The organism is Chitiniphilus eburneus (assembly GCF_005048205.1).
Lineage (GTDB): Bacteria > Pseudomonadota > Gammaproteobacteria > Burkholderiales > Chitinibacteraceae > Chitiniphilus > Chitiniphilus eburneus.
The window spans coordinates 1-41,663 of sequence record NZ_SUMF01000030.1 but is presented as its reverse complement, the minus strand read 5'-3'; the positions used below and the strand labels follow the sequence as shown (position 1 = coordinate 41,663).

The window sequence follows — 41,663 nt, the reverse complement described above, 5'->3', positions numbered from 1 at the left end:
CCCCCAATGTGAGCCAGCGCTCCAGCTCGCGCAGTGTCAGGGCGGCCATCTTCTCGGAGGCGTATTCCCCGCGCTGGTCAGGGTTGGAGAAGGTCGTTCCAGGCAATTCGTCGTGGATCATCTGCATCGCTGTGCCGATGATCCGTTCCACGATGCCACCATAGTGCGGCTGCCCGAGCGGGCGATAGTCCAGCAGGATGCCATGCTGTTCGCAGCCACGGCGTAGCGCCTCGCTTTTGAACTCGGCTGCGTTGTCCAAATAGAGCAGTCTGGGCTTGCCGCTCATCGGCCAATCCATATCTACGTCCAACCCTTCTAACCAAGGGCGCTTGTCGCAGCTGGCATGCGCAAGGCACAGGCCGACCGATACGGCGGATGGCGCTTCCAACGTGACTACCATACCAACCACGCAGCGGGTGAACACGTCGATGGCGAGGGTCAGGTACGGACGGCCAATTGGTTGCCGGTCGCCCTCGTCCACCACGATTAGGTCGATGACTGTGTGGTCGATCTGCACCTGCTCCAGCGGCGCGGAGACTGGCGGCGGAACACCACCAACACCTTGCAAGGTGCGGGACGCATCCTGGCCTTCCCGAAGGCGAGTGGTCTTGAGCGGGTCGAGGCCGGCGATCCGCGAGGCCACGGTATTGCGTGCGGGCACCCGCAGCTTTTGCAGCTTGCACGCCCGCGCAATTTCGCGATGGAACGCCGCTAGGCTGCGCTTCTGCTTGGTCAGGAAGCGCTTTTGCAGTAGCTCGCGGATGATGCGTTCGACCGATTCCGGCAAGCGGCCCTTACCTTTGCCGCCGCTCGACTGTCCAAGAGCCAGGTCAGTGACCAGCCCCGAGCCTTGCCGGGCACGTCGGATCAGGACGTAGACCTGCCGCCGGGACAGACCCAGTGCTTGGGCTGCCGCGTCGGCCGCTTCATGCCCGACCGTCTCCGACTGCGCTAACGGCCCAATGATCTCAGCGCGACGACGCGCACGCTCCCATGCCTGTTCTGGCAGGGTGGCTACGCCGTGCTCGGTAATCGGTACGGTATCGGTCGCCATGCTCACCTCGCTTTGGTGCACACGAGTATTGAGCATAGCCGAGTTTTGTGCAGAGGAGTCCTGATATCGGGGCATCAGGAGCCGTATGCACAACAGGCGTCACGCCTCGTTGATTGGTGCAGTCGTCTTCTGAAAATGACAACTGACCGTCCACCGAACGTCTTAAAAACCTCCGTTTAATGGACGGTCATAAAAACGTCATTTTGTTATTTCAACTATTGTTGTATTATTCAAGTATGGAAAAGAACACAGCCACCACGATCTTTGAATCGCTGTCATCCGGCCTGCGGCTGGATGTGTACCGGCTTCTCGTGCGCAAAGGCACAGAAGGCATGGTCGCGGGCGAGATCGCTTCAACCCTCGATGTACCGCCGACCAACCTGTCGTTCCACCTCAAGGCGCTGACGCAGGCCGGGATGCTCACCGTCGAGGCGGAAGGGCGCTTCCAGCGTTACCGGGCCAACATCCCGCTGATGCTGGACTTGATCGCCTACCTGACCGAAGAGTGCTGCTCAGGGCATCCCGAACAGTGTGCAGACATGCGCGCTGCCTCCAAGTGTTCCGACGCTGTGCTGCCGCCCCTTTCTTCAACTCAAGAGGCCCTTAAAAAATGAACATCCTGTTTCTGTGCACCGGCAACTCGTGCCGCTCAATCCTCGGTGAAGCCACCTTCAACCACCTTGCCCCGGCAGGGTGGAAAGCCATGAGCGCAGGCAGTCAGCCCACTGGCCAAGTCCATCCTCGCTCGCTAGCACTGCTGGCACGCGAGGGCATCTCGACAGAGGGCTACCACAGCAAGTCTTGGGACAACCTGCCCTCGACCCCGGACATCGTAATCACGGTCTGCTCCAGCGCTGCTGGAGAAACCTGCCCGGCCTATTTGGGGCCAGTTCTGCGCACCCACTGGGGTGTCGAAGACCCCGCCCACGCCACAGGCACCGATGAGGAAATCGACGCGGCCTTCGTGACTGCCTACCGCATTCTTCGCGCACGCATCGAAGCCTTCCTCGCGCTGCCGCTGGCCGACTTGCAGCAAGACAAGGCGAAGCTCAAGGCTGAGCTTGATCGCATCGGCACATTGCTAGCCTGAAACTGAGAGAGGGGCAAGCTACCGATGCAAAAGCAATATCACGAGCTGATCGCGGGCCGCATCTACTTCGGCGGAGCAAGCGACATTCAACAAATCGCCGATGTGGAACACATCGAAGTGGTGGTGGACTTGCGCGAAGAGTCCACGGGCTGCGCGGCGTCGAATCCCGTCCTGATCTGGCAGCAAATCCCGCTCGGCGACAACGCCGACCAGCCACAAGCGCCATTGTTCAAAGACGCCATTCAAGCGGTCGTGTCAGCCTACCGCGATGGCAAAAAAGTGGCTTTCCACTGCGGTGGTGGTAAGGGCCGGACAGGCACCGTGGCCGCTGGCGTCCTGTTGGAGCTTGGCTTGTGCCGCACGCTCGACGAAGCCGCAGCGGCGGCTAAGACGATTCGCCCCGTCGTCAATATCAAGCCCGACCAGCGCGAGGCGCTTGAGCAGCTATATCCCAACGCATGACTAGGAAGGAATAACGATGGCAACCATTCAGATTTTTGACCCTGCACTGTGTTGCAGCACTGGCGTCTGTGGCGTTGAAGTTGACCAAGCGCTGGTGAGCTTCGCGGCCGATGTGGACTGGGCCAAACAAAACGGCGCACAGGTTGAACGATTCAATCTGGCTCAACAGCCGCTCGCCTTCGCCGAGAACGCGACTGTCAAGGCATTCTTGGAGCGCTCTGGACAAGAGGCTCTGCCCCTGATTCTGGTTGATGGCGAAGTCGCCTTGGCTGGCCGCTACCCCAACCGCACCGAGCTGGCTCGCTGGGCAGGCATCGCAACTGCGAACGCTACACAACCGCAAGGTGGTTGCTGCTCCGGCAGCCGCTGCTGCTGAGCGGAGGAATTGTCCATGCACTTCCTCAATCAGCCTCCGCGCTACCTTTTTTTCACGGGCAAGGGTGGGGTCGGCAAGACCTCCATCGCCTGTGCTACGGCGGTACAACTCGCATCAGAGGGCAAGCGCGTCCTGCTTGTCAGCACCGACCCTGCTTCGAACGTGGGGCAAGTGTTTGGGGAAAGCATCGGCAATCACATCACGGCGATCCCCGCCGTGCCCAACCTCTGGGCGCTCGAAATTGATCCGCAGGAAGCAGCGCAAGCCTATCGAGATCGCATCGTCGGCCCAGTGCGGGGCGTCCTACCGGAGACGGTTGTCAAAGGGATCGAGGAACAGCTTTCCGGCGCTTGCACCACCGAAATCGCGGCCTTTGATGAGTTCACTGCCCTGCTGATCGACTCGACGTTGACCGCGGACTACGAACACATCATCTTCGACACTGCACCCACGGGCCACACGATCCGGCTGCTCCAACTGCCCGGTGCGTGGAGCGGCTTCCTCGAAGAAGGCAAAGGTGATGCGTCCTGCCTCGGGCCTCTGGCCGGGCTGGAAAAGCAGCGTACCCAGTACAAGGCCGCCGTTGACGCCTTGGCTGACCCTCAACGCACTCGCTTGATTCTGGTCGCCCGTGCGCAGCGCGCCACTCTTCGAGAAGTGGCACGCACGCACGAAGAGCTGGCCGCCATCGGGCTGTCTCAGCAGTACCTCGTTGTCAATGGCGTTCTTCCTGCCAGCGAAGCCGCGCACGATGAGCTGGCCGCCGCGATCCATCAACGCGAGCAAGCTGCTCTTACGGCCATGCCAGACGTGCTCAAGGCGCTGCCTCGGGATCAGATTGACCTGAAACCGTTCAACCTAGTCGGACTCGACGCCTTGCGTCACTTGCTGGTGGCCACCAACAGCAGGAGCGCCACAAGCTCCATCGAACTGCCTTCCCAGCTCGACGCACCCAGCCTGTCCTCCTTGGTTGATGACATTGCTGTAGATGGGCATGGCTTGGTCATGCTCATGGGCAAAGGCGGTGTCGGAAAGACCACCTTGGCGGCCGCCGTCGCCGTGGAGCTGGCTCACCAAGGATTGCCCGTCCATCTGACGACCTCCGATCCGGCCGCTCATCTGTCAGAGACGCTGGAAGGCTCTCTGTCCAATCTGACCGTCAGCCGCATTGACCCTCACGAGGAAACAGAGCGCTATCGCAAGCACGTACTGGATACCAAGGGTGCCCAGCTCGACGCCGAAGGGCGCGCACTACTGGAAGAGGACTTGCGCTCCCCTTGCACGGAGGAAATCGCGGTCTTTCAAGCCTTCTCTCGCATCATCCGCGAGGCTGGCAAGAAGTTCGTGGTCATGGATACCGCGCCCACCGGGCACACGCTGCTGCTGCTGGATGCCACTGGTGCATATCACCGCGAAGTGACCCGGCAGATGGGCAACACGGGCCTGCACTACACGACGCCGATGATGCAGTTGCAAGACCCGAAACAGACCAAGGTGCTCATCGTCACGTTGGCCGAAACCACCCCTGTCTTGGAAGCTGCAAACCTGCAATCCGACCTGCGCCGAGCGGGCATCGAACCGTGGGCATGGATCGTCAACAACAGCGTCGCAGCCGCTCGCCCCGACTCTTTACTGCTGCGCCAACGCGCCTTCAACGAACTGAGGGAAATCGACTCGGTAGCCACACACCATGCCAAGCGCTTTGCAGTCGTACCCCTCTTGAAGAACGAGCCGGTCGGCGTGGATCGACTGCGCGACTTGGCACACCACATCACCGAGGAAGCCTGACATGGAAAACAAAATCTACAACGTACTGTTCATCTGCACGGGAAACTCTGCCCGCAGCATCATGGCGGAAGTCATCATGAACCACCTTGGGCGAGAGCGCTTCAAGGCGTACAGCGCAGGAAGCCATCCTCGCGGTGAGGTACATCCGATGACCTTGGAAGTGCTGTCGGAACAGTGCTACGACTTGGGCGGCCTGCGCAGCAAGAGCTGGACGGAGTTCGCCGAGCCGGATGCTCCGCAGATGGACTTCATCATGACCGTGTGCGATCAGGCCGCAGGGGAAGCCTGCCCGGCGTGGCCCGGCCAACCCATCACCGCGCACTGGGGCTTTGCTGACCCCACCAAGCTCGAAGGCGACCGGGAAAAGCAGCTCCGAGCGTTCTCCAACGTGCAGTTCCAGATTGCCAACCGAATCCGGCTTTTCATGAGCCTGCCTATCGAAAAAATCGACCGCATGTCGCTGCAAACCAAGCTCCGTGAGCTGGGGCAGCAGCGTGACGCTTAAAGGGGGAAATGCTTTGTCTGCTCAATGTGAAACCACACAGAAAGGATCGGCAAGCCTGCCGATGAGCGTCTTTGAGCGCTATCTGACCGTCTGGGTATTCCTCTGCATCGTCATTGGCATTGCCCTCGGACAGTTTTTCCCGACAGCGTTCCAGTCCATCGGCCGCATGGAGATCGCGCAGGTGAACCTCCCGGTGGGCCTGCTGATCTGGGTGATGATCATCCCGATGCTGGTCAAGGTGGACTTCGGCGCACTTCACGAAGTGCGGCAACACGTCCGGGGGATTGGGGTCACGCTGTTCGTCAACTGGCTGGTCAAGCCGTTCTCGATGGCATTCCTCGGATGGTTCTTCATTCGCAACCTGTTTGCGCCCATGCTCCCCGCTGACCAGCTCGACAGCTACATCGCTGGGCTGATCCTACTTGCCGCCGCACCATGCACGGCAATGGTGTTCGTGTGGAGCAGGCTGACCAATGGCGATCCACTGTTCACGTTGTCGCAAGTCGCTCTGAACGACAGCATCATGGTGATAGCCTTTGCGCCTCTGGTTGGCTTCCTGCTGGGCATCTCGGCCATCACAGTGCCTTGGGACACGTTGATCACATCCGTCGTGCTGTACATCGTGATTCCCGTCATCTTGGCCCAGCTCTTGCGCAAGCAGCTTTTGGCCAAAGGCCCGGATGCCTTCGAGGCCACGATGGCGAAAATCGGCCCGTGGTCGATCACGGCCCTGTTGGCGACCCTCGTCTTGCTTTTCGCCTTTCAAGGCGAGGCCATCCTGAAACAGCCGTTGGTCATCGCACTGCTGGCTGTGCCAATTTTGATTCAGGTGTTCTTCAACTCTGCCTTGGCCTACTGGCTAAACCGCTTGGTTGGCGAGAAACACAACGTCGCTTGCCCTTCGGCCTTGATTGGCGCATCCAACTTCTTCGAGCTGGCGGTCGCGGCAGCGATCAGCCTGTTCGGGTTCCACTCAGGTGCGGCTCTGGCGACCGTGGTCGGCGTGCTGATTGAGGTGCCGGTGATGCTGTTGGTGGTTCGAGTGGTAAATGCCTCTCGCGGTTGGTATGAGAAGCAGCCTGCATAAAGCTCTCGACAGCGGATGTCGTCATCCGATGTTCATAAAACCACCGTTTATTAGACACACCTTGTAGGTATGTATATACCTACCTACAAACCATCACCCGGCGATCTCGTTCAAGCAGCGCGTCTCGGCGCGCTGCCGCACCCCGTGCAGGAAGGCGTGCAGCGCGCGGCGCTGCTCGGCCTCTTCGAGCTTGCGGTACTGGGCTTGCAGGGCCGCGATCTGCTCGGCGATCTCCCGCATCTTGGGCGTCATCTCGACCCGCATCATGCGGTGGTCAGGTCTGCACGCGGTGTAGTCAGTCTTGGGCATAGGCGTCTCCGTCAATGAGTTGAATGTTGGTGGCGGCCATCACGATGGCTCGCACCTCGATGGCGTAAACGATCAGCTCCGCGCCATCGTCGGCTTCCAGTCGAAGCATGTCCGCGCCGCTGGCGACGAACTCGGCGCGCAGCGCGCGGCCGATGTCGCGCAAAGCCGCTTGGTCGATCTCTCCGGTCAGGCTGGCCAACTGCCCCGTGCCCGGCTGCGCGGCCGGGATGTGCAGAGCCTCAAGCCCAGAACCGGGCAGCAGGTCAGGAAAGCAGACCGGGCCACGGCGGGCACGATGCGCTACCGCCTGCAAGGCTTCGAGCGTGGCGGCAATGCTGCGCGTGCTTGCTGTAGGGCGGACGCGCGCAGTCACCCAGCGGGCAGCGGCTGCAAGCTCGTCGGCCGAAAAGCCTTGTGGCAGTGCAGGTGTGAGCGTTTCAGCGCGCGGCATCAAGCACCTATCCTTGGCCCTTCAAGGGCTGGATCACGACCTTCAAGCCGCAGGAAGTCCTCCCGGTAGCGCTCGATCTTGGCCAACATCCGCGAGCCGTCAGGCCCAAAGGCATACCGCGCCGTCCGCTGCGCGTAGTCATGCCAGTTTCGGCCCTCGTCAGCGGTGCGAATGGATGGCGCGCAGGCCTCAAGCACCGTCGCAATCTCGTCCTGACCGTGCCCAGTGGCCCGCAGCCGCACGGCAATCATGGAATCGACGCGCGACAGGTCGATCCCGTCGCCTTTGTGACGCGCAGCGATGTCGCGGTAGTGCGCCTCGTAGGCATGGGCAGACGGCGCAGTGCGCGCAGCAGCAGGCGCGGCAGGCCTCCGCTCTCGTGCCACCCGGACTTCCTCGTCGAGCTGTCGAGCGACGACACAGCTTAGTGCGTATGCCCTGTCGCATGTGCAGGCCACGGCGTGCCGCAGCTCCACCACCGGGAAGGTGCCATCCGGCCGCTGGTACTTCGGCGCAGGCGCACCCGGTTCCCACTTGCGATTCTCGAATCCCGGCGCGCGGTGTGGATGGATGCAGGCTTGCAGCTTCGGGTCGCCGTACTTCTTATTCAAGGCGACGATGAGGCGATTGCCCACATCCTGATCGTCCATGCGGCCCAGCTTGGGCACGTTCAAGATGGCCTGCAACTTGCCCGGACTGGATTCCATCACCACCGCAGGCCGGTAGCCATCAGCGAGCATCTGGCGCAGGCTGGCATCGCTCAGGTCATCGACCAGCACATGGTGCATCCGCTCGCTGCGCGGCGTGTAGTACAGGTTCTCGCCGCGTGCATGGAAGCGCAACAGCTCCCGCATCCGGCGCTCCACCGCTGCTGCTTCCACGCCGTGCTTGCCACCCAGCACAAAGGCCTTGCGATGGTCAGCCGTCATCTTGATCGAGGTGAGTGTGTACCTGTCAGCACCGACGGCCGCGTGGTACTGCTCAAAGAGCTTCATCTGGGGCGTGCGCATTGCTTCCTCCCGTGCTGCCTTGCGTGCTTCCTTAGCCGTTTCCACCTGCGCTTGAAGCTCGGGGTTCGCGATGCGGATGCCGTGCTCCGCAGCGAGACGAACACAGGTGGCCTTGTATTCCTCCGAGCCGAACACTGTGACCTTCCCCCACTTGGCAGCGCCAAGCTGCAACGCGGCCAAGGTCGCAGCCTCGTCGTGGGCCTCCTGAACGTCGATGCGACGGCCGTGGTCAGTGAATGAGACGGCCTCAGACACACCCCCCGCCGCCCCTTGGCGGCGGTACTCGACCGTGCTGCCAACAATCTCGCCCGCGAAGGCGCGAAGATCGCGAGGCAAGGCCTCGTTATCGCCATCACCTTCAAGGCGCAGCGGCTCGTGACGGTGGTAGCGGAAATCGCCAGCGTCATCGGGGCTGAACCACTTGGACAGCCACTCGTTGTATTCGGGCCATGCTTCACGGGCATCCCGCAGCGCCTTGGCTTCGCGTTGATGGCGCTCCCGGATTTCCAGCTCGACCCGCTTGGCCTCGGCCGCTGCCACGCTGCGCATGGCATTCAACAGCTCGCCCTTGCCCTTCCAGTTCTGGGCAGCGATAGCCGCGCTGCGCTCTGCTTTCTGGGCGCGGAACTGGGCCAGTTCGCGCTCGTAGCGCTCCTTCTCTTCGCGCAGCTTCTGCGCGAGTTGCGCGCGATGGTGCTTCGCAGCACTGATGTAGTCATCCCAGCCGGGCAAGTCCGGCCGCAGCGGCTCGGGCTTGCGCTCCACAGGCACAACAGCAGGGTCAGCAGGCTCAAACACGCCAAGCCGCTTGGTGAGCTTCGGCAAGCTGCACCAGTGGCCCGCCGTGCTCGCCTTGACGGGTTGATCGCCAACGTAGATGTGCGCTCCCACGCCACCGGCCCGCTCGTAGCGCATACCACGCTCGGCAAGGCCTTGGTGCAGTTCGGCCCAGCTCGATGCAGACCGGATGAGTTCACCGGCCTCTTCGATGGCGATGCGTGCTGCGCTCTTTTGGCCCGTTCGGTTTTCCATGTCCCCGGCACGAGTCGGGACAGTGGGGACGCCATCCAACTTACCAACGCGGGCAACGGTGCCATCGTCCATCACCGTGTAGCGTGCCCGTCGCTCCGGCCGCCACCCTTGGCGGTGCTCAATGATGGCTACCGTGCGTTGGGCCGCCTCTTTCCACCAGCCCTTCGCTGGCTTCACGACGAGATAGGTTTCCGGGTTGACCTTGTTGATGGCGATGTGCAAATGGATGTTGTCCGTGTCGCGGTGTAGCGCCGCAATGACTTGGTGCTTCTCAAGCCCAAGCTGCTCAAGGAACACGTCCAGCAGTTCCTCCACCTGCTCAGGTGTCGGCTGCTCGTCCTCGGGCCAGCTAGCCACCCAGTGCTGAATCGGGTACTTGGACTTCTTGCATTCCATCGAGAGGGCGACCATCTCGGCCTGCTGGCCCTTGAAGGTGCGCGTATTGAAGCCGCGACTCGTCAGGTAAAGCACCTTCTCTGGCTGCTCGCCATCCCCGCCGTGAATCACGCCGTCTTGGTCAATGTGATACCCGAGCCGGGTCAGGCGGGCCGTGCCATCAGGCACGGCGATGTACTCGGTCAAGTCAGCGATGTTGGTCGCCTTGGACTTGCGACCGGCCTTATCCAGATCGAGAGGGATCAACTTGAGGATCACTGGTCAGCCCCCTTGTTGGCGAGCTGGTCGATGAACGCATAGACCTGTCGCAACGCACGCGCCGTCTCGACGCTATAGGTGCCACCGGATTCGATGTGGACGTGCTTGAGCAGACCGCCGATGCGGTTCAGGTGCCGGATCATCTTTTCGTCGGCGTGCGCCACGATCTTCCGACCAAAGTACCTGCGCCTGACCAGCTCGCTCACCGACAGACCTGCGTCGTCAGCATCTGCCCGCAGCTTCACCTTCTCGGCGGCTGTCACCCGCACACCGATGCGCTCGGTGAGCGGTTCTCCTTCCTTGACCTCAAACGGCATCGCTGGCTCCTTCAATTGGCCCCGGTGGGCGGCGGGGTGTGTCTGTTTGTCTACATCGTTGTCACCGGCCCCCGGCAGGGCAGGAGGAAATGAGCCACGGATCGAGACGCGCAAGCGTCGAGGACACGGCGTCCCTTGGCGGGCACATGGCGCGGAGCGCTATGTGTTCGACAAGGGCCATCCTGTTACGCGCTTTGGACACGGTAAGTACCTCGATGGGGGCAGCTTCCCTTTCCGGTTGGAAGCAAAAAAGCTACTCGCGGCGATGCATATAGTATGGGTTTTTGTGTATGCGTTTGCAAGTCCTAAACGCTTCCCATAATTTCAATTATGAGAAGAAGTCAAAGCAGGACAAGGCTTTACAACTTGCGAAGCATGAAAAAGGACGCCAGAATAAAAGCGTATTTTTCAGACCAAGGAGCAGGCATGGCCATAACGATTGAAAAGGTGGAAGCCATCGCCGCAAAGCTGCGGGCGATGCCACCTGTCGAGAACAAGAAGCGGGAGATCAGCAAGCAGGAGAGCATCAAGCTGCTAACCGGCGAGATCACCGCAATGCGCGAGCGTGGCTACACGCTGGAACAGATCGCCGCCCTGCTGACCGAGGACGAATTGCAGATTGGCGCACCCACGCTCAAGTCCTACCTGCAACGTGCCTCGTCCACCAGCAAGCACGGAAGCAAACAGCGCTCAACGAAGCGCAAGGCCGCATCTGCTGCCACCAGCCCGAGCAGCACACCGGCAGCACCGGCTGCGACCAGCCCGGCGCAAAGTCAGCCGCCCGCGCTGACCATCGGGGAGCGTGCCGCCGCCGCTCTACCGCAATCGACGGGAAACACCACCAGCGCAGTCGCCGCGATCACCCGGCCTGATCGCGAACGCATTTGAGGAGACAGAACATGAACAAAATTTATCTGTGCGCAGGGAACAAGGGCGGCACCGGCAAAAGCATGCTGGCGACCGCTCTGATCGACGCCTTCTTGCAGCGTGGGGTAGAGCCGCTTTTGATCGAAACGGACGACGCCAATCCCGATGTTTTCAAGGCGCACGGGGAGCGCATCCAGTGCGCAGCTCTGAGCCTCGACGAAGCAGATGGGTGGATTGAACTGGTCAACTCACTCGACAAGACACGCGGTGTCCCTGTCATCGTGAATACGGCAGCTCGGAACAGCACTGGGGTGGCACGGTATGGCCAGACCCTAAAAAGCACCTTGGGTGAACTGGGCAGAACGATGGTCACGCTGTGGGTCATCAACCGACAAAGAGACAGCCTCGAACTGCTCGCGGACTACCTTGATGCCATGCCTGCGGGAGCAGACCATCAAGTGCATGTGGTGCGTAACGGCTACTTCGGCAGCGCTGAGAAGTTCCAGCTCTACAACGGCAGTCAGCTCAAGAAGCGCATCGAAGAAGCTGGCGGCCTCACGCTGGACTTTCCCGACCTCGCCGACCGAGTGGCGGATCAGATGGCAACGCAGCGCCTGACCATTCAGGGAGCACTCAAGGAGATGCCTTTGGGGCACCGCGCAGAACTCATCCGATGGCGTGACGAAGCATTCAAGGTGCTTGGGCAGGTGATGACATGACGTTGGCGGTTGCTGCCGCGTTTGAGGCGGCCTTTCGCCGGAAGCCGACAGCCGAAGAGGTTGAACGGCTTGAGCGAGTCATGGACGTTCTCGACGTGCGCGAGAACGACGCGATCATGACGCTGATGGTCGTGCTTGAGTTCTACCTCGGGCTGTACGGCAGCGTGCCGGGACGCATCGAGGCAGCGGCCAAGGCAGCAGTCGGTGAGACAAAAGAGACGACCGAGAAGATCGCCGCGACAGCAGCGCAACTGGCACACGGCGACCTTGTGGAGCAGCTCGGCAAGGCAGTCAACCAAGTGGCCTCCGACGCCGCGAAGAAGCAGCAGTGGAAGGCCTTGGGAGCAGGAATTGCAGCCGCCGCGATCAGCCTACTGGTAACTGGCTGGATGTGCTTCGACGCTGGCAAAGAAGCCGGGTACGGCGCAGCCATCAAGGTAGCGCGCAATGAGACAGCCGCTGCCGCTTGGGCGAACACACCAGAGGGGCAATTGGCATACAGGCTCGCACTCGCAGGGAGCTTGCAGCAAGTGGCAAGGTGCAGCGCACCCGGTTGGAAGATTCGGAACGGTGCGTGCCTGCCCCAAGTGGATGCAGAGGGGACTCTGCACGGATGGGTGATGCCTTGATTCGGCGAATGGTAAGGGAGCACTGCGGGAGCAGCCTCCCTCGCCAGCCAACAAGCTACTTGCCGAGTCGTGCCCAGTCGCAGACCGTCACGGGCACTTGCAGGTAGCCATGCTGATGCAACCACAGCAACCCCAAGATCGCCGCGACCTGCACCGGGAAAAACCACGGCTGGCGAGCAATGGAACTCAAGCGCGCACCAAGCGCCTTGATCGGCCGCAGCACCGTGCCGGCCAACGCTGTCACACGCTCGCGCACGGCTCGAATCGCGGCCTTCACGTCGGGCACCTGCGCACCCGAAAAAACAGACTCAATCTGCATTTCCTACTCCTTCCAAAAAATACGATTTATTAGGCGCAATCGAAACGCCTAAACAATGTGTCAAACACTGTGCTAACAGTGTGTGAATAACTGTGTGTCGCGCAAAGAGCATAGCTTTTTTGGCGCCGCTGCGTATAGTTGCACTTGTATGCAGTATCGCCTAAAATTCTTTCAAGCGCAAAAGAACTGATCGGAGTCGGACACATGGCCCAGATGCCTTTCTCACCTTCGCAGGACGACGTGACAGTCGGCATCCTTGGCCACATCTTTGGCCCGATCATTGATGTGCTGGTGAAGGGGCAAGACCCCAATACCGTTGCCGCAGCAAGCAACCTGCTTGCAACGCTGTTCACCGTTTTCAACTCCGGCATCCTCGTCGTCGGATCGATCATCGTTTCCTACGTGGCCACGATGGGCGCGGTCAATACGGCGAACGACGGCGAAGCGATGGGAAAGGCGTGGAGCACTGTCTGGACACCCGTGCGGATCGTCGCTGGTGGAGCCGTTCTTCTGCCATCGACCAGCGGGTTCAGCTTCATCCAGATGCTTGTGCTGATGATCTCGTTGTGGGGCATCGGTTTCGCCAACTCGATCTACAGCCTCGGCATGGGCATGGGGTTGCTCAAGCCGGACGGCATCGTCGCCACCTCGTATCAGACAGGCACCTACTTCGGCCTGCGTGACTTCGCCAAGCAGTACCTTGCAGCGGCTTACTGCGCTCGCGCGGCCAACACCATCTACTCGGATGCGGCAGGTAATCCCTCAGTGATGGCGGATTCGGCCGCAGCCGATAAGCAAGTCGTCACCGGCACCCGTACCGACTACACCTTCTTCATCAAAGACCGGAATGCCGCCACCAACCTCGGCGGCGGTGAGCCGATCTGCGGCACGGTCACGTTGACCACCTACTCCCCCTCCGGCAACTACAGCGACACCTCGGGCACACAAGCCGCACTCGACAACGTGCGCGCTGGTTTGATGAGCCAGAAGGCCGCTGCTGCGATGGGGCTGATGCAAGACATCGACAACTGGGTCAACACCATGCCCAGTGACATTAACCAGCCCGGCTGGACAAACGTGCAGTCGTCGCAGTTCAACGTCATCGTGAAGAACCGGGAGGATCAGATCGTGGCCGCGATTGCGAACCAGATGTCCTCGGGTGAGTCCTCGATCAACAACGGCGTCACTTCCTTCGTCGCAGACATGACGAAGGAGGGTTGGGCAATGGCCGGTGGCTGGTATCAGCGTGTCGGTCTGCTGCGCACCAAGGTGGGAGCAATCACCAGTGAATCGGTGGGAGGCGTCACCACACCGTCACTGTCAGGCCTCCCGGACGATGCCCGGTCTAGCCTGCTCAAGGCAAGCGTGACGACGGTCGCTGAAGCCATCGTCAAGAAGGCCGAGCTGGCGGGCAACGGCTATGCCGGTTCGACCACCGTCAAGCCCGAAGACATGGCGAGCTTGCTGCCTCGGGACAAAACCAGTGACGTGAATGTCGGCTCGTTGGATGCAGATATGTCCACCAAGACGACGCTGCTCGTGAACGACATGATGAAGAAGGCCACAGACCTCGCAATCGGGAGCGGATCAGGCACGGACGCGATCACCCGGATGAAGCTGACCGGCGACCTGCTGGCGTCTTACCAAACCATGCTGTGGGCGGCCGAATTCACCATCAAAACGACGATGACTGCGACCCGCGTCGTAGTCGGTGCGGTGGGTGGAGTCGAAATCATGGGCAACAAGGCCGACTTCCGGGGCGTCACCGATCCGATCTGGGAGTGGCTGCTCGAAGTACCGCTCAAGATATTTGCCAAGCTGGAGATGTACATCGGCGTACTTGCCTTCTACTTCGGCGTTTTCCTTCCGAGTCTGCCCTACACCATCTTCATGGTGACGGTGGTCGGCTGGGTGCTCGGGGTGATCCAAACAGTCATCGCCGCACCGTTGTGGGCAATCATGCACATGCGTCCGAGCCAGACCTTCGTAGGGTCGGAAGCGCAAGGCTACTTGCTCCTGATGGCCTTGTTCGTTCGCCCGGCGCTGGCGGTGATCGGCTTGTTTGCCGCGACATTGGTTGCAGACCCTTTGGTCGACTACATCGCCAAGGCCTTCTTCGCCATGCGCGGCGATGTTGCTGCTTCGACTGGATGGGTCGGCGTGGTGGCCCAGTTCACCCAGTTTTTCTGGTGGTTCATCGCCTTCGGAGGCCTGCTGCTGCCGGTGCTGTTCATGATCTACGGCCTGCCGCAAGTGCTGCCGGATCGCGTGCTGGCATGGCTGAACGTGGGTGTCCATGACCTTGGTGCCACGAGCGCATCCAGCGAAATGCGTTCGCACCTGTCGTCTCAGGCCCGCTCTCCGTTGGTGCAGGGTCTTCCCAAGGACAAGGACGGCGGCTCCGGTAATGGTGGTCACATTGGCGGCCCTTCTTCCGGTGGTGGCACGCCCCGCCTTGGCGGTGGCGGCGGTGCCGGAACGACTCCTGTGAACGTGGGTGGTCAAGGTGTGGCCCCGCCTCTGGATGCCGCCTCCGAGAGCACTGGGGCATCTATGGCATCCGCACGCGGTGGCGTTGCCTCCGCAGGTGCCGCTCGCGGATCGAGTCCCGAATCATCGCGCCCTTTGTCGGCGGGTGACACCCCTCCGATTGAGTCGGAAGGTAGCGAACCTCGCCGCACGATGACCAATCGCGTCTCCGATGCCCTTGGCGTCGGCATGGGCCACGCGGTGATGGCTGCGGCCTCGACGGTCAGCGAAAGCGCTGGCCGTGCCGCTCAAGCCATGCGGCAAGCCAATGGCCCCGCTGACGCACTCGTGAGCGGTGGTGTTGCCGCCGTCACTGGTGCAGCAGCAGCCCTCAAGCGCACGGCACCGACCATCGGCAAGGAAGCTGTCGCCGCGTTCAACGAGGGAGCTGATTCGCGCGTTGCGGCAGCGATTGAGGCAAAGCGCGCTCCCGGCGATGCGGCCGAGCCCGATGGCCCGATCAACACAGGCGACGCCACCACATCGAAGGAGGAAGCATGAGCCACGACTATTGGAGCACCCCTGCCGCTGCTCGCGAGATGGAAAGCATCGGCTATCAGGATGGCCAGCGAGCGGGCCATCAGCGTGGCCTCAATGAAGGCTTCCGCAAGGGTATGAATCAGGGCATCCAGCAGGGCCGTCAGGAAGCATGGGCCGAAGTTCAGCCACAACTGACCGCTGCCAATGAAATGGTGCAGGGCATGGCCCAGATTCTGGCCGCCGCTGCGGACGCCCTCCTGCAAGCCGACGACGCGGCCAAGGTTGCCTTCGCGGTGAAGTACGCGGACCGGCTCGACAAGGCGATGGCCAAAGGCCTGATCCGCACTGCTCCCCACAACAACCCCCAGCTTGCCGGTCTGTCCGTGGTCATGCGTCTCGTCGATGAGTCGCGCCGGGCGTGCCTGCAAGCCACTGAGTCCACCCCTACCCCGTAAGGAGTCACCCATGCGCCGCCCCTCGATCACCTTCCTTCGCGCCACCCAGCTCAACAGCCGGGTGCGCCGCGTCACCCCATCCGCCGTCCGCACCGCCCGCATCGTGGCCACCGATGACGGTTTCGAGCTGCACGCCACGCTGGCAGGCAGCACTGACCGCTGGGTTCTGACTTCTCCGGGCGGCATCGCCAGCACCTTCGGCGACTTGCCGGGGTTGCGCGAGTTCGCTTCCGTCGTTCTGGGCCGCGACCGCGTGCCACTGTCTTACCAAGCTGCTTGAAAGGCCTCTCACCCATGAAAACCACCCGCACCCTGATCGCCTCTGCCCTCCTGCTGGTCGCCACGCTGTCCAGTGCTCAGATGCCCGCTGCCTTGCGCGATGCCAACGCACCCGCCGCAGGCGACTGGGCCAAGGCCTCGACCATCCTGCGCAACGCCATCGAATGCCGCGAGCCGCTGTACTCGGCCAAGCCGGTGTTGGCGGTCTTCGGCCTGACCAATGACAGCCTCGACGGCGACCACAAGCTGCCCGAAGCCTTGACCGTGTTCGGCACGCTCAAGGTGTCCTCGATCTCGATCTTCCAAGGCACCGAAGAGGAAGGCAGCAGCTACACCGTCCAGCCGCTGGGCGCAAAGCTCGCCGACGTTGCGAAGGCCGCAGGCCTCAAGAAAGACGGCCCGCGCTACGTGCGCAAGGTCAAGGGCGGCATCGTCGAAGCCAGCGAGCCGCAACCCGGCACCGTCCAGCTTGCTTGCATCCGGGGCGGTGGCCATGAATAAAGCCCTCACCAAGCCCGCCATCGGCGTGCTGGTGGGCGCGTCTCTCGCATTGGCTGCCAGCGCGGGAGCCTCGCAGACCAGCGGCAACTGGTTCTCGTCGCTGTTCTCGACGGGCGGTAGCGGCAGTGCCAGCTCCGGCGTGTCAGCGTCGATGGCCGCCGTGGACGCGGCGATGAACCAGAAGATGCAGGACGATCTCAAGAACTGCGACGACGTGGGCATCGGCGCGAACATCAAAACCGCGATCTCCGTGCATAGCGAGATGGCCTCTGCCACGCCCAACGTGGAAAGCCTCTTCGATGTCAACGACTCGTGCTTCGCCAGCGTGAGCCAGATCATCGACCTGTCGTTCTCGATTCCCTCACTCGGTTCGATCCTGTCCTCGGCGCAGGACGCGGTTTTGAAGTACGCGCAGAAGAAGGTGTGCTCGACCGTGGGCAAGGTGTCCGGCATGGTCACGTCGCCGATCAACCAAGCCATCGGCCAATGGAACACGCTGGGCCAACAGTTCACGGACATCAACGGTATGGCCAACAGCGCCGTGGGCGGCTCGATGAGCACCCTCGATCCGCAGCTCGGCAGCAGCTACAAGCCCGCCTCGACCGCAACCAGCTACAGCGTCAACGCCAACACTTTCGGCGCGAATCAGACCGTGTTCAGCAGCGGCGGAACTCAGCAAGGCGCACAAGCCGCGCCCGCGACCTCGGTACAGCCGCAGGCCAGCCAGCAGGCTCAACCCACACAGACCGAACCCCAGAGCTTCACAAGCTGGGCGTCGAGCCTTTTCAACTGAGGAACACAGATGCGCAAGCTGCTCAGTTTGACCCTCGCGCTGTCGATGAGCGGCGGCGCAATCGCTGACACCTGCATGGTGTCGCCGACGAGCAAAGAGCAAGTGTCCGGCCGCTTCGGAAAATTCCGTGAGGGCGGTGCCGCGAACTTCGGTTCCGGGAACGCCAAGCCGCACATGCACGACGGCCTCGACTTTTCGACCAGCGGGCAAACCGCCCCACTCTATGCCACTTCGGCAGGCACGGTGACGTGGGCCAAGCTGCGAGGCAGCGCAGGCAACACCGTCATCATCAAGCGCGACAACGGGCAGTCGGCCGTGTACTACCACCTGAGCTACATCGCCGTGAAGGAAGGCGACAAGGTGCAGGCCGGGCAGGAGATCGGCCGCGCTGGCTCCACCGGGATGCAGCCGGGCGGCGCAGTCCACCTGCACTTCATTTATGGCGTGCCGAACGCAGACGATGCCCGCGCCAAGACCTTCTCGGCAGACGCGAACAAGAACCCGACATTCAACCCGGCGCAGCTCCCGAACGCGATCAGCAAGCAGAGCACTGCTTTCAACTACGCGACCGATCCGTCGCCCTACTTCTGCAAGACCTTCCCGATTCAGAACGACGGCCTGTATCCGGTGCTGGGCAGCGACACGATGGCCCAGTACAACAAGCTGTTCGGCGCGGCACCGCCGATGGGCGTGCCGCCGTCCACCCAGTTCGATCCGGTGCAGGTGGCCGCAGCCAACGGCGATGCGTTGCAGGCGGCCTCCAAGGGCGCGACCTCGATGGCGAGCGTGCTCAATGACTCGGACGGCTACGGCTCACTGCCGTCGCCACCCATCGGTGACTACGAAACCATGTCTCCGGCCGAGATGATGAGCACGGAGGCCATGCGCCGCTTCGCCGATTCGGAGTGGAACAAGTCCATCACGCAAGTGAGCAGCCGCGCCCTGTGGGTGGACTACCTGCGCGCTCAGGGCGTTTCAGCCCAGCTCAATGCGGCCATCCGGCAGAAAAAGGAGCGCATGGAAGCCCTGTTGGCGCTCTACACCTCGCAGAAGCTCGCCGCGAAGCGGCAGCAGGTGGACGCTGCCCGCGAGCGGGCGCAGCGCGCCGACGTTCAACGCGCGATCCAGTAACACCCAAGGGACAACGACATGGAAAACCTCGACCTGACCGCCGTCGCCCGCATGGGCTTGATCCTCGCGCACCTGCTGGCCTTCGCTGCGGCTTTCGCGGCCGTGGCCTTCGGTGACTTCGCCATCTTCCGCCGCCGTCGCGTGGACACGGAGCTGCTGACCAAGGCCGCTAACGGCGTGACCCTCGCGCTCACGGCTCTGTGGATCACCGGCTTCGCCGTCATCCTGCTGGACACGCGGCTTGACCTGGCCCTGCTGTGGAGCAAGCCCAAGCTGCTGGCCAAGCTCTCCATCGTGGGCCTGCTGACGCTCAATGGCATCGCCTTGCACCGCTGGGCCTTCCCGCTTTTCAGCCAGCCGCAGGACGATCCGCACCGTGCAGCCTTCCTGCCCGCCGTGCTGGGGGCCGTCAGCGCCACGACGTGGACGTTTGCGGCCTTTGTTGGCGTCGGCAAGGCCGTGGCCCCAGCGCTGGGCTACAGCGGCTTCATGGCCCTGTACGCGGCTTCCGTGGCGGTTGGTGTCTGGGTTTCCCTGACCTACGTCCGCCCTCGCCTCGCAGCCCAGATGCTGCCGCCTGAGCCTGTTCACACCATTCTCGAACTACACACCCGTCAGGTGCTCGGCCCGGTCGGCATGGACTACCTGCAAGAGCAGGGCATCCAGTCGGCCGACATCGCCACCGATCCGGTGGCGGCCGTGGGCCGCATCGGTGCTGCGCTGGAAAACCTCGCACCGGAAGCCCGTGAGCAGTTCGACCGACTGGCCCACGCCACCCTGCGCAAGCACGATCTGCTGCAAGCGGCTTGAAGGCCACGACCATGATCCTGTTCTTCGACTTCGAGCGGCTGCTGTACGGGCAGACCATCGGCGACATCGGGCCTGCTGCCCGGCTCGCCAAGGTGCTGATGCCCTACCCGCAGGTGGATCTCGTGCTGACGCGGTGGCGCATCGGAGCGATGCGAACCATCAAGGACGTGCGCGGTGAGGTGCCTGAGCTGGGCGACCGCATCAACGACGTGGCGCACCGGCCTGTGCGTTCGGATGAGCGGCCCGAACGTGAGATCACCGGCACACTTCGCCGGACGAGGCAGCTTTACTGGGCAGCGGTGGTGCCGGACGGTGATGCGCAGGGCTACATCGAGCAGGCGACCCGCTCGGGTGCGCCGCTGATCCTGTGCCGGAATGGTTTTGACGATGAGGCCGCGCAACGGCTGCAAGCGGCTTTGGCGCGTGTTGTTCGCAATGAGGAGTTGGTCAGCGGCGTGCGCCGCCCACTCCGTCACTCACTGGGGGAGGCCCTGCCATGCTGATGCTGATTGAGCACGATTCGATTCTTTCCACGCCCGAGGCACGCCGCAGCTTGGCGGCCTTCGTCGCCAACCGGCCCAACATCAACGTGGCGGTGTTCCATTCGGCCAAGTTGTCGGCCGCCGAAGTCTGCGAGGCCTACCCGCCCGCGCTGCGCGAGCGCCTGATGCTGACGCCGGACACCCCGCGACACCGCGATCTGCGGTTCTGGATCGGCTATGAGGCCGGGTGTGTGTTTGCCGCCCTGCGGCACAACGGCACGCTGGCCCAGTGCGAGGCGGTGGTGTGTCTGGTGCCCCCGGCATGGGGCGACACGGCCCGCGAGCAGTTCGGCGAGAAGCGGGTGGTAGTCATCGGTGAGCCATTCAGCGTAGACACGGCCCGCCGCCTCGCACGCAACCTCTCGACCTACCGCCGCACGCCGGTCGAACCGTCTCCGCGCAGCTTGCCCAGCAAGGCCTCGGTTGCGTCGATGGCGGCCACCTCGGCAGGCGTGAACACCTCTTCGCGCGGCAAGTCCTCGGGCCACTCCACCCGCTCGGCTTCGCTTTCCCAGCGCGTGGCCAGCTCGCACAGCATCTTGGGGTAATGCTGGATCAGCTCGGCCCCCGGCCCGGCGATCTGGCAACCGTCGATGACCTGCTGCAAGCTCGATGCGGTCAGCCGCAGGTCGTCGATCAGCGCCGCGATCCTGCGCGGCGTGCTCACTTGGTGCCCTTCCCTACTGGCTTTTCAGCCTTGTCCGCGCCCTTCTCTGCTGCCACCGGCCGCTCGGCCAAGACCTTGACCAGCTCGGCGCGCTGGCCTTCGATGGCCTCGACCTGACCACGCAGGCGGGCAGCTTCTTCCCGTGCCTCTGAGGCCTGATTGCGGGCCTGCGAAAGCTCATCCCGGACGTGGGCCAGCAGACCATTGGCCTGCTCGGTGGCGAGCTGGTGATTGCGCGCCTCTTCGCGGGCATGACGCAAGTCGCTTTCTGCCGTGGCTTTGACGCTGGCCAGCTCCACCCGCACCTGATCCAGCTCGGCGGCTGAGGACTTGCGCAAGGCTTCCAGCTCGACGCGCAGACGCTCGGCGGCTTCATGGGCACGGGCCAGCTCGGCGGCGTGCTTCTCGGCGTCCGCCCGGTTCGTTTGTTCAGACGAGGCCAAGCGCTCGCGCAACTGAGCCAGCTCGACCGCCTGCGCCTGAGCGTGGGCCTGCGACTCGGCGAGCTTTCGGTTGACCGACTCGATCTCCGCACTGGCCTCATCCAGCTTGGCATCCAAGTCGTCCACCGTTTGCGCGGCGTCGGCAAGCTCGCGTTTCGCACTTTCCACTTGATCGCCAGCGTTACGGATGATCTCGGCCACACGGCGTTCAGACGCCTTCACCGCCTTGTCGTTAAGCTCGACAGCCAAGGTGGCGATCCGCTCAGTCAGCGCCTTCGTCACTGCTGCCACTTCATCGGCAACCTCAACCGGCAGCTCTGCCACCTCATCGGCTTTGACGACGGCCTGAGCGCTGATGTGGTCATCCCAAACTTGCTTGAGCCGCGTCGGGTTGCCCCCGCCGACCTTCTGGCGCAGTGCGAAACCGGTGACGTTGCGCCCGGCAGCTTGCAGGGCTTGACCGGCTTCGATGATGGCTTCTGCTGGAAATTCGGCTGGACGCATGGTGTCTCCCCCTTAGTCAGAACTCGTAGACCAGTTCGCTGCCCTCTTCTTGGCGCAAGAGGTTGCCGGTACGAACAGCCGTCACAAAGCCTGTCACCGAGCGCACACCGTTGACGGCAGCACCAAGCACACGCTCCAAGACTTGCTCAATCGACAGCGGGCACTGGATGTCCACCTTCCGACCGGCTTCATCAAAGCCTTTGAGACGCACCTTCCCCTCGTCCAACGAGATGACCAAACGCTCCTCGTTAGCACCCTCACGCGGCGAGGCGTAGCTTCGAGTAATAAGCAAGCCGCTTGCGCCGACCTCCGCATGACCAATGTGGCCATGCCAGTTCGGTGGGGTTCGGTCGTCGTAGTTCAGCACCTCGGCGATCTGCACCGCCAGCGTCATCTTGGAAAAGTCCATGTCTTCGATCTCCACTGTGGCGCTCGGGGCCAATCCCTTCACCAGCCATGCCAGCATTGTAGCACAACAAACAAAGAAACAAACAAACTAATAAACAAATAAAAGAGGGTTTTTTGAGGTGTGCGACGGCTGGCCAGCCTGCTCGACCACGGCCCGGTCGGTGGCGCGCTGAGGCGTTTTTTCATCGCTTGCCTGCGCAAACGCATAAATAAACGTGGAGGTCATTCATCGACCCCGGAAAGGAGGAGACTCACATGGTCATCGTCATCAAGCACAACGGCTACCCGTTTCGCAACAACGAGAACGCCGTGCTGCTCGCCACGGGCATCACGCATCACATCGTCCTGCTGTTGAAGCAGTAAGCCAGTCGCCCCAGCTCATCGCTGGGGCATCCGGGGCGGCCATCGAGCCGCCCTACCCCTCGGCCGTCAGCGGGCAGTTCGCGACCTTCGGGCAGCGGCTGGCCAGCGCGCAGGCCTCGGCGAGCACAACCGGCTCGGCATCGTCTTGGCCGATCCCGCTCACCCATTCGATCCGCTGGAGCACGGGCACAGAGCGCCGCAGCTCGGCGCAGTGGTACGGGGTGGTTTTGGTGGTTTGCATGGAGTCGATCTCCGGTGATTGAACAAACCACCATCCTTGCGTCACGACTCCCCGAGCACCACAACAAGCTGCTTGCGGCATATCTATATATATACCTATATACCTACAAAAGAGGCATTAGCCGGGCATCGACCCGGCCGGTGTTCGGCTGTTGGCTGTTTGCGGAAGCTGGCATCGCTGCAAGGGGTTGGAGGCCCGACTGGCGCGGCCCGCAGCCGCAGGCGAGGACACGGGAGGGCCGGAAAGCGAAGCGGCCCCTTGTGGCGAGGACAGATTTCGCCAGCCTCCAAGCAGGGAGCAGGTGGGGGTTGTCTTTCCCCCGCCTGCCCCTGCGGCCAGTCCGGCAAGTTCGGACGCGGGAAGTCCAGAAACCGGCAAGGTTTCTGGTCGCCGGGACGGCGAAAGCGTCAGCCGACCGAAGGGAGGGAAGGATGGAAGCCCGCAGGGGTCGAGACGCCGCAGGTGGCTCGATGCGCAGCACGACAGCCCGGCCCGAAGGGAGACGCCCGGCTGCTACTCGTTGCGAACTGGACGACGCTGGCCAGCCACACCGGCACCGGACGAAAGCAACTTGACGGCCTTCACAAAGTCGATGCCCAGCAGGTGCATCACGAGGTCGATGCCGCCACCTCCACCCTTCCCTGCGCGCACGTCAAACCACTTGAGGCCCGTCACAAGCACTTCCCAAGCGAAGCCCGAGGGCGACGACAAAAACAGCCGCACCGTCCGCTTGTCCTTCTCCGGCACGAAGTCAGGATCGCGACGCCAGAACAACTGACCATCGTCGCGCAGCTTGTCGAGCACCTGCGACAGCGGCATCTCCCGCACCCATGCGAGCGTTTCATCGTCAAAAGACCGGCGAGCCATACGCTACATCCTCCGAACTCCATTCAACCGACACGGCCGCCACGCCGAAAAGTGACGGGAGGGCCGCGCTGACGCGCGGCGGAACACCCTCCGGGCTTCGCCCTGCGCGCGGGATGATGGATAAGTCCTGCGGACTTACCCACAACCCACTTGCGGCTACTCGCGTTTGAAAAACGCTTGGGCTACTCAAAACCAAAACCAGCTCCATCTCAGCCATCCAGCACAGGCACGACACCCGGCCCGGCAGGAAACAGCTCAAGGGACACCGAAGCTGAACCCGGAACCCCGGCCCCCTGCGGGGCGGCAGTTACCTGATGTGCACCATGTTTAACATCCTCGGCCTTGCCCGAAGCGCTCCCCAAAATCGCCACGGCGACGGGCTTGAGCACTTCTTCGAGCACATGCTTGTAGGTGGCCACCGTCTGCCTTGTGAGGCCCGCCACGCGGCCGATAGCGGCTTGCGTGAGGGCTTCGCCCTTCTGTTGCAGCAGGCGGCACGCAGCGCGCACCTTGGACTCGGTGGCCTTGTGGCGAACGTCGTGGGTGCGGGCGGCGGCGAGGCGCTGCCGCTCGATCAGCGGCAAGTCCTTGTCGAGCTGCATCACGCCCCGGTGGCACCGGCCGCAGCCGGTGTAGCGATCCCACGTCCAGCGGGCGACGGACTTCACCGTGGCCTTGAGTGAGGACTGGGCCAGGTTGTCCATGAAGCCCAGCTTCTGGAAGCTGTTGCGGTTGTGTGCGTAGGCTTCGAGCAGCCGCGTGAAGGTGGCGAACGAGCCGCGCTCACGCTCGCGATTGACGATGCTGTAGGCGTAGTGGCGCAGGTGCTCGAAGAGGATGCAGTGCCGCGAATGGCTCACCTCGTCGAGCTGAGGCCCCTTGCCCCACGGGCTGGACACAGCCAAGTCCACGTAGTCGGCCAACTCCCCCAGCTCGTAGACGTGGGCGTGCAGCTCGTGCGTCAGCCACCAAGGATGGCCGGGCGTCTTGGCCACGGGGCCGCTGTGGAAGTCAGTGTCGGCATCGAGCCGGGCAGCGAAGGCCTCGTAGACGGCCTTCATGTAGGCGATGGGCTTGCTGCGGGCGGCCTCGGTCGTGCAGACCGGGGGAATCGCGTAGTAGAGGTGGCTGTGGCCGCTTTGGCGGTTGCGGACGATCAGGTTGGGGGCAGGAAGGCCAGCGTCCTCCCAGATCATCGCCTTGGTGTGGTCGAGGTCGAAAATCAGCCAGCTCACGAAGCCGGGCCGATTGACCTGCATGTAGGGGTAGCGAATGGCGTATTCGCGCGGCCGGACGCGGGTGGCCGTCTTGTCGTCAGAGCAACGCGGCAGATAGGGCGCTTCCGTGAGCACGCGATTGAGCGCGGTGCCCGACTGGAAAAAGCGGTCTGCTGTCTGGTTGTCTAGTTTCTGTGCCGTTGTCGCCGTCATAACCCCTCATCACTCGTCCGTATGGACGAGCGCACGCTTGCGTGCTGGGGTCAGACTGCGTACAATGAACCTTATCCGTTAGGTTTCACTGACGACGATGAAGTAGCCCGCCAAAGCTGCTCCTCGTTTTTAGTCTGGGCACCCAGCCCGGTTTCTATGCAAAGCCCGCTCGCCAAAGCGGGCTTTTGCTTTTCTGATCGTCCAGTTTTCGCTGTCTGGTCAGCTCTCTCCTTCGCTGTCATCACGGATCACTCGTCGGCATCCAACGACGCCGGGGCTTGCTTGTAGCCCCGCACCATCGTCTTGGGCACCCAGTGCTCCGTGTTCACGTCAAACTTCATGATCCCGTAGCTCTGCAAAACACTTGCAGCGCCGTCGAGACTCTGGAAGTACCGGAGGCCACCTCGGGCCGCACCCAGCACTCGCTCATTCATTCCGGCCCGCACCACGATCAAGAGGCCCTTGTCACCGGGTTCCACTCGGGCGGCTGAAACCGACCCAGCGGCGATGAGTTCCTTCAAGATTTTTGGCGCGACCACACTTGCAGTTGTCGTCAACATCGCTTTTATACCCTATTCCGCGCCCAACCGCAACAATATCAGTTTTTGTTGCGACTGTCGCTGTATCGTGTGAGTGTCGGCGTTTGTATGGACTATAGTCCATATTGAACGTCGTTATATATATACATAGATAGGTATATATATACCTATCAGCCCTTGAGGAAGGCTTCCAGCGCCTCGATCACGATGTCCTTCTCCGTGACGCGCCCGCCCTTCTCTTCGGAGCGCTTGAGCGCTTCACGGCGCAGGCGGTCTGCCAGCTCTTCCGGGAAGTTGAAGATTTTTTGCACCCGTGCGCGGCCGTAGCGCTGCGTTTCCTCGGCAGCGGGTGGCGTGGCGGCCGGTGGCGTGGTCACGGCCGCAGGTGCCACCAGCGGCTTTTCGGCCTTGTCGGCCTCCCCGCCTTCGAGGAAAGCGGTCGGGTCTTTGGGCGGCTTGAACTGCGCCGTGTTGGGCTTACCCTTCATGCTCATGCCATCACCTCCTTGAAGAAGGCTTCCATCTCGGCAATGGCGGCTTGGTCGCGACCCAGCTCCTGAACAGTCGCGCCCTCACCGATGGCACGGCGGAAAGCCACCCGCTCGCAGACTTTTGTAGGTAATACAGTCAGCTTCTGCTCGGCCAAAAATTCCAGCATCTCGGCCGCATCCTTGGTGCGCGGATCGACGCGGGTCAGCAGCACGCGCACGTCCAGCTCGGGGTTGTAGTCGCGGGCCAGCTCGACGACTTCCAGCAAGTCAGTCATGGCCGCTGCGTCCAGATTGGAGGCACCGACCGGGATCACGGCACGCTGGGCCAGCAGCAGCGCGGAGCGCAGGCCCACGGAATCACGGCCGCCTGCATCGACGACAACGTGCTCAAAGCCGGTGGCCAGTTGCTTGCCTTCACTGAGGATCGCCTTGCCAGCGAGGCAGGTGGTGGTGGGCGACGGGTCGTACTGCGTCTCACGACGCCATGCGGCCCAGCTCGCGGCCGAGGCCTGCGGGTCGCCGTCGATGAGCAGCGTCTTGCCCTGACGGGCCAGCATCACTGCCAGATGAACGGCGGTCGTGGTCTTGCCGACGCCGCCCTTGGTGTTCACGCACGCGAAGATCATGGGTGCTCCTATCTATGTATATACATACCGACGGGCAGCGCAGCGGCTGGCCCTCGACCTGCCGGGTGCATCCCCGGCCCTGTGACTCGGTAAGTATATATATACCTACCGACCACAAGCGAATGGTAGCAGACTTTTGAGCTTTCGCGTATAGTTTTAGTTATACGCAACAACACCCACAAGAGAACGCGCCGATGCAGTTCAAGATCATTCGCCACCGCGACAAAGAAGGCGGCTACCGAGAGGGGCACCGCGTGCAGTGCCTTCGCCGGGTGCGCGAAGTAACGCCGGATTTTCCAGAGGGCAAGAACGTACAGCGCGTGGTGGCCAAGTTCGACCGGGAAGCGCGTGAGCTGCCCGCTGATGTGCTGGCCATCCTCACCCCGGCCGAGGTTGAAGAGTGGCGGGAGTGGCGCGTCCGGCAGGACGAAGAAGAGTTGAAGGCAGCGGCTCAGTTCGAGCTGGACACGCTGGCCGAAAGCACGCGGGTGGCTCGGGTTGGGTTGGCCAAGGGCTACGCCACCACCACCACCGAAAACGTCGCCGCCATCCGCAAGGAAATCCGGGCACTGATACGGGTTGCCAGCGAGCTGGGCCTGATGCCGGAGCCGGTGAGAGGGCGGCCGGTCATCGAAGAGGAAAGCGAGATCACCTTGCTCCCGAACTTCGCGCCACCCGGCACGCCCGCCTATGAGTCCTACCAACGGCTGCTCGACGAGCACGAGAGAAAGAAAGCACAGACCAACGACGGAGGCTGACATGCGCTATTGGACATTCGACCCCAACACCTGCCGCTTCGAGCGCGCGAGCAAGCAAGCCGCTTTGCACGCCGCCGACGTGGCCGTGGTCAACGACGACACCGACGTGCAGGTCATCAGCGATCACCAGCCGCCCAAGCGCTGGCCCAGCGGTGAGCCGCTGGTGGTGGCGGGCGTCGAGTTCGAGCGCGAGTTGTTCGAGTAGGTATGTAGGTATATAGGTATATAGGTAGGTATATATATACATGCAGACCACGAAAGCCATTGTCTTTGACGCCTTCGGGACGCTGATCCGCTACACCACGCGCCCGGCACCCTATGGGAGTCTGGTGGACGCGAACGGGCGACCGATGGATCGGCTCGCCTGCCTGACCCGCAACGTGCCACTGGCGACCCTCGCCAGCGAGATCGGCGCGGGGGACAACCTCGACCTGATGCTGCCCGACTTGGCCGAAGAGCTGTCCGGTCTGCGTCTGTTTCCCGAGGTGCCGGAAGTGCTCACCAAGGCGCGGGCCGCAGGCCTGCGACTTGCCGTCTGCTCGAACCTCGCCTATGAGTACGGCGCGGCCGTGCGCGACCTCGTGCCCGAGCTGGACGCCTACGTCCTGTCCTACGAGGTGGGCGTGGCCAAGCCACACCCGACGATGTACCGGCTCGCGTGCGCCGAGCTGGGCTGCGCACCGGCTGAGGCGGTTTTCGTGGGCGACAGCAAGCGCTGCGACTTCGACGGGCCGCAGGCCTTCGGGATGCAGGCGCGCTGGCTGGATCGCAGGGGAGGGCAGTCGCTGGTCGATGCCCTCGCGGGGATTCTGTGACCCCGGTGGTGCTCGTCATCGACCTTGAGGCCACCTGCGACGATGCCGATGGCCTCCCGGCGAGCGATATGGAGATCATCGAGATCGGCGCGGTTTGGGCTACGGTTGAGGGCAGCGTACTCGACATGTTTCAGGCGCTGGTGCGCCCCGTGGTACGCCCTCAGCTCACTCCGTTTTGTCGGCAGCTCACCAACATCCAGCAAGCCGACGTGGACGGTGCCGAGTTGTTCCCAGTGGTCGCGGCACGGCTGGCCAGCTTCGCCCAACGCCATCAGGCACCGGGCGCAACGTGGGGGAGCTGGGGCCAATTCGACGCCAAGCAGCTTGCGCGTGACTGCGAGCGACACGGCATCGAAAGCCCGCTCGCAGAGTTCGAGCATGTGAACCTCAAGCGCCGGTTTGCTAAGGGCCGCAAGATCAAGGAAGTGGGGATGGCCCGCGCGTTGCAGATGGTGGGCCTGCCTCTCGATGGCTCGCACCATCGCGGCCTCGACGATGCCCGCAACATCGCCAAGCTACTGCCGTGGCTGCCGTAAGTAGGTATATATATACCTACCTACCGATATACATACCTAGAGACGGGACACCGGGGGGGAGGGGTGTCACCTTGCGATTGTGGGCGGCGTGCGATACAATGTATCTCAATCAGTCGCAATAGGAGGCCGTCATGGCTGCTACCACCACTATGGTTCACGTTCGTGTGGACGAAAACGTCAAGGCGCAGGCTGCGGAAACGCTGGCCTCGATGGGCCTGACCGTCTCCGATGCGATCCGCGTGTTCCTGACCCGTGTCGTCGCCGACAAGGAACTGCCTTTCGCACTCAAGGCACCGAACGCCACCAGCCGCGTCGCCATCGCCGAGGCCAACGAGATCATCAAGAGCCGTCGCGCTCGCTTCGCAACTGCTGACTCGCTCCTGAATGACCTCGAAGAAGCCAGCAGCAAGTAAGCGGGCAAACCTGCCTCGCGCATCGGACTACACCAAAGAGTTCCAGAAGGACTGGGTGCGCCTGTCCCACTCCGGCCGGTACGACATGCACCGGCTGAAGGAGGCGATGCTGCTGCTCATCGCCAACGACGGGCCACTGCCGCCTGAATGGCTCGACCACCCGCTGACGGGTGACTGGGCGGGCCATCGCGAGTGCCACATCGGCGGCGACTTCCTGCTGATCTACCTGCTCGACGATTCAGGCAAAAGCAGCTTGGTTGTTTTCGTGCGCAGCGGGACGCACTCCGAGCTGTTCTCGTAGCCCGGAAAGAAAGCCGCCTCGCAGAGAGCGAGGCGGTGAAAGACTGCGGGCTGTCAGGGAGGAAAACGCCGCTACAAGGCAGTCACCCCGGATTATCAGGGCGCAAACTTGGGCGGCTGGCCGGGCGTGCAGTTGTAGAGCACGGGCAGCAGCGGGCCGATCAGGCTCACAGCAGCCACCTTCATGTCGTCGGCGTCGGCCTTCTCCCTCAAGTACCACACCACCTTCTGCACCACGTCGTTGCTGCTCGTGCCCTTTGGGATGCACACGCGCACACGGCTGATCTGCTCGTTCTGCAAGGTGCTGGCCACGCCCGTGATGAAGCCCTCACAGTGGGCGCGATCCGTCTGGTGTTGGCTCGTACACAGCTCGTAGAGCTGGCTGGCTTTCCAGAAGCTGGGGCCGGCCATCGACGGCTTGGTCGGATCGTCCGCTGCGCGCACTGAGCCAGCAATCAACAGCACACAGCCCATCAGCAGCTTAATCAAGCCAGACATTTTTTCTCCTATTTAGGCTTCAAGCCCAGCCATACCATCACGGCAAAGATCAGCAGGATCGTGACTTGCCCCAATGGGGGAGCGATGCGCCACCACAACTGACGTAACGCCCAACGTACAGGGTGAGCTTCAGCCCGTTTGATTTCATCGGACAGGTTTCTGATGGCGCGCTCGCGTTGTGACAGCTCAAACCCGAGCCGGTCGCGGTCATACAGAACACCTCCAAGGTACTCGCGGACATCACACTCACGGATGTTCGACTGCCACGTTTCGACAGGGGTCAGCGCCTCCGACAGCATCGGCCTGGACAGCCCTTCACGCTGCTCAGGATCGCGGTAATCGAACTTGAGGCCGAACTGTTCATAGAAGCGATTGCGTCGCGCCTTGTTTTCCCCGTGGGCCTGTCCAGACAGCAGCTCAACAGAGCGAACAGTGGCTTCTGGCCACTGCCGTACCCATTGCACAATCTCGTTCATGAGATAGGTTCCGACCCTCTGCCCTTCGAGACCCGGAAGGTCAAGAAACACCGCACCTCTCGATGTGGACTCTGAGGTCAATGAAACCGAAGACCCATCGCCATAACCTCGCGAGAAGCCCCCGGAAAAATGACCCTTGCCGCTCATTCGGTAAGAGTGCTTCGGCGCAATGCGCTCGTAGGACAGACGAATCGACGCCTCGTACACGGAACCATCCCGATCATCGCGCCGATAGGTTTCCTCCCTCTCAACAAACAACCATGCGATCGGCTCACCGTCGAGCTTGTCGCGATCTTTGATCTCCAAAATACAAATGCGCGGTTTGATCCGCGCGCCGTCTCGCCACCCGCTATCAAAGGAAGGTAGTGCCATGTCTGCCGCCCTCACAAACCACGCCGCTTGCAGTATTTGGTCAAGCCCATCACCTGCCGTTGCACGGTACTGGTCTGATCCATTACTCGGGCTGTTGTAGGGCAGAGAAGCTGTCCAACCTCGAAGATGCGATGGTGTGCATCGAGCAGGTCAAGATGAAAGATTGGCTCATGGTGAGCCACACGATTACGCAGTTGACGCAGCTTCTCCAATTGCTGGTTGAAGATGGCGCGCTTCGGTGCCTTGCGCGGCGCAAAGGCCTTGTGCAAACAGGGCACCCAAAGCTTGTGTTCCAGCTTCGAGTCGGTCAGTTGCAACCAGAAGCCGAAGGTCAACTCGGCGATCACCTTGCCGGACGGCAAAGCCTTTCCTTTGGGCCAGTGCTTGGCCGCGTCCTTCTGGGCTTTCAACAAGATGGCGTGGCTACGGCCATCGACCAGCGCCAAGAAGCCTGCATCCTTGAACCATTCGTGGCCAAACTTGGCCGCCAGCTCCCGGTCAAACTTGTTGCGCAGGGCGACCTCGATGTAGTGAAGGTCAGTCATCACCGCCGCGCTGACTTTGGTGTTCAGCACGTAGAGACGCAGAGCCTGCTGGGCATTGTTGCGCGTCACGCGCAGGTACTTGCTCAGGCGCGGCCGGGTCAGGGTAGCAACTACGTGACTGAGGCTGGAAGCGTCCAGCTCCGGAAGCTTCGTACTCGTCACTTCGCCACCTCACGTCCTTGTTGTTCGCCACCCTGCTTGCTCAAAAATGAGGAATGGGGTACTATTCGATCAAAGCAAGCCCCCGGTGTGACCTCTGCGCGAGCACGCCCCCGGGGGCATAGTCTTTTCTGGACAGCCGTTTTCACTCTCCCTCCTTGCGGCTCTTCTTCGGCGTGACAGGCCCAACGTGCTTGTACACCGTCGCTCTCGACACCCCGTAGCGTTTGGCCACGTCGGACACCTGAATCTCAGGGTCACGCAAGAGCGCTTTAATTTCCCTGATCTGCTTCTCATCGAGTGCTGGCTTGCGCCCGCCTTTGCGGCCTCGCGCCCGTGTCATTTTCAGAAGACGACTGCACGGAATATCAGAAGTCAGCCGCACGACCTTCTCCGATGCCAATTAGGCAGGCCGCTCACGAATCCAAAATCGCAGGCCAATGTCGGCGTGCGAAACAACTCATGCTATGCGTTGCATCCCGGATGATTGCAATCTGATAAACCTTGCAAGATGCCACATGCCTCTATTCGTCGAGCGCCCGAGCATTTTTCACGCAGCGAGAGCAAGTGCCGCTTCAATTGCAACAGCGCTTCGACGCGATCTTCGGTCTGACGAATATGGGCATCCAGTAGTGTATTGACGTCGCCGCAGTCCTGAGCAGGGTTATCTCGTAGGCCCAGCAGTATCCTGATTTCGCTCAGCGTCATGTCAAGCGAACGGCAATGACGAATGAACTGCAAACGCTCGATGTGCACATCGCTGTACAACCGAAAGTTGCCACCGCTTCGCGCTGGCTTTGGCAGCAGCCCTTCCTTTTCGTAGTAGCGGATGGTCACGACCTCGCACCCAGAGCGCTTGGCTAGATCGCCAATTCTGATTTCCATGCCTCAATCTCCATTTATCACTTGACTCTATAGTAACTGTAGAGTTTTTAATGGAGGTTGTACAGAAGATTTGAAGGAGTTATCCATGAGTGAATGCGCTTCAAAGGCGTGTGGCTGCTCGGCTGGGCCGATCATGCAACCCACGACACAAGCCCCGCCGACAACCGGATCGGCTCAAGCGGTGTACCGCATCGAGAACATGGATTGCCCCACGGAAGAGGCGCTGATCCGAGGCAAGCTGGTTGGGCTGGCGGGTGTGGTTGGTCTTGAGTTCAACCTGATGCAGCGTACCTTGACCGTGCAGCACGAATTGCCTTCGCTGTCTCCCGTTGAACAGGCACTGAAGGCCATCGGCATGCAAGCTGTGCGCATGGATGAGGCGTCGGCTGGGCAGACAACCAAGCTGTCCATTGCCAAGATGGATTGTCCGACAGAGGAAGCATTGATCCGCAACAAGCTCGGCACCGTGGCCGGGGTTACCGGTCTCGATTTCAACCTGATGCAGCGCACGTTGTCGGTACGCCATGCTGACGGGGTTCTGCCGGATGTGCTTGTGGCACTACAAGCGCTCGGATTCGAGGCGCAGGTCGAGGACAAGGCCATGGCCGCGTCGCCATCGGCGTCCCCTGTGACAACGCAGACCAACTGGTGGCCACTCGGTATTTCCCTCATCGCCGCATCAGCGGCCGAAGCGGTCTACTGGTTCCACAACGGCAATCATTGGTCGGTCGTCATTCTGGCGCTTGTAGCGGTCTTGACGGGAGGCCTGTCCACCTACAAGAAGGGCTGGATCGCGCTCAAGAACCGTAACCTCAACATGAACGCCCTGATGTCGATTGCTGTCACAGGTGCCATGTTCATCGGCCACTGGCCCGAAGCTGCGATGGTGATGGTGCTCTTCGCGCTGGCCGAGGTGATCGAGGCCAAGTCATTGGATCGCGCCCGCAACGCCATCCGTGGACTGCTCGACCTGACCCCGGAGCAGGCCACGGTGCAACAGCCTGACGGCACCTGGCGAGAGGCAAGCGCCAAGCAAATCGCCATTGGCAGCCGAGTCCGGGTCAGACCGGGTGAGCGCATCGCGCTCGATGGCGAGGTGCTAGACGGACGCTCCACGGTCAACCAAGCCCCGATCACGGGCGAAAGCCTCCCGGTCGAGAAGTCCCCCGGCGATCCGGTGTTTGCGGGCACGATCAACGAATCCGGTTCCTTCGAGTACCGCGTTTCCTCCTTGGCCAGCAACTCCACTTTGGCCCGCATCATTCACGCGGTAGAGGCTGCACAAGGTAGCCGTGCGCCGACCCAGCGTTTTGTCGATCAGTTCGCCCGTTGGTACACGCCTCTCGTGTTCGCCCTAGCCATCGCCGTCGCACTGCTGCCCCCGCTTTTCATGGGCGCGGCATGGATGGACTGGATTTACCGTGCACTGGTTCTGCTGGTGGTTGCCTGCCCATGCGCCTTGGTGATCTCCACGCCGGTCAGCATCGTCAGCGGCTTGGCCGCCGCTGCCCGTCACGGCATTCTCGTTAAGGGCGGTGTCTATCTGGAAGAAGGCCGCAAGCTGCGCTGGCTGGCTCTGGACAAGACCGGCACAATCACGCACGGCAAGCCTGCTCAGACCGATTTTGTCGCATGGGGTCATGCACTCGCCTCGGATAGCCGCAGCATCGCTGCCAGTCTGGCGGCCCGCTCAGACCATCCGGTATCCAAAGCGGTGGCGCAGGCTGCGCAGCGGGATGGGGTTGCCTTGCTCGACGTGGCCGAGTTCAGCGCGCTGCCCGGTCGGGGTGTGCAAGGCCAAATCGACGGGGAGACCTACCATCTGGGCAACCACCGGATGCTGGAAGAGCTGGGGCAGTGCACACCAGAGCTGGAGCAGCGCATCGCAGCGCTGGAAACCGCAGGCAAGACCGTCGTGATGCTGGTGGGCGCAAAAGGGGTACATGGCTTATTCGCCGTTGCGGACACCATCAAGGACAGCAGCAAGAGAGCCATCGCCGAGCTGCATGCTCTGGGCATCAACACCGTGATGTTGACCGGCGATAACCCCCACACGGCACAGGCCATCGCCGCACAAGCCGGCATTGACCGCGCGCAAGGCAACCAACTGCCCGACGACAAACTGCGCGAAGTGGAGCAATTGTCCAGAAACGGCAAGGTTGGCATGGTCGGTGATGGCATCAACGACGCACCGGCCTTGGCGCGTGCGGACATTGGCTTTGCAATGGGAGCGGCGGGCACAGATACCGCTATTGAAACCGCCGACGTGGCCCTGATGGACGATGACCTGCGCAAGATTCCGACCTTCGTGCGCCTGTCGCGTGCGACAGCACAGGTGCTGATGCAAAACATTGTGCTGGCCCTTGGCATCAAGGCGGTATTTTTGGTGCTCACCTTCACGGGTCACGCGACCATGTGGATGGCTGTGTTCGCCGATATGGGTGCCAGCTTGCTTGTTGTCGGCAACGGCTTGAGGTTGTTGCGCCGATGAGCTGGAAACTCTTTCTCTATGACTGGGGTGGCCTGAACATCGCGTTGTTTCAAGCCATCAACACAGGCACGCCCGCCACGCTGAAACCACTGGCATGGTTCTTTGGCCTCGTGGGAAGTTACTGGACAGCGCCGCTGATGCTGTTGGGTCTGTGGTGGTGGTCGAAATCGGCTACAACCCCGGCGCGTGGTACGGCCGTTCGGCATCGCCTTATTGGTTTTAGCGCGGCCTTCTTGCTGGCGTTATTGGTCGCCACCGCCTTGAAGCTATGGTTCGACTTTCCACGCCCGCCTGCCGTCCTTGGCGACCTGGCGCGCGTCATCGGGGACAAAGAGCTTCACTACAGCCTGCCCAGCGGGCATGCCACCTATGCCGCGATGGTGGTCGGCGCGCTCTGGCCTTTGATGGGCCGCCGTGGTCGTCTCAGTTTAATGCTGTACGCCACATTGGTCGGCTGGTCGCGCATCGCGGCCGGAATGCACTTTCCGGCCGATGTGTTGGCGGGGTGGACGCTGGGATGGAGCTGCACGGCACTCGCCGGGTGGTTGCTGCCGTTGGCCGCCCCTGTGTGGCAATCGGCCCGCCGCACATCGGCTTGGGTCTGGTTCACCGTGGCCGCCAGTGCTGTCATGACCGATCAGCTCACGAAGTTCGCCATCATCCGCACGTTTGCCTACGGTGAGCAAGTCGAAATCACCCCGTTTTTCAACCTCGTTCATGTCCTGAATCCGGGTGCGGCATTCAGCTTTTTGGCGAACGCTGGTGGCTGGCAACGTTACTTTTTCATCACGCTGGGTCTGGCTGTTTCTGCTTGGCTGGGGCGCATGCTGTGCCAGCAACGGCCACGTCTCGAAGCGATGGGCTACAGCCTGATCCTTGGTGGTGCGCTCGGCAATGTCGCGGATCGTGTGCTGCGTGGATCGGTTGTCGATTTCCTCGACTTCCATTGGCAGCTTGTGCACTGGCCCGCCTTCAACCTCGCAGATGTGGCGATCACATCGGGTGCTGCTTTGCTCATCATGCAGATGCTAACCCAAGGCAAGGCGGTGGACACCGGCGCAAATGGGAATTATAATCATTCACAATGATATAATCCGAGAGTTTCCATGACTTGCCGAGCAACCTATCGCTGGCTGATGACTTTGCTGTTGGCGACTTGCGCGTTGATTGGCGGGCCAAGCTACGCAGCCGACACCACCGAACTCAAAGCCAAACAGATTTGGCAGCTTCTGGACTACGTCGCCGTCGATTACGGCGGCGCGGTCGCCAACGGTGCTGTCCTGAAAGCGTCGGAGTACGCTGAAATGCAGGAATTTTCAGCGACAGCCGAACGTCAACTGGGAGAATTACCTGACCAGACCGACAAGGGTCGCTTGTTGCAACAAGCGACCGCTTTGCGTGCTGCGGTAGCTGCCAAAGCCGATCCGGCCAGCGTAGCAAAACTGGCGCACGCGCTGTCCAGTGCGGTGCAAAAGGCGTACCCGTTTCCAGTCGCACCGACTGCCATGCCGGTCTTAGCGAAGGGAGGGCAGTTGTTTCAGGCCCAGTGTGCGGCCTGTCACGGTCAGCAAGGGCGCGGTGATGGCCCCCTAGCGGCATCCCTCAACCCCAAGCCGACCGCGCTGGCCGATCACATGCGGGCGCGCGAGCGCAGCTTATTCGCGCTACACCAAATTATCAGCAACGGTGTCCAGGGCACCGCTATGCAGGGCTTTGGCGCGTTGTCGGATGAAGACCGATGGGCATTGGCGTTCTTTGTTGGCACGCTACCTTATACGCAAAGCGACAAGGACGAAGGAGCCAAGCTCTGGCAAGCCAACGCGCAGGTTCGCCAGACGCTCGCCAGTCTGGATGTGCTGACGCAAACATCTGAGCATGTCTTGGCGGACAGGCTGGATGAGCCTTCCGCCAGAGCCCTGACGGCCTATTTGCGCGCCAATCCGAGCGCGCTGAATATCAGCAGTCCGAAGGGCACCGCGATTGCCAAAGCCAAACTCAGTGAGAGCGTGACGGCATTGCTGGCTGACGACCGTGCAGGTGCGACCAAGCTAGCCTTGTCTGCTTACCTCGATGGCTTCGAGCCGGTCGAACCGGCGTTGGCCACTCGCAATCGGCCGCTGTTCGAGAAGATCGAAGCCGCGATGGTGTCCTACCGGGCATTGATAGCCAATGGTTCGCCTGCCGATGTGCAGACAGCGGAGCTGCATTTGCGCGGCTTGCTGGATGAAGCGGACAAGGTGCTTGCCCCCTCCGACGACGATGCCGTGGCGGCCTTCATCGGTGCGTTAACCATCTTGCTACGTGAAGGATTGGAAGCCCTGCTGGTGGTCGTTGCCATGCTGGCGTTTCTCAAGAAAGCCGAACGGAAAGACGTATTGATCTACGTGCATGCAGGCTGGGCATCCGCGCTGGCCGCAGGCGGCATTACATGGGCAGTGGCAACTTACTTGGTCGGCGTCAGTGGGGCAAGCCGGGAGCTAACGGAAGGCTTTTCGTCACTCTTTGCCGCCGTGGTCTTGCTGGGTGTGGGCATGTGGATGCACCAGAAGAGCGTTGCCGGTCGTTGGCAGGTCTACCTCAAGGAAAAGCTGTCTTCGGCGCTCAACAAGCGCACGGCATGGTTCTTGTTTTCGCTGGCCTTCGTCGCCGTCTACCGTGAGGTGTTCGAGACGGTGCTGTTCTACGCAGCGCTCTGGACAGAAGGAAATGGCTGGCCCCTGCTGGCGGGCTTGGGCACTGGCATGGGAATCCTGGCCCTGCTGGCAGTCGTGCTGCTGCGCACCAGTGCGCGCCTGCCGATTGGCCAGTTCTTCGCTGCCAGCTCACTGCTGGTGGCCATACTTGCCGTGGTCTTGGCAGGCAAGGGCATCGCAGGTCTGCAAGAAGCAGGGTTATTGCATACCAGCCCAATATCGATCCCACGCATTGATCTGCTGGGCATCTATCCGTCGTGGCAAACACTCTCAGCGCAATTCGCTGTGTTATTCATCATTGTGGTGGTTTTTACGATCAATTCGCGGTCATCGCGTCAAATGGCAGTACAAAAAAGCTGATTTGACGGCGTGAATAGGTGAATTGATGCCGCGATGAGCGCCGTCATCCTCGAATCCGTGCTGACCATGTAGAGGCCAGTTTTTCTTTTACATCTTGGACAGCAGTCGTATTCCATCTGCGCGCAATTCCCCCTTGGGAGAAATATGCCGGTACAAGGTCTGTCGCGTGATGCCGAGCTCTTGGCACAGGTCGCCGACCTTAGTTTCAGTCTGCCCCATTGCCGCCATCGCCAGGCGCAGCTTGGCGGCGGTCATCTTGAAAGGCCGACCACCTTTCCTACCGCGCGCCCGCGCCGAGGCCAAGCCCGCTACTGTGCGCTCTGCGATCAGCTCGCGCTCGAATTCGGCCAGTGCGGCGAAGATGCCGAAGACCAGTTTGCCAGCAGCGGTCGTCGTGTCGATGGCCGCACCGTGGCCGCTCAGCACCTTGAGACCGACGCCACGCCCAGTCAGATCGTGCACGGTGTTGATCAGGTGCCGAAGGTCGCGCCCGAGCCGGTCGAGCTTCCATACGACCAAGGTATCCCCTGAACGCAACGCCTTCAAACAGCTCGCCAAGCCGGGACGATCCTCGCGCTTGCCGGATGCCTGGTCTTCGTAAAGATGCGCCGGGTCGACATCGGCGGCGATCAGCGCGTCGCGCTGCAAGTCAGTGGCCTGGGAGCCATCCGCCTTCGATACCCGCATGTAGCCGATTAGCATGTCATACCTGTCACATATACGTTCGATTATGTGACAGTGTGCACCGGAAAGTTCGGGTCGTCAAAATTTGTCACTTAACCCGTCATTCTGTCTAAGACATGCAAAGGGTCAATCAGGATCATAATGTGACAGAAATTCAGGGGGGGATGCCTTCCTTCGCGAAGGTGGTGCGCAACCGTTCCAGGGAAGCGGGGTCGCGCCGACCAAAGGAAGCCAACGCGAACAGCGAGCGGGCCGTCTCGGGGTCGTGCCGCGCTTCAATGATCGCCTCATCAATGGCCTGGACCGCCCGTTGCCAGTGATCGACGGGTTCGGGCTTCGGCGCTCTCGCTGGCAGTCCACTGGTGAACCCGGTTTGGGGCTCGGACCAGAATAGCTTTGCCTGCTCGCCCGGCGGGCTTATATCCCTCACTTCAATCAAGTGGATCGCCGTTGCCGCCGCCTCCAGCATCTGCAACCGTACTGCCGGGTTCAGGGTTTCATACGGTCGCCACAGACTTTGCCCTGCACGCAGCGGATGCCCGCAGCCTTCCCAGACTTGGCGGAGATACCCCGCGTAGGTGCCGCACGCCGAAAGCGGGGTGTTCAGCTCGTCGAGCAGCGTGCGTAGCAGCCGAAACCACAATCCGGCGTGGATGCGTCGGCGCGGCAGCTCTACATGACCGGTCGTCAGTGCCTGCCAGGTACGCTGGTCCATCGCCGCAATCGCGTCGCTGGCAGTGCGCGGTTCGGCGTCGGCGTTCTCCCAGCCGAGAAACCGCCCTGGCACGCCCCAATAGGATTCCAGCCAGCAGCCATGCAGTGGGCAGCTCAGCATCAGGGGCAGCTTCCACGCGAGCAGTACGGCTTGGTTCTCCGGATCGTTCAGGCAGAGCGGACAGGCGCGGTGTATCGGTTGGGTGGGCAGCCAGGCACGCCAGCTCGTGATGGATCGCGTCTTACGGCGGAGTCTCGGCAGCAGTACCGAGAGCTGGAACGCATAGGTTTCCAATGCGGCTGGAATCTGATCATCAAGGCTGTCCAGTAGCCAAGGCACCCAGCCGGCGAAACTCATGCAGCGCAGCCGATCCAGCTCGATACCGCTCCGCTGGGAGAGCATCGCCAGCAGCGCCAGTGGTGGCGCGGTGTCCAGGTCATCAACCTGGCCGTGACCAAGATCGTGCTCCAGCAGCTCGGACACTTCCATGTGATAGCAAAGGGCCACGCGGTTGAGCCACGAAGACAGGGCTTCGCCTTCCCTGGGTGCCGGATGCAGTGGCCAGCGTGGCGCTGGCTTCACATCAGTTCCCGCTCGAATTGCCGCCGCCGCTCGCTGGGACCGGTGTAATCGGCCATGCTGAGCGTGCGGTGGTTGATCGCTTCCTCACCACTCTCCACGGCGGACACGGCCGCCGCCATCAATAGGTGCGCCAGCTCGCCAATAGTGCCCTCGCTGCGCGTGAGCAGGTAGCGAGCCATGTCCAGCGTGGCAATCGACGAAGGTCGCCGCAGCGGGAGCGAAGCCGCGAAGCTGGCCAGCAGTGAACAGCAATCGTCGTTGGCCTCCCACACCGGCAGCATCATCGGCTCGAAGCGGTTTTCCAACTGGTCATCCGAGCGGATGGCCAGGTAGGCGTCGCGTGTGCCCACACCGACCAGCGGGATGCGCAATTCGTTGCCGAGGAAGCGCAGCAGGTTGAGGAATTCCCGGCGGTTGACGCTGTTGCCGGCCAGGACGTTGTGCAGCTCGTCGATCACCAGCAAACGCACACCGAGCTTGCGCAGCAGTGTCAGCGCCAGTTGCTCTATTTCCGGCAGCCGTGGGCGCGGTCGCAATGGTGCTCCCATCGCCGCGAGCAGCGCGACGTAGAAGCGGATCACCGACGGCTCGGACGGCATCTGCACGACCAATACCGGGATGTGCTCCTGGTCGGCGTCGGAGCTGGCCGGGTGGGCGCGGCGGAATTTCTCGACGATCATCGACTTGCCGTTGTTGGTTGGACCGACCAACAGCAGGTTGGGCATGCGTTGTTTGTTCGGCCACGCATACAGGGCTTCCAGCCGGTTCAGCGCCTCGACTGCGCGCGGATAGCCGATCCAGCGGTCGGCGCGAAGGCGCTGGATGCGTTCGTCCGCAGGGAGACGGGCCAAGCCCTGGGCCGCCGGCAGCAGGTGGGACAGGTCAATGATGGGATATTCTTCCACAGCTACCACTCCTCAATCTGGTCGAACGGTTTGGCAGGTGGCTGGGTATCTGCCTGCGGGTCAGCCATACCCGCGTCCGGTGGTGGCGTGGTTTTGACAGGCGGTGCCGTTGCCTTGAGGTGCTGGCGTCGATCCACGTCGCGCCGCGCCTTGCGCGTAGCCTTCTGCGCGGTGGTCACGATTTCGCGCATCTGGCCGATCATGCGGAACAGCGCCGACTCATCCACCTGTTCACGCCCTTGCTGCCGCAATTTCGCCAGCGCCTGTCGTTGTTCCCAGAGGGTGACAGCCGGGTGCGACAAGGTACGGTAGGGAATTTCCAGGTAGTGCTGACCCTCCGGCTCTAACACCCAAATGCGGCTGATATCGCGCGGGTCGCGCCGGATCAGGAACGCAGGCAAGCGGTCGCGCCGAGCTATCCAGGGCTTGAGCGCATCGGCGTAGTAGTGGATGTGGTCGATGACGAAGCCGGTACGAGTCAGCGTGCGGCGGATGATGGGCAGGAAATCGACCAGAAAAGCCGTGGTGCGAGTGATGACGGTTGGCACGCCGGTCCTGGCGATAGCTTCGGCCCAGCGCGCGGCCGGCGGCTGGAGCAGGCCGTTGTGCACGGAGCCGTGATAGGTGCCGACCCCCAATGTGAGCCAGCGCTCCAGCTCGCGCAGTGTCAGGGCGGCCATCTTCTCGGAGGCGTATTCCCCGCGCTGG

52 protein-coding genes are annotated in these 41,663 nt (G+C 61.9%); 28 read left to right on the top strand and 24 right to left on the bottom strand.

Going from position 1 to position 41,663, the window contains the following annotated elements; all coding sequences use genetic code 11:
• On the bottom strand, positions 1-1,054 hold a 1,054-nt coding region (locus tag FAZ21_RS17120), incomplete at its 3' end, for a TnsB C-terminal domain-containing protein (protein WP_211243507.1).
• Between the two features lie 179 nt (positions 1,055-1,233).
• Between FAZ21_RS17120 and FAZ21_RS17115 the strand changes: the two genes are divergently transcribed.
• Genes FAZ21_RS17115 through arsB form a run of 7 tightly spaced genes read left to right on the top strand, consistent with a single transcriptional unit; the run spans position 1,234 to position 6,362 of the window.
• On the top strand, positions 1,234-1,668 hold the full coding sequence (locus FAZ21_RS17115) for an ArsR/SmtB family transcription factor (protein ID WP_246038752.1): 435 nt from the start codon (positions 1,234-1,236) through the stop codon (positions 1,666-1,668).
• A complete protein-coding gene (locus tag FAZ21_RS17110; protein ID WP_136774648.1) occupies positions 1,665-2,144 on the top strand; it encodes an arsenate reductase ArsC in 480 nt (159 codons plus the stop codon). The genes FAZ21_RS17115 and FAZ21_RS17110 overlap by 4 nt, the downstream gene beginning before the upstream one ends.
• A 24-nt stretch (positions 2,145-2,168) precedes the next feature.
• Positions 2,169-2,606: a protein-tyrosine phosphatase family protein gene (locus tag FAZ21_RS17105; RefSeq protein ID WP_136774647.1), complete on the top strand. Its 438-nt coding sequence runs from the start codon at positions 2,169-2,171 to the stop codon at positions 2,604-2,606.
• Between the two features lie 16 nt (positions 2,607-2,622).
• A complete protein-coding gene (gene arsD / locus FAZ21_RS17100; protein WP_136774646.1) occupies positions 2,623-2,982 on the top strand; it encodes an arsenite efflux transporter metallochaperone ArsD in 360 nt (119 codons plus the stop codon).
• A 15-nt stretch (positions 2,983-2,997) separates the two neighbouring features.
• Positions 2,998-4,770: an arsenical pump-driving ATPase gene (arsA, locus tag FAZ21_RS17095; RefSeq protein ID WP_136774645.1), complete on the top strand. Its 1,773-nt coding sequence runs from the start codon at positions 2,998-3,000 to the stop codon at positions 4,768-4,770.
• Position 4,771: 1 nt separating this feature from the next.
• A complete protein-coding gene (locus FAZ21_RS17090; RefSeq protein WP_136774644.1) occupies positions 4,772-5,275 on the top strand; it encodes an arsenate reductase ArsC in 504 nt (167 codons plus the stop codon).
• Positions 5,247-6,362, top strand: a complete 1,116-nt coding sequence (gene arsB, locus FAZ21_RS17085; protein WP_444542054.1) for an ACR3 family arsenite efflux transporter — start codon at positions 5,247-5,249, stop codon at positions 6,360-6,362. The genes FAZ21_RS17090 and arsB overlap by 29 nt, the downstream gene beginning before the upstream one ends.
• Positions 6,363-6,455: 93 nt before the next feature.
• Here arsB and FAZ21_RS17080 read toward each other — a convergent pair whose 3' ends face one another.
• The 4 genes from FAZ21_RS17080 to FAZ21_RS17065 are packed head-to-tail and all read right to left on the bottom strand — an operon-like array spanning position 6,456 to position 10,135.
• Positions 6,456-6,671 carry a C1orf50 family protein gene (locus FAZ21_RS17080; RefSeq protein ID WP_079437318.1) on the bottom strand — a complete coding sequence of 72 codons (216 nt, stop codon included), beginning with the start codon at positions 6,669-6,671 and terminating at the stop codon, positions 6,456-6,458.
• Positions 6,658-7,122, bottom strand: coding sequence for a hypothetical protein (locus tag FAZ21_RS17075; RefSeq protein WP_110612459.1), 465 nt, complete (start codon positions 7,120-7,122; stop codon positions 6,658-6,660). The genes FAZ21_RS17080 and FAZ21_RS17075 overlap by 14 nt, the downstream gene beginning before the upstream one ends.
• Complete coding sequence (traI, locus tag FAZ21_RS17070; protein ID WP_136774643.1) at positions 7,122-9,818, bottom strand: TraI/MobA(P) family conjugative relaxase; 2,697 nt, start codon at positions 9,816-9,818, stop codon at positions 7,122-7,124. The genes FAZ21_RS17075 and traI overlap by 1 nt, the downstream gene beginning before the upstream one ends.
• On the bottom strand, positions 9,815-10,135 hold the full coding sequence (locus FAZ21_RS17065) for a plasmid mobilization protein (protein ID WP_136774642.1): 321 nt from the start codon (positions 10,133-10,135) through the stop codon (positions 9,815-9,817). The genes traI and FAZ21_RS17065 overlap by 4 nt, the downstream gene beginning before the upstream one ends.
• 375 nt (positions 10,136-10,510) lie before the next feature.
• Between FAZ21_RS17065 and FAZ21_RS17060 the strand changes: the two genes are divergently transcribed.
• The 3 genes from FAZ21_RS17060 to FAZ21_RS17050 all read left to right on the top strand — a co-directional run bounded on the left by FAZ21_RS17060 (position 10,511) and on the right by FAZ21_RS17050 (position 12,350).
• The gene (locus FAZ21_RS17060) at positions 10,511-11,023 is read left to right on the top strand and encodes a hypothetical protein (protein WP_246038750.1); all 513 of its coding nucleotides are present in this window, start codon (positions 10,511-10,513) and stop codon (positions 11,021-11,023) included.
• An 11-nt stretch (positions 11,024-11,034) separates the two neighbouring features.
• A complete protein-coding gene (locus FAZ21_RS17055; protein ID WP_136774641.1) occupies positions 11,035-11,721 on the top strand; it encodes a nucleotide-binding protein in 687 nt (228 codons plus the stop codon).
• A gap of 80 nt (positions 11,722-11,801) precedes the next feature.
• Entirely contained in the window at positions 11,802-12,350 is a 549-nt protein-coding gene (locus tag FAZ21_RS17050) for a hypothetical protein (protein WP_246038749.1), read from the top strand.
• 55 nt (positions 12,351-12,405) lie between these two features.
• Here FAZ21_RS17050 and FAZ21_RS17045 read toward each other — a convergent pair whose 3' ends face one another.
• The gene (locus FAZ21_RS17045) at positions 12,406-12,669 is read right to left on the bottom strand and encodes a hypothetical protein (RefSeq protein WP_136774639.1); all 264 of its coding nucleotides are present in this window, start codon (positions 12,667-12,669) and stop codon (positions 12,406-12,408) included.
• Between the two features lie 204 nt (positions 12,670-12,873).
• On the opposite strand from FAZ21_RS17045, the gene FAZ21_RS17040 reads away from it, so the two are divergent.
• The 9 genes from FAZ21_RS17040 to FAZ21_RS17000 are packed head-to-tail and all read left to right on the top strand — an operon-like array spanning position 12,874 to position 20,737.
• On the top strand, positions 12,874-15,699 hold the full coding sequence (locus tag FAZ21_RS17040; protein WP_136774638.1) for a DotA/TraY family protein: 2,826 nt from the start codon (positions 12,874-12,876) through the stop codon (positions 15,697-15,699).
• A complete protein-coding gene (locus tag FAZ21_RS17035; protein ID WP_136774637.1) occupies positions 15,696-16,133 on the top strand; it encodes a FliH/SctL family protein in 438 nt (145 codons plus the stop codon). The genes FAZ21_RS17040 and FAZ21_RS17035 overlap by 4 nt, the downstream gene beginning before the upstream one ends.
• A gap of 10 nt (positions 16,134-16,143) precedes the next feature.
• Entirely contained in the window at positions 16,144-16,413 is a 270-nt protein-coding gene (locus FAZ21_RS17030) for a hypothetical protein (RefSeq protein WP_055311973.1), read from the top strand.
• Between the two features lie 14 nt (positions 16,414-16,427).
• The gene (locus FAZ21_RS17025) at positions 16,428-16,913 is read left to right on the top strand and encodes a hypothetical protein (RefSeq protein WP_136774636.1); all 486 of its coding nucleotides are present in this window, start codon (positions 16,428-16,430) and stop codon (positions 16,911-16,913) included.
• Positions 16,906-17,706 carry a hypothetical protein gene (locus FAZ21_RS17020; RefSeq protein WP_136774635.1) on the top strand — a complete coding sequence of 267 codons (801 nt, stop codon included), beginning with the start codon at positions 16,906-16,908 and terminating at the stop codon, positions 17,704-17,706. The genes FAZ21_RS17025 and FAZ21_RS17020 overlap by 8 nt, the downstream gene beginning before the upstream one ends.
• A 9-nt stretch (positions 17,707-17,715) precedes the next feature.
• Positions 17,716-18,837 (top strand): M23 family metallopeptidase, encoded by a 1,122-nt coding sequence (locus FAZ21_RS17015; RefSeq protein WP_136774634.1) that lies wholly within the window; start codon positions 17,716-17,718, stop codon positions 18,835-18,837.
• 18 nt (positions 18,838-18,855) lie between these two features.
• The gene (locus FAZ21_RS17010; protein ID WP_136774633.1) at positions 18,856-19,647 is read left to right on the top strand and encodes a hypothetical protein; all 792 of its coding nucleotides are present in this window, start codon (positions 18,856-18,858) and stop codon (positions 19,645-19,647) included.
• Between the two features lie 11 nt (positions 19,648-19,658).
• On the top strand, positions 19,659-20,150 hold the full coding sequence (locus FAZ21_RS17005; protein WP_136774632.1) for a hypothetical protein: 492 nt from the start codon (positions 19,659-19,661) through the stop codon (positions 20,148-20,150).
• Complete coding sequence (locus FAZ21_RS17000; RefSeq protein ID WP_136774631.1) at positions 20,144-20,737, top strand: hypothetical protein; 594 nt, start codon at positions 20,144-20,146, stop codon at positions 20,735-20,737. The genes FAZ21_RS17005 and FAZ21_RS17000 overlap by 7 nt, the downstream gene beginning before the upstream one ends.
• A 115-nt stretch (positions 20,738-20,852) precedes the next feature.
• Here FAZ21_RS17000 and FAZ21_RS16995 read toward each other — a convergent pair whose 3' ends face one another.
• The 9 genes from FAZ21_RS16995 to FAZ21_RS16960 form a co-directional block, all read right to left on the bottom strand.
• Positions 20,853-21,803 (bottom strand): DNA-binding protein, encoded by a 951-nt coding sequence (locus tag FAZ21_RS16995; RefSeq protein ID WP_136774630.1) that lies wholly within the window; start codon positions 21,801-21,803, stop codon positions 20,853-20,855.
• 16 nt (positions 21,804-21,819) lie between these two features.
• Positions 21,820-22,227, bottom strand: a complete 408-nt coding sequence (locus FAZ21_RS16990; protein ID WP_136774629.1) for a hypothetical protein — start codon at positions 22,225-22,227, stop codon at positions 21,820-21,822.
• Between the two features lie 72 nt (positions 22,228-22,299).
• Positions 22,300-22,437 (bottom strand): hypothetical protein, encoded by a 138-nt coding sequence (locus FAZ21_RS20420; RefSeq protein WP_169307469.1) that lies wholly within the window; start codon positions 22,435-22,437, stop codon positions 22,300-22,302.
• Between the two features lie 189 nt (positions 22,438-22,626).
• The gene (locus FAZ21_RS16985) at positions 22,627-22,815 is read right to left on the bottom strand and encodes a hypothetical protein (protein WP_136774628.1); all 189 of its coding nucleotides are present in this window, start codon (positions 22,813-22,815) and stop codon (positions 22,627-22,629) included.
• Between the two features lie 513 nt (positions 22,816-23,328).
• Entirely contained in the window at positions 23,329-23,682 is a 354-nt protein-coding gene (locus FAZ21_RS16980) for a hypothetical protein (RefSeq protein ID WP_136774627.1), read from the bottom strand.
• A 209-nt stretch (positions 23,683-23,891) separates the two neighbouring features.
• Positions 23,892-25,112: a replication initiation protein gene (locus tag FAZ21_RS16975; RefSeq protein ID WP_136774626.1), complete on the bottom strand. Its 1,221-nt coding sequence runs from the start codon at positions 25,110-25,112 to the stop codon at positions 23,892-23,894.
• A 248-nt stretch (positions 25,113-25,360) separates the two neighbouring features.
• Positions 25,361-25,672, bottom strand: a complete 312-nt coding sequence (parC, locus tag FAZ21_RS16970) for a ParC family partition-associated protein (RefSeq protein ID WP_105224162.1) — start codon at positions 25,670-25,672, stop codon at positions 25,361-25,363.
• A gap of 149 nt (positions 25,673-25,821) precedes the next feature.
• Positions 25,822-26,145 (bottom strand): hypothetical protein, encoded by a 324-nt coding sequence (locus FAZ21_RS16965; RefSeq protein ID WP_105224163.1) that lies wholly within the window; start codon positions 26,143-26,145, stop codon positions 25,822-25,824.
• The gene (locus tag FAZ21_RS16960; RefSeq protein ID WP_105224164.1) at positions 26,142-26,768 is read right to left on the bottom strand and encodes a nucleotide-binding protein; all 627 of its coding nucleotides are present in this window, start codon (positions 26,766-26,768) and stop codon (positions 26,142-26,144) included. The genes FAZ21_RS16965 and FAZ21_RS16960 overlap by 4 nt, the downstream gene beginning before the upstream one ends.
• A 194-nt stretch (positions 26,769-26,962) precedes the next feature.
• Between FAZ21_RS16960 and FAZ21_RS16955 the strand changes: the two genes are divergently transcribed.
• From FAZ21_RS16955 to FAZ21_RS16930, 6 genes are all read left to right on the top strand, one after another.
• Positions 26,963-27,526, top strand: coding sequence for a hypothetical protein (locus FAZ21_RS16955; RefSeq protein ID WP_055311955.1), 564 nt, complete (start codon positions 26,963-26,965; stop codon positions 27,524-27,526).
• A 1-nt stretch (position 27,527) separates the two neighbouring features.
• Positions 27,528-27,731: a hypothetical protein gene (locus FAZ21_RS16950; protein WP_136774625.1), complete on the top strand. Its 204-nt coding sequence runs from the start codon at positions 27,528-27,530 to the stop codon at positions 27,729-27,731.
• A gap of 40 nt (positions 27,732-27,771) precedes the next feature.
• Entirely contained in the window at positions 27,772-28,341 is a 570-nt protein-coding gene (locus FAZ21_RS16945) for an HAD family hydrolase (protein WP_136774624.1), read from the top strand.
• 8 nt (positions 28,342-28,349) lie between these two features.
• Positions 28,350-28,877, top strand: a complete 528-nt coding sequence (locus FAZ21_RS16940; RefSeq protein ID WP_246038745.1) for a 3'-5' exonuclease — start codon at positions 28,350-28,352, stop codon at positions 28,875-28,877.
• A 131-nt stretch (positions 28,878-29,008) separates the two neighbouring features.
• On the top strand, positions 29,009-29,290 hold the full coding sequence (locus FAZ21_RS16935) for a type II toxin-antitoxin system RelB/DinJ family antitoxin (RefSeq protein ID WP_136774622.1): 282 nt from the start codon (positions 29,009-29,011) through the stop codon (positions 29,288-29,290).
• Positions 29,262-29,591 (top strand): type II toxin-antitoxin system YafQ family toxin, encoded by a 330-nt coding sequence (locus FAZ21_RS16930; RefSeq protein ID WP_136774621.1) that lies wholly within the window; start codon positions 29,262-29,264, stop codon positions 29,589-29,591. Before FAZ21_RS16935 ends, FAZ21_RS16930 begins: the two co-directional genes overlap by 29 nt.
• A gap of 95 nt (positions 29,592-29,686) precedes the next feature.
• Here FAZ21_RS16930 and FAZ21_RS16925 read toward each other — a convergent pair whose 3' ends face one another.
• The 5 genes from FAZ21_RS16925 to cadR form a co-directional block, all read right to left on the bottom strand.
• Positions 29,687-30,088 (bottom strand): Rap1a/Tai family immunity protein, encoded by a 402-nt coding sequence (locus FAZ21_RS16925; protein WP_136774620.1) that lies wholly within the window; start codon positions 30,086-30,088, stop codon positions 29,687-29,689.
• An 8-nt stretch (positions 30,089-30,096) separates the two neighbouring features.
• Positions 30,097-30,936, bottom strand: a complete 840-nt coding sequence (locus tag FAZ21_RS16920) for a hypothetical protein (protein ID WP_136774619.1) — start codon at positions 30,934-30,936, stop codon at positions 30,097-30,099.
• A gap of 11 nt (positions 30,937-30,947) precedes the next feature.
• Entirely contained in the window at positions 30,948-31,643 is a 696-nt protein-coding gene (locus tag FAZ21_RS16915) for an Abi family protein (RefSeq protein WP_136774618.1), read from the bottom strand.
• Positions 31,644-31,785: 142 nt separating this feature from the next.
• Positions 31,786-32,025: a helix-turn-helix domain-containing protein gene (locus FAZ21_RS16910; RefSeq protein WP_246038742.1), complete on the bottom strand. Its 240-nt coding sequence runs from the start codon at positions 32,023-32,025 to the stop codon at positions 31,786-31,788.
• A gap of 80 nt (positions 32,026-32,105) precedes the next feature.
• Positions 32,106-32,525 (bottom strand): Cd(II)/Pb(II)-responsive transcriptional regulator, encoded by a 420-nt coding sequence (gene cadR, locus FAZ21_RS16905; RefSeq protein ID WP_005303894.1) that lies wholly within the window; start codon positions 32,523-32,525, stop codon positions 32,106-32,108.
• Between the two features lie 85 nt (positions 32,526-32,610).
• Between cadR and FAZ21_RS16900 the strand changes: the two genes are divergently transcribed.
• Genes FAZ21_RS16900 through FAZ21_RS16890 form a run of 3 tightly spaced genes read left to right on the top strand, consistent with a single transcriptional unit; the run spans position 32,611 to position 38,069 of the window.
• Entirely contained in the window at positions 32,611-35,016 is a 2,406-nt protein-coding gene (locus FAZ21_RS16900; RefSeq protein ID WP_005303896.1) for a heavy metal translocating P-type ATPase, read from the top strand.
• A complete protein-coding gene (gene lspA / locus FAZ21_RS16895; RefSeq protein WP_136774617.1) occupies positions 35,013-36,104 on the top strand; it encodes a signal peptidase II in 1,092 nt (363 codons plus the stop codon). The genes FAZ21_RS16900 and lspA overlap by 4 nt, the downstream gene beginning before the upstream one ends.
• Positions 36,105-36,152: 48 nt before the next feature.
• Positions 36,153-38,069 carry a cytochrome c/FTR1 family iron permease gene (locus FAZ21_RS16890; RefSeq protein ID WP_085944543.1) on the top strand — a complete coding sequence of 639 codons (1,917 nt, stop codon included), beginning with the start codon at positions 36,153-36,155 and terminating at the stop codon, positions 38,067-38,069.
• Between the two features lie 87 nt (positions 38,070-38,156).
• Here the strand turns inward: FAZ21_RS16890 and FAZ21_RS16885 are convergent, their stop codons facing one another.
• The 4 genes from FAZ21_RS16885 to FAZ21_RS16870 all read right to left on the bottom strand — a co-directional run.
• The gene (locus FAZ21_RS16885; RefSeq protein ID WP_005303904.1) at positions 38,157-38,771 is read right to left on the bottom strand and encodes a recombinase family protein; all 615 of its coding nucleotides are present in this window, start codon (positions 38,769-38,771) and stop codon (positions 38,157-38,159) included.
• Between the two features lie 136 nt (positions 38,772-38,907).
• Positions 38,908-40,050: a TniQ family protein gene (locus FAZ21_RS16880; RefSeq protein ID WP_136774616.1), complete on the bottom strand. Its 1,143-nt coding sequence runs from the start codon at positions 40,048-40,050 to the stop codon at positions 38,908-38,910.
• Positions 40,047-40,955: a TniB family NTP-binding protein gene (locus FAZ21_RS16875; RefSeq protein ID WP_136774615.1), complete on the bottom strand. Its 909-nt coding sequence runs from the start codon at positions 40,953-40,955 to the stop codon at positions 40,047-40,049. Before FAZ21_RS16875 ends, FAZ21_RS16880 begins: the two co-directional genes overlap by 4 nt.
• Before the next feature lie 2 nt (positions 40,956-40,957).
• The coding region (locus FAZ21_RS16870) for a Mu transposase C-terminal domain-containing protein (protein ID WP_169307468.1) at positions 40,958-41,663 on the bottom strand (706 nt) is incomplete at its 5' end.

Excerpts from the sequence above, each read along its gene's own strand:
- FAZ21_RS17030 (WP_055311973.1), top strand. The coding sequence starts at position 16,144 with ATGCGCCGCCCCTCGATCACCTTCCTTCGCGCCACCCAGCTCAACAGC.
- FAZ21_RS16925 (WP_136774620.1), bottom strand. The coding sequence starts at position 30,088 with ATGTCTGGCTTGATTAAGCTGCTGATGGGCTGTGTGCTGTTGATTGCT.
- FAZ21_RS17040 (WP_136774638.1), top strand. The coding sequence starts at position 12,874 with ATGGCCCAGATGCCTTTCTCACCTTCGCAGGACGACGTGACAGTCGGC.
- FAZ21_RS17050 (WP_246038749.1), top strand. The coding sequence starts at position 11,802 with ATGGACGTTCTCGACGTGCGCGAGAACGACGCGATCATGACGCTGATG.
- FAZ21_RS17115 (WP_246038752.1), top strand. The coding sequence starts at position 1,234 with ATGGACGGTCATAAAAACGTCATTTTGTTATTTCAACTATTGTTGTAT.
- arsA (WP_136774645.1), top strand. The coding sequence starts at position 2,998 with ATGCACTTCCTCAATCAGCCTCCGCGCTACCTTTTTTTCACGGGCAAG.
- FAZ21_RS17090 (WP_136774644.1), top strand. The coding sequence starts at position 4,772 with ATGGAAAACAAAATCTACAACGTACTGTTCATCTGCACGGGAAACTCT.
- FAZ21_RS17020 (WP_136774635.1), top strand. The coding sequence starts at position 16,906 with ATGAATAAAGCCCTCACCAAGCCCGCCATCGGCGTGCTGGTGGGCGCG.
- parC (WP_105224162.1), bottom strand. The coding sequence starts at position 25,672 with ATGTTGACGACAACTGCAAGTGTGGTCGCGCCAAAAATCTTGAAGGAA.
- FAZ21_RS17105 (WP_136774647.1), top strand. The coding sequence starts at position 2,169 with ATGCAAAAGCAATATCACGAGCTGATCGCGGGCCGCATCTACTTCGGC.
- FAZ21_RS17045 (WP_136774639.1), bottom strand. The coding sequence starts at position 12,669 with ATGCAGATTGAGTCTGTTTTTTCGGGTGCGCAGGTGCCCGACGTGAAG.
- FAZ21_RS16965 (WP_105224163.1), bottom strand. The coding sequence starts at position 26,145 with ATGAGCATGAAGGGTAAGCCCAACACGGCGCAGTTCAAGCCGCCCAAA.
- FAZ21_RS17060 (WP_246038750.1), top strand. The coding sequence starts at position 10,511 with ATGAAAAAGGACGCCAGAATAAAAGCGTATTTTTCAGACCAAGGAGCA.
- arsD (WP_136774646.1), top strand. The coding sequence starts at position 2,623 with ATGGCAACCATTCAGATTTTTGACCCTGCACTGTGTTGCAGCACTGGC.
- FAZ21_RS16975 (WP_136774626.1), bottom strand. The coding sequence starts at position 25,112 with ATGACGGCGACAACGGCACAGAAACTAGACAACCAGACAGCAGACCGC.
- FAZ21_RS16900 (WP_005303896.1), top strand. The coding sequence starts at position 32,611 with ATGAGTGAATGCGCTTCAAAGGCGTGTGGCTGCTCGGCTGGGCCGATC.
- FAZ21_RS17110 (WP_136774648.1), top strand. The coding sequence starts at position 1,665 with ATGAACATCCTGTTTCTGTGCACCGGCAACTCGTGCCGCTCAATCCTC.
- lspA (WP_136774617.1), top strand. The coding sequence starts at position 35,013 with ATGAGCTGGAAACTCTTTCTCTATGACTGGGGTGGCCTGAACATCGCG.
- FAZ21_RS17065 (WP_136774642.1), bottom strand. The coding sequence starts at position 10,135 with ATGCCGTTTGAGGTCAAGGAAGGAGAACCGCTCACCGAGCGCATCGGT.
- FAZ21_RS16985 (WP_136774628.1), bottom strand. The coding sequence starts at position 22,815 with ATGCAAACCACCAAAACCACCCCGTACCACTGCGCCGAGCTGCGGCGC.
- FAZ21_RS16890 (WP_085944543.1), top strand. The coding sequence starts at position 36,153 with ATGACTTTGCTGTTGGCGACTTGCGCGTTGATTGGCGGGCCAAGCTAC.
- FAZ21_RS16960 (WP_105224164.1), bottom strand. The coding sequence starts at position 26,768 with ATGATCTTCGCGTGCGTGAACACCAAGGGCGGCGTCGGCAAGACCACG.
- FAZ21_RS20420 (WP_169307469.1), bottom strand. The coding sequence starts at position 22,437 with ATGACCTCCACGTTTATTTATGCGTTTGCGCAGGCAAGCGATGAAAAA.
- FAZ21_RS16885 (WP_005303904.1), bottom strand. The coding sequence starts at position 38,771 with ATGCTAATCGGCTACATGCGGGTATCGAAGGCGGATGGCTCCCAGGCC.
- FAZ21_RS16980 (WP_136774627.1), bottom strand. The coding sequence starts at position 23,682 with ATGGCTCGCCGGTCTTTTGACGATGAAACGCTCGCATGGGTGCGGGAG.
- FAZ21_RS16935 (WP_136774622.1), top strand. The coding sequence starts at position 29,009 with ATGGCTGCTACCACCACTATGGTTCACGTTCGTGTGGACGAAAACGTC.
- FAZ21_RS16930 (WP_136774621.1), top strand. The coding sequence starts at position 29,262 with ATGACCTCGAAGAAGCCAGCAGCAAGTAAGCGGGCAAACCTGCCTCGC.
- FAZ21_RS17035 (WP_136774637.1), top strand. The coding sequence starts at position 15,696 with ATGAGCCACGACTATTGGAGCACCCCTGCCGCTGCTCGCGAGATGGAA.
- FAZ21_RS17025 (WP_136774636.1), top strand. The coding sequence starts at position 16,428 with ATGAAAACCACCCGCACCCTGATCGCCTCTGCCCTCCTGCTGGTCGCC.
- FAZ21_RS16950 (WP_136774625.1), top strand. The coding sequence starts at position 27,528 with ATGCGCTATTGGACATTCGACCCCAACACCTGCCGCTTCGAGCGCGCG.
- cadR (WP_005303894.1), bottom strand. The coding sequence starts at position 32,525 with ATGGAAATCAGAATTGGCGATCTAGCCAAGCGCTCTGGGTGCGAGGTC.
- FAZ21_RS16920 (WP_136774619.1), bottom strand. The coding sequence starts at position 30,936 with ATGGCACTACCTTCCTTTGATAGCGGGTGGCGAGACGGCGCGCGGATC.
- FAZ21_RS17005 (WP_136774632.1), top strand. The coding sequence starts at position 19,659 with ATGATCCTGTTCTTCGACTTCGAGCGGCTGCTGTACGGGCAGACCATC.
- FAZ21_RS16995 (WP_136774630.1), bottom strand. The coding sequence starts at position 21,803 with ATGCGTCCAGCCGAATTTCCAGCAGAAGCCATCATCGAAGCCGGTCAA.
- FAZ21_RS17010 (WP_136774633.1), top strand. The coding sequence starts at position 18,856 with ATGGAAAACCTCGACCTGACCGCCGTCGCCCGCATGGGCTTGATCCTC.
- FAZ21_RS17055 (WP_136774641.1), top strand. The coding sequence starts at position 11,035 with ATGAACAAAATTTATCTGTGCGCAGGGAACAAGGGCGGCACCGGCAAA.
- FAZ21_RS17015 (WP_136774634.1), top strand. The coding sequence starts at position 17,716 with ATGCGCAAGCTGCTCAGTTTGACCCTCGCGCTGTCGATGAGCGGCGGC.
- FAZ21_RS17080 (WP_079437318.1), bottom strand. The coding sequence starts at position 6,671 with ATGCCCAAGACTGACTACACCGCGTGCAGACCTGACCACCGCATGATG.
- FAZ21_RS17075 (WP_110612459.1), bottom strand. The coding sequence starts at position 7,122 with ATGCCGCGCGCTGAAACGCTCACACCTGCACTGCCACAAGGCTTTTCG.
- FAZ21_RS16945 (WP_136774624.1), top strand. The coding sequence starts at position 27,772 with ATGCAGACCACGAAAGCCATTGTCTTTGACGCCTTCGGGACGCTGATC.
- FAZ21_RS16955 (WP_055311955.1), top strand. The coding sequence starts at position 26,963 with ATGCAGTTCAAGATCATTCGCCACCGCGACAAAGAAGGCGGCTACCGA.
- FAZ21_RS17000 (WP_136774631.1), top strand. The coding sequence starts at position 20,144 with ATGCTGATGCTGATTGAGCACGATTCGATTCTTTCCACGCCCGAGGCA.